57 protein-coding genes are annotated in these 48,907 nt (G+C 71.2%); 33 read left to right on the top strand and 24 right to left on the bottom strand.

Features of this window, described 5'->3' with window-relative positions; translation table 11 throughout:
* A partial coding sequence (locus ACY35P_RS06380) for a hybrid sensor histidine kinase/response regulator (RefSeq protein ID WP_462114995.1) occupies positions 1-2,817 on the bottom strand: 2,817 nt, incomplete at its 3' end.
* Between the two features lie 233 nt (positions 2,818-3,050).
* Between ACY35P_RS06380 and ACY35P_RS06375 the strand changes: the two genes are divergently transcribed.
* Both ACY35P_RS06375 and ACY35P_RS06370 read left to right on the top strand, forming a co-directional pair.
* On the top strand, positions 3,051-3,632 hold the full coding sequence (locus ACY35P_RS06375; protein WP_462114994.1) for a hypothetical protein: 582 nt from the start codon (positions 3,051-3,053) through the stop codon (positions 3,630-3,632).
* A gap of 171 nt (positions 3,633-3,803) precedes the next feature.
* Positions 3,804-4,703 (top strand): prohibitin family protein, encoded by a 900-nt coding sequence (locus ACY35P_RS06370; protein WP_462114993.1) that lies wholly within the window; start codon positions 3,804-3,806, stop codon positions 4,701-4,703.
* A 248-nt stretch (positions 4,704-4,951) separates the two neighbouring features.
* Here the strand turns inward: ACY35P_RS06370 and ACY35P_RS06365 are convergent, their stop codons facing one another.
* Positions 4,952-5,311, bottom strand: coding sequence for a DUF1428 domain-containing protein (locus ACY35P_RS06365; RefSeq protein ID WP_462114992.1), 360 nt, complete (start codon positions 5,309-5,311; stop codon positions 4,952-4,954).
* Positions 5,312-5,444: 133 nt separating this feature from the next.
* On the opposite strand from ACY35P_RS06365, the gene ACY35P_RS06360 reads away from it, so the two are divergent.
* On the top strand, positions 5,445-5,933 hold the full coding sequence (locus ACY35P_RS06360) for a hypothetical protein (RefSeq protein ID WP_462114991.1): 489 nt from the start codon (positions 5,445-5,447) through the stop codon (positions 5,931-5,933).
* Between the two features lie 2 nt (positions 5,934-5,935).
* Here the strand turns inward: ACY35P_RS06360 and ACY35P_RS06355 are convergent, their stop codons facing one another.
* Complete coding sequence (locus ACY35P_RS06355; protein ID WP_462114990.1) at positions 5,936-6,295, bottom strand: response regulator transcription factor; 360 nt, start codon at positions 6,293-6,295, stop codon at positions 5,936-5,938.
* Positions 6,296-6,429: 134 nt separating this feature from the next.
* On the opposite strand from ACY35P_RS06355, the gene ACY35P_RS06350 reads away from it, so the two are divergent.
* A complete protein-coding gene (locus tag ACY35P_RS06350; RefSeq protein WP_462114989.1) occupies positions 6,430-6,798 on the top strand; it encodes a response regulator in 369 nt (122 codons plus the stop codon).
* 3 nt (positions 6,799-6,801) lie between these two features.
* Here the strand turns inward: ACY35P_RS06350 and ACY35P_RS06345 are convergent, their stop codons facing one another.
* Both ACY35P_RS06345 and ACY35P_RS06340 read right to left on the bottom strand, forming a co-directional pair.
* Entirely contained in the window at positions 6,802-7,197 is a 396-nt protein-coding gene (locus ACY35P_RS06345; RefSeq protein ID WP_462114988.1) for a response regulator, read from the bottom strand.
* Positions 7,197-8,663 (bottom strand): RAD55 family ATPase, encoded by a 1,467-nt coding sequence (locus tag ACY35P_RS06340; RefSeq protein WP_462114987.1) that lies wholly within the window; start codon positions 8,661-8,663, stop codon positions 7,197-7,199. Before ACY35P_RS06340 ends, ACY35P_RS06345 begins: the two co-directional genes overlap by 1 nt.
* A 156-nt stretch (positions 8,664-8,819) precedes the next feature.
* On the opposite strand from ACY35P_RS06340, the gene ACY35P_RS06335 reads away from it, so the two are divergent.
* The 4 genes from ACY35P_RS06335 (at position 8,820) to ACY35P_RS06320 (ending at position 12,139) form a co-directional block, all read left to right on the top strand.
* The gene (locus tag ACY35P_RS06335) at positions 8,820-9,359 is read left to right on the top strand and encodes a DUF6630 family protein (RefSeq protein ID WP_462114986.1); all 540 of its coding nucleotides are present in this window, start codon (positions 8,820-8,822) and stop codon (positions 9,357-9,359) included.
* Positions 9,360-9,656: 297 nt separating this feature from the next.
* Positions 9,657-10,973 (top strand): sensor histidine kinase, encoded by a 1,317-nt coding sequence (locus ACY35P_RS06330; RefSeq protein WP_462114985.1) that lies wholly within the window; start codon positions 9,657-9,659, stop codon positions 10,971-10,973.
* A gap of 92 nt (positions 10,974-11,065) precedes the next feature.
* Positions 11,066-11,647: a hypothetical protein gene (locus ACY35P_RS06325; RefSeq protein ID WP_462114984.1), complete on the top strand. Its 582-nt coding sequence runs from the start codon at positions 11,066-11,068 to the stop codon at positions 11,645-11,647.
* Between the two features lie 51 nt (positions 11,648-11,698).
* Complete coding sequence (locus ACY35P_RS06320; RefSeq protein WP_462114983.1) at positions 11,699-12,139, top strand: antitoxin Xre/MbcA/ParS toxin-binding domain-containing protein; 441 nt, start codon at positions 11,699-11,701, stop codon at positions 12,137-12,139.
* Positions 12,140-12,146: 7 nt separating this feature from the next.
* Here ACY35P_RS06320 and ACY35P_RS06315 read toward each other — a convergent pair whose 3' ends face one another.
* The 4 genes from ACY35P_RS06315 to ACY35P_RS06300 form a co-directional block, all read right to left on the bottom strand.
* Positions 12,147-12,404, bottom strand: a complete 258-nt coding sequence (locus ACY35P_RS06315) for a hypothetical protein (RefSeq protein WP_462114982.1) — start codon at positions 12,402-12,404, stop codon at positions 12,147-12,149.
* A gap of 76 nt (positions 12,405-12,480) precedes the next feature.
* Entirely contained in the window at positions 12,481-12,759 is a 279-nt protein-coding gene (locus ACY35P_RS06310) for a LysM peptidoglycan-binding domain-containing protein (RefSeq protein ID WP_462114998.1), read from the bottom strand.
* A gap of 202 nt (positions 12,760-12,961) precedes the next feature.
* Positions 12,962-13,165, bottom strand: a complete 204-nt coding sequence (locus ACY35P_RS06305) for a hypothetical protein (RefSeq protein ID WP_462114981.1) — start codon at positions 13,163-13,165, stop codon at positions 12,962-12,964.
* Between the two features lie 125 nt (positions 13,166-13,290).
* On the bottom strand, positions 13,291-13,443 hold the full coding sequence (locus ACY35P_RS06300) for a hypothetical protein (RefSeq protein WP_462114980.1): 153 nt from the start codon (positions 13,441-13,443) through the stop codon (positions 13,291-13,293).
* A 228-nt stretch (positions 13,444-13,671) separates the two neighbouring features.
* Between ACY35P_RS06300 and ACY35P_RS06295 the strand changes: the two genes are divergently transcribed.
* The 3 genes from ACY35P_RS06295 (at position 13,672) to ACY35P_RS06285 (ending at position 14,736) form a co-directional block, all read left to right on the top strand.
* Positions 13,672-13,896, top strand: a complete 225-nt coding sequence (locus tag ACY35P_RS06295; RefSeq protein ID WP_462114979.1) for a hypothetical protein — start codon at positions 13,672-13,674, stop codon at positions 13,894-13,896.
* A gap of 58 nt (positions 13,897-13,954) precedes the next feature.
* A complete protein-coding gene (locus ACY35P_RS06290; protein WP_462114978.1) occupies positions 13,955-14,341 on the top strand; it encodes a DUF488 domain-containing protein in 387 nt (128 codons plus the stop codon).
* Between the two features lie 158 nt (positions 14,342-14,499).
* Positions 14,500-14,736 carry a hypothetical protein gene (locus ACY35P_RS06285; protein ID WP_462114977.1) on the top strand — a complete coding sequence of 79 codons (237 nt, stop codon included), beginning with the start codon at positions 14,500-14,502 and terminating at the stop codon, positions 14,734-14,736.
* A 3-nt stretch (positions 14,737-14,739) separates the two neighbouring features.
* Here the strand turns inward: ACY35P_RS06285 and ACY35P_RS06280 are convergent, their stop codons facing one another.
* From ACY35P_RS06280 to ACY35P_RS06260, 5 genes are all read right to left on the bottom strand, one after another.
* A complete protein-coding gene (locus ACY35P_RS06280; RefSeq protein ID WP_462114976.1) occupies positions 14,740-15,063 on the bottom strand; it encodes a hypothetical protein in 324 nt (107 codons plus the stop codon).
* A 104-nt stretch (positions 15,064-15,167) separates the two neighbouring features.
* A complete protein-coding gene (locus ACY35P_RS06275; RefSeq protein WP_462114975.1) occupies positions 15,168-15,470 on the bottom strand; it encodes a glycine zipper 2TM domain-containing protein in 303 nt (100 codons plus the stop codon).
* A gap of 287 nt (positions 15,471-15,757) precedes the next feature.
* Positions 15,758-16,594, bottom strand: a complete 837-nt coding sequence (locus ACY35P_RS06270) for a phytanoyl-CoA dioxygenase family protein (protein WP_462114974.1) — start codon at positions 16,592-16,594, stop codon at positions 15,758-15,760.
* Positions 16,581-16,901 (bottom strand): thioredoxin family protein, encoded by a 321-nt coding sequence (locus ACY35P_RS06265; RefSeq protein ID WP_462114973.1) that lies wholly within the window; start codon positions 16,899-16,901, stop codon positions 16,581-16,583. The genes ACY35P_RS06270 and ACY35P_RS06265 overlap by 14 nt, the downstream gene beginning before the upstream one ends.
* 8 nt (positions 16,902-16,909) lie before the next feature.
* Positions 16,910-17,098 (bottom strand): hypothetical protein, encoded by a 189-nt coding sequence (locus ACY35P_RS06260; protein ID WP_462114972.1) that lies wholly within the window; start codon positions 17,096-17,098, stop codon positions 16,910-16,912.
* Between the two features lie 151 nt (positions 17,099-17,249).
* Between ACY35P_RS06260 and ACY35P_RS06255 the strand changes: the two genes are divergently transcribed.
* Positions 17,250-17,768 (top strand): hypothetical protein, encoded by a 519-nt coding sequence (locus ACY35P_RS06255; protein WP_462114971.1) that lies wholly within the window; start codon positions 17,250-17,252, stop codon positions 17,766-17,768.
* Here ACY35P_RS06255 and ACY35P_RS06250 read toward each other — a convergent pair.
* The 3 genes from ACY35P_RS06250 to ACY35P_RS06240 form a co-directional block, all read right to left on the bottom strand.
* On the bottom strand, positions 17,711-20,698 hold the full coding sequence (locus tag ACY35P_RS06250) for a bifunctional diguanylate cyclase/phosphodiesterase (RefSeq protein ID WP_462114970.1): 2,988 nt from the start codon (positions 20,696-20,698) through the stop codon (positions 17,711-17,713). The two genes, ACY35P_RS06255 and ACY35P_RS06250, sit on opposite strands and share 58 nt — an antisense overlap.
* Positions 20,695-21,360: a DNA-3-methyladenine glycosylase gene (locus ACY35P_RS06245; protein WP_462114969.1), complete on the bottom strand. Its 666-nt coding sequence runs from the start codon at positions 21,358-21,360 to the stop codon at positions 20,695-20,697. The genes ACY35P_RS06250 and ACY35P_RS06245 overlap by 4 nt, the downstream gene beginning before the upstream one ends.
* 147 nt (positions 21,361-21,507) lie before the next feature.
* Positions 21,508-22,008, bottom strand: coding sequence for a hypothetical protein (locus ACY35P_RS06240; protein WP_462114968.1), 501 nt, complete (start codon positions 22,006-22,008; stop codon positions 21,508-21,510).
* 98 nt (positions 22,009-22,106) lie between these two features.
* Between ACY35P_RS06240 and ACY35P_RS06235 the strand changes: the two genes are divergently transcribed.
* The 3 genes from ACY35P_RS06235 to ACY35P_RS06225 all read left to right on the top strand — a co-directional run bounded on the left by ACY35P_RS06235 (position 22,107) and on the right by ACY35P_RS06225 (position 24,088).
* Positions 22,107-22,826, top strand: a complete 720-nt coding sequence (locus ACY35P_RS06235; protein ID WP_462114967.1) for an HAD family hydrolase — start codon at positions 22,107-22,109, stop codon at positions 22,824-22,826.
* A 113-nt stretch (positions 22,827-22,939) separates the two neighbouring features.
* A complete protein-coding gene (locus tag ACY35P_RS06230; RefSeq protein ID WP_462114966.1) occupies positions 22,940-23,377 on the top strand; it encodes a hypothetical protein in 438 nt (145 codons plus the stop codon).
* A gap of 129 nt (positions 23,378-23,506) precedes the next feature.
* Complete coding sequence (locus tag ACY35P_RS06225; RefSeq protein ID WP_462114965.1) at positions 23,507-24,088, top strand: hypothetical protein; 582 nt, start codon at positions 23,507-23,509, stop codon at positions 24,086-24,088.
* 151 nt (positions 24,089-24,239) lie between these two features.
* Here the strand turns inward: ACY35P_RS06225 and rpsU are convergent, their stop codons facing one another.
* Entirely contained in the window at positions 24,240-24,455 is a 216-nt protein-coding gene (gene rpsU, locus ACY35P_RS06220; protein WP_143925990.1) for a 30S ribosomal protein S21, read from the bottom strand.
* 153 nt (positions 24,456-24,608) lie between these two features.
* On the opposite strand from rpsU, the gene tsaD reads away from it, so the two are divergent.
* From tsaD to folK, 3 genes are read left to right on the top strand one after another with little or no spacing between them, the layout of a single operon-like run.
* On the top strand, positions 24,609-25,664 hold the full coding sequence (gene tsaD, locus ACY35P_RS06215) for a tRNA (adenosine(37)-N6)-threonylcarbamoyltransferase complex transferase subunit TsaD (protein ID WP_462114964.1): 1,056 nt from the start codon (positions 24,609-24,611) through the stop codon (positions 25,662-25,664).
* A gap of 50 nt (positions 25,665-25,714) precedes the next feature.
* The gene (gene folB, locus ACY35P_RS06210) at positions 25,715-26,074 is read left to right on the top strand and encodes a dihydroneopterin aldolase (protein ID WP_462114963.1); all 360 of its coding nucleotides are present in this window, start codon (positions 25,715-25,717) and stop codon (positions 26,072-26,074) included.
* The gene (folK, locus tag ACY35P_RS06205) at positions 26,071-26,562 is read left to right on the top strand and encodes a 2-amino-4-hydroxy-6-hydroxymethyldihydropteridine diphosphokinase (RefSeq protein ID WP_462114962.1); all 492 of its coding nucleotides are present in this window, start codon (positions 26,071-26,073) and stop codon (positions 26,560-26,562) included. The genes folB and folK overlap by 4 nt, the downstream gene beginning before the upstream one ends.
* Here the strand turns inward: folK and ACY35P_RS06200 are convergent.
* Together ACY35P_RS06200 and ACY35P_RS06195 are read right to left on the bottom strand one after the other, a co-directional pair.
* Positions 26,559-27,011: a hypothetical protein gene (locus ACY35P_RS06200; RefSeq protein ID WP_462114961.1), complete on the bottom strand. Its 453-nt coding sequence runs from the start codon at positions 27,009-27,011 to the stop codon at positions 26,559-26,561. The two genes, folK and ACY35P_RS06200, sit on opposite strands and share 4 nt — an antisense overlap.
* Positions 27,012-27,072: 61 nt before the next feature.
* On the bottom strand, positions 27,073-27,831 hold the full coding sequence (locus ACY35P_RS06195; RefSeq protein ID WP_462114997.1) for a pteridine reductase: 759 nt from the start codon (positions 27,829-27,831) through the stop codon (positions 27,073-27,075).
* 60 nt (positions 27,832-27,891) lie between these two features.
* Between ACY35P_RS06195 and ACY35P_RS06190 the strand changes: the two genes are divergently transcribed.
* From ACY35P_RS06190 to yedA, 15 genes are all read left to right on the top strand, one after another.
* On the top strand, positions 27,892-29,097 hold the full coding sequence (locus tag ACY35P_RS06190) for a class I SAM-dependent methyltransferase (RefSeq protein WP_462114960.1): 1,206 nt from the start codon (positions 27,892-27,894) through the stop codon (positions 29,095-29,097).
* Positions 29,094-29,462, top strand: a complete 369-nt coding sequence (locus ACY35P_RS06185) for a VanZ family protein (RefSeq protein WP_462114959.1) — start codon at positions 29,094-29,096, stop codon at positions 29,460-29,462. Before ACY35P_RS06190 ends, ACY35P_RS06185 begins: the two co-directional genes overlap by 4 nt.
* A 64-nt stretch (positions 29,463-29,526) precedes the next feature.
* A complete protein-coding gene (mltB, locus tag ACY35P_RS06180) occupies positions 29,527-30,669 on the top strand; it encodes a lytic murein transglycosylase B (RefSeq protein WP_462114958.1) in 1,143 nt (380 codons plus the stop codon).
* Positions 30,666-31,889: a septal ring lytic transglycosylase RlpA family protein gene (locus ACY35P_RS06175; RefSeq protein WP_462114957.1), complete on the top strand. Its 1,224-nt coding sequence runs from the start codon at positions 30,666-30,668 to the stop codon at positions 31,887-31,889. The genes mltB and ACY35P_RS06175 overlap by 4 nt, the downstream gene beginning before the upstream one ends.
* 106 nt (positions 31,890-31,995) lie before the next feature.
* Complete coding sequence (locus tag ACY35P_RS06170) at positions 31,996-33,207, top strand: D-alanyl-D-alanine carboxypeptidase family protein (protein ID WP_462114956.1); 1,212 nt, start codon at positions 31,996-31,998, stop codon at positions 33,205-33,207.
* A 162-nt stretch (positions 33,208-33,369) separates the two neighbouring features.
* Entirely contained in the window at positions 33,370-34,311 is a 942-nt protein-coding gene (locus ACY35P_RS06165; RefSeq protein ID WP_462114955.1) for a CsgG/HfaB family protein, read from the top strand.
* 111 nt (positions 34,312-34,422) lie between these two features.
* Complete coding sequence (locus tag ACY35P_RS06160; protein ID WP_462114954.1) at positions 34,423-34,704, top strand: hypothetical protein; 282 nt, start codon at positions 34,423-34,425, stop codon at positions 34,702-34,704.
* 135 nt (positions 34,705-34,839) lie between these two features.
* A complete protein-coding gene (locus ACY35P_RS06155; protein ID WP_462114953.1) occupies positions 34,840-35,142 on the top strand; it encodes a hypothetical protein in 303 nt (100 codons plus the stop codon).
* Between the two features lie 36 nt (positions 35,143-35,178).
* Positions 35,179-35,457, top strand: coding sequence for a DUF493 family protein (locus ACY35P_RS06150; protein ID WP_462114952.1), 279 nt, complete (start codon positions 35,179-35,181; stop codon positions 35,455-35,457).
* Positions 35,445-36,155, top strand: coding sequence for a lipoyl(octanoyl) transferase LipB (gene lipB, locus ACY35P_RS06145; protein WP_462114951.1), 711 nt, complete (start codon positions 35,445-35,447; stop codon positions 36,153-36,155). The genes ACY35P_RS06150 and lipB overlap by 13 nt, the downstream gene beginning before the upstream one ends.
* 148 nt (positions 36,156-36,303) lie before the next feature.
* A complete protein-coding gene (gene lipA, locus ACY35P_RS06140; RefSeq protein ID WP_462114950.1) occupies positions 36,304-37,317 on the top strand; it encodes a lipoyl synthase in 1,014 nt (337 codons plus the stop codon).
* Positions 37,318-37,588: 271 nt separating this feature from the next.
* Positions 37,589-39,757: a carboxy terminal-processing peptidase gene (locus ACY35P_RS06135; protein WP_462114949.1), complete on the top strand. Its 2,169-nt coding sequence runs from the start codon at positions 37,589-37,591 to the stop codon at positions 39,755-39,757.
* 58 nt (positions 39,758-39,815) lie between these two features.
* Positions 39,816-40,637 (top strand): methylated-DNA--[protein]-cysteine S-methyltransferase, encoded by an 822-nt coding sequence (locus ACY35P_RS06130; RefSeq protein WP_462114948.1) that lies wholly within the window; start codon positions 39,816-39,818, stop codon positions 40,635-40,637.
* A gap of 87 nt (positions 40,638-40,724) precedes the next feature.
* Positions 40,725-42,935: a PAS domain-containing hybrid sensor histidine kinase/response regulator gene (locus ACY35P_RS06125; RefSeq protein WP_462114947.1), complete on the top strand. Its 2,211-nt coding sequence runs from the start codon at positions 40,725-40,727 to the stop codon at positions 42,933-42,935.
* A 523-nt stretch (positions 42,936-43,458) separates the two neighbouring features.
* Positions 43,459-44,379 carry a drug/metabolite exporter YedA gene (gene yedA / locus ACY35P_RS06120; RefSeq protein WP_462114946.1) on the top strand — a complete coding sequence of 307 codons (921 nt, stop codon included), beginning with the start codon at positions 43,459-43,461 and terminating at the stop codon, positions 44,377-44,379.
* Between the two features lie 3 nt (positions 44,380-44,382).
* On the opposite strand, the gene ACY35P_RS06115 is transcribed toward yedA, so the two are convergent.
* The 4 genes from ACY35P_RS06115 to ACY35P_RS06100 form a co-directional block, all read right to left on the bottom strand.
* Complete coding sequence (locus ACY35P_RS06115; RefSeq protein WP_462114945.1) at positions 44,383-45,717, bottom strand: ABC transporter permease; 1,335 nt, start codon at positions 45,715-45,717, stop codon at positions 44,383-44,385.
* Between the two features lie 11 nt (positions 45,718-45,728).
* Complete coding sequence (locus tag ACY35P_RS06110) at positions 45,729-46,889, bottom strand: ABC transporter permease (protein ID WP_462114944.1); 1,161 nt, start codon at positions 46,887-46,889, stop codon at positions 45,729-45,731.
* Positions 46,890-46,956: 67 nt separating this feature from the next.
* Positions 46,957-47,649 carry an ABC transporter ATP-binding protein gene (locus ACY35P_RS06105; RefSeq protein WP_462114943.1) on the bottom strand — a complete coding sequence of 231 codons (693 nt, stop codon included), beginning with the start codon at positions 47,647-47,649 and terminating at the stop codon, positions 46,957-46,959.
* 109 nt (positions 47,650-47,758) lie between these two features.
* On the bottom strand, positions 47,759-48,883 hold the full coding sequence (locus ACY35P_RS06100; protein WP_462114996.1) for an efflux RND transporter periplasmic adaptor subunit: 1,125 nt from the start codon (positions 48,881-48,883) through the stop codon (positions 47,759-47,761).
* Between the last annotated feature and the right edge of the window lie 24 nt (positions 48,884-48,907).

The raw sequence follows: 48,907 nt of genomic DNA, 5'->3' as shown, positions 1-48,907 counted from the left end.
CTGGCCACTGCCCGTGCCGCCCGCGTTCGACCTCTGCCTGGAGCCGAAGGGGGGCGGCGTGGACCTCGCTGTCAGGTGGTATTCGAGTCCCGCGGCGTGCGAGGCCGCGAAGTCCTGCGGCTGGCCGTAACCCGAAAGCGCGGCGAGCACGCCGACGCGATCGCCGAGGCGCGCACGCAGCCGCGTCGCGAGTTCGTGCCCGGTCATGTCGGGCAGGCCGATATCGAGGAAGGCGACGTCCGCGGGCATCTCGACCGCCGCGGCCAGCGCCTCGGCGGCGCGATGGAAGACGCGCACGCGATGGCCGTGCGCTTCCAGCAGGATCTTCATCGTCTCCGCGGCATCAACGTTGTCGTCGACGAGCATCACGTCGAGCGGCCCGCGCTCGCCCTCGCTCGCATGCGTCGCGATCTCGGCCGTCTGCTTCGGCGGCGCGTCCACCACCGGCAGCTGCAGCGAGAACGTCGCGCCCTGCCCGCGCCCGGCGCTTTCGCCGACCACTGTGCCGCCGTGCAGCACCGCAAGGCTGCGCACCAGCGCGAGGCCGATGCCGAGGCCGCCCTGCGAACGGTCGGGTGAACGCTCGGCCTGCGTGAACAGGTCGAAGATCGCCGGCAGCAGCGCCGGGTCGATGCCCTGCCCGTTGTCGTGCACGCGCACGCTCACCGTGCCGTCCGTCACCTGCACGTCGACCTCCAGCTCGCCGCCGTCCGGCGTGTACTTCGCGGCGTTGTTGAGCAGGTTGGAGACGATCTGCACGAGGCGCGTACGATCGCCGCGCACCCACAGCGGACCGGGCGCGAGCCGCGTGCGCAGGGCGTGCCCACGCGCGTCGATGAGCGGGCGCACCTGTTCGATCGCGCTGGACACGACGTCCTTGACGTCGAGCGTCTCCAGTTCCAGCTGCACGAGCCCGCGGGTTACCCGCGAGACATCGAGCAGGTCGTCGACGAGCTCGGTCATGTGGCGCACCTGGCGGCCGATCACCTCGCCGGCCGCGCGCACGCGTTGCGGATCCGACGACAGCATCAGCAGCTGCGACGCGGTGCTGATCGGCGCGAGCGGATTGCGCAGCTCGTGCGCGAGCATCGCGAGGAATTCGTCCTTGCGGCGATCGGTCTCGCGCAGCGCGCGCTCGCTGCGTTCGAGCGCCTCGCGCGCGAGTCGCTGCTCGTGGATGTCGGTGCACGTGCCCATCCAGCGCACGATGCGGCCCTCGTCGTCGCGCACGGGCACGGCGCGCCCGAGCACCCAGCGGTATTCGCCGGAGCGATGGCGCAGGCGGTACTGCATCTCGTAGTCCTCGCCGGTCGCGAGGCTGCGCTCCCAGCGCGCCTGCGTAGCCGGGCGATCGTCGGGATGGAACATCTCCACCCAGCGGTCGGCATAGCTCGCGCCGTCCTCGACCCCTGTGTAGTCGTACCACTGGCGGTTGAAGTAATCGTGGTAGCCATCGGGCCGCGTCGACCACACCATCTGCGGCATCGCGTTGGTGATGGTGCGGAAACGCGCCTCGCTCGCGCGCAGGTCGGCCTCGGCGCGCATGCGGTCGCTGATGTCGGTCTCGGCCACGACCGCGCCGTCGACCGCACCGTCGGCCGAACGGATCGGAGTGGCCTGCAGCAGCAACGTGCGGCGCGGCAGATCGCCGAAGGGCTGCACCTCGACGATGTCGCCGCGGACGACTTCGCCACGCAGCGCGCGCGCGAGCGGCCATTCGTGCGCCGCCAGGGGCTGGCCGTGGCGATCGGACTCGTCCGCCCACCATCCCTGCCAAGTCGCATAGCCGTCCGCGCCGGACTCCGGGTGCACGCCCCAGATCGCCCGGTTCGCGGCGTTCACGCGGGTGACGAGACCGCCGGGCTCGGCGAGCGCGATGCCGGCCGGCAGCGAATCGATGACCGCGTCGAGGCGGCGACGCTCCGTCTGCGCCTCGCGTTCCGCGGTCGCCCGCTCGGTGATGTCGGTGCCCTGGATGAAGATGCCGTCGACCTGGCCGTCCTCGCCGAGGAAGGGCTGGAAGACGAAATCGACGATGCGATCCTCGATCGGCCCGCCGGCGTCGCGGCGCAGACCGACCGGAATGCGCCGGCCCACGAAGGGCGTGCCCGTGTCGTAGGCCTCGGTCAGAAGGTCGATGAACTTCTGGTCGAGTTCCGGCAGCGCCTCGCGCACGCTCCAGCCGACGATGCCCTGGCGACCGACGAACTCGAGATACGCCGGGTTCGCGATCTCGTAGACGTGGTTGCGTCCACGCGTGACGGCGACGATGCCGGGAGCCTGCTCGAACATCGACGCGAGACGGTGCATCTGGCGCGTGCGCATCTTCTCGGCGAGCACCGCGGCGGTCGTCTCGGTGCAGGCGCAGTACATGCCGGCGATGTCGCCAGCGTCGTCGATGACCGGCGAATACGAGAAGGTGAACCACGTCGATTCGTCGAAACCCCGACGGTGCATCGTGAGGGGCAGGTTCTCGACGTACGTCGCCTCGCCGTCGAGCGCGCGTCGTACGAGCGGCACGATGTCATCCCAGATTTCCGACCAGATCTCTTCGAACGGGCGTCCCAGCGCGCTCGGATGCTTCGTGCCGAGGATCTCGGCATACGGGTCGTTGTAGAGAAAGCCGAGCTCCGGCCCCCAGGCGACGAACATGGGGAATTTCGATCGCAGCATCAAGCTGGTGACGCTGCGCAACGACTGCGGCCAGTGCTCGGGGTCGCCCAGCGGCGATGCGCTCCAGTCGTGCGCGCGCATCAGCGCCGCGACGTCGCCGGGTGCTTCGAGGAACCGCAGGTTCGCCGCCAACGCCATCGCCATCCCATCCGGGGCCCGCCCGAGTCGAGGCGCATTATTCCCGCGAGACTCCGAATTCACGCGGTACTTACAACTTGGGGGCGGCCGAGTCGAATGCGGGCTTCGCTCAAACGCCGCATGAAACATGAACGCGTGGCAACGCCACCGGAACCGGCCGTGGGCTTTCCCGGTCGGTGATGCGCGGTCCATGCCGGGCCGTCCCGCATCGCGGGCTCGAAAAAGCACGAAGGAATCTCATGAAGAGTGTGCCTCTCCTCGCCGCGCTGTTGGCGGCGGTCGTTCCCTGCGCGGCCTCCGCCGCGGAGTTGTCCCACAACTATGTCGAAGTCGGCGTCGCACGCCAGCACCAGGACGTGCCGGCGTCGTTGGGTGGGGATGCCGACTTCGACGGTGCCTACCTGCGCGGTTCGGCGGCGTTCGGCGACACCGGCTTCTATGGTTTCGGCGCGTACCGCCAGGGCCGCAGCGACTCGCCGTTCGGCGGACTGGATGCCTCCGACTCGCAGCTCGGCGTGGGCTATGCCTACCGCGTCGCGCCGCGTGTGGAGCTGCTCGGCGAAGGCAGTTACCTGCGTCGCGACTTCGAGGGTTTCACCAGCGAGACCTGGCGTGCGAGTGCGGGCACGCGTGCCGCGTTCGGCGAGCGCGTCGAAGGCTGGGCCAAGGCCAATTACAGCGACCGATCCTTCGGCGGCTCGCGCTATTCGGCCGAGCTCGGCGGAGAAGTGAAGATCAACGAGCGCTGGGGCGTCACCGGCGCGCTCGAGCACGGCGACGACGTCGACACCTACACGCTCGGCATGCGCGCGAGCTTCTGAGCCACCGCGTGCCGGGGCCGCGCTGCCGGCCCCGGCACGCATCCGCATCGCGGGTGCGATGCGTCTGGCACGCGACGCCGTCCGGTGGTCTCATAGCCCCGTGCCGGGAAGGGGTTTCCGGCATCGCGCACGGCACGAACGCCGTCGCGTTCCGTTCCGGGGGAGATTGCGATGCGTCTGAACACGTTGGCCGGTCCGTCGGGCCGGCCGGGAGCCGGGCTGTTGAAGTGGGCGGGCCTCGCGGTCGTCGCGCTCATCGTGCTGTTCGTGCTGCTGCCCTTCGCCGTGGTGCCGAACGGCCATCGCGGCATCCGCCTCACGTTCGGCAGCGCGTCCGACGAGGTGCTGGCCGAGGGCCTGCACTGGCGCACGCCGGTGGTGCAGACGATCTACAAGATGCCGGTGCTGATCGAGCGCTCGGAAACCGAGAGCGAGGCCGCCTCGCGCGACCTGCAGCGCGTGCGCACGCAGGTGGTGCTGAACTATCACGTCGATCCGCGCCAGGTCGTGCGCGTCTACCGCACGATCGGCCCGTTCGAGAACATCGAGCCGCGCATCATCGACCCGACCGTGCAGGAAGCGATGAAGGCGGTGACCGCGCTGTTCACCGCCGAGCAGCTGGTCACCAAGCGTCCGGAAGTCTCCGACCGCATCCGCCTCGCGGTGAACACGCGCCTGCAGCGCCACGGCGTCGTGGTCGACGAGTTCGCGATCACCAACTTCAAGTTCAGCGAGTCGTTCGACACGGCGATCGAGCAGAAGACCGTCGCCGAGCAGCAGAAGCTCAAGGCCGAGCGCGACCTCGCGCGCATCCAGGTCGAGGCCGAGCAGCGCGTTGCAGAGGCGCGCGGTGTCGCCGAGTCGCAGAAACTCAATGCCGAGGCGCAGGCGGTGGCCCTGCAGGCGCAGCGCGCGGCGGTGACGCCCGAGCTGATCGAGCTGCGTCGCGTCGAGGCGCAACTCGAGGCCATCAAGCGCTGGGACGGCCGACTGCCGACGGTCACCGGCGGCTCGACGCCGCTGCTGAACCTGGATGCGGAGACGCTGCAACGCGGTCGCGCGGCGCAGTAAGGCCCGCGGGCCCGGTCGCCGCGACACGGCGGCGACCGGGGCGTGGCCTGCCGTCGACGCGGGCATGCGATGCTGTCCGCCAGGCCGCAGCCTTCCTGCGGTGACGGGAGTGCGCCATGAGCAAGGGAATGGACCGCAAGAAGGAAACGAAGAAGAAGGCCGCGAAGACGCCGCAGGAAAAGCGCGCGGCGAAGAACGAGAAGAAGACGAGCAAGCCCTTCGCGCCGACCTGATCGGCGCGGCCGCCTTCAGCCGAGGCCGGTGGTGTTCACGAACGGGGTGAAGCCGCCCCAGAACATGCGCCGGCCATCGAACGGCATGGCGGCGCCGGGCTGCATGTCCGGGTCTTCCATCAGCCGCGCCCAGGCGGCATCGCGCGTCGGCTTGTCCGGCCACAGCACGAACGACAGCACGACGTTCTCGCCGGCCTCGGCCTGCACCGCGCGGAAGAAGTCGGTGGTGTGGCCATGCTCCAGCCCGTCGCCGAGTGCTTCGACCGAACCGAGTGCGCCCAGTGCGCGCGCCTTGTCGGCGAAGGTGCGGGCCATCGCCGCGTAGTCGTCCGTGCGGTCGTCCCGCACCGGCATCACGAATCCGTCGAGGTACATGCGCATTCTCCGCGAGGGGACCTGCAGCCTGACCACGAACCCGCCGCCGCGATCGCCTTCCGTCGGCAGGCGCCGCCTCGCGCGACGGGCGGGGTTGCCACGCCGTTCACCCGCCGCGTGCGGCCATGCCCGCATGAGACACCTGCTCGCCCTGCTGCTCGCCATCGCGCCGTTCGCGCGCGCCGCGCCGGCCGCCCCAGGGCCGTTGTCGATGTTCGAAGGCGCCTCGCAGGGGCACGGCACGCTGCAAATCGGCGTGGGCCGTCCGCGGGAGTTCACGGTCGACAGCCGGGGCCATCGTGACGCGGACGGGACGCTGCGCCTACGGCAGACGATCCGCATGGCCGGCGAGCCGCCGCGCATGCGCGACTGGGTCCTGCGTCCCGCCGCCGCGCCGGGCCACTACACGTTCACCCTCAGCGATGCGACCGGACCGGGCGTGGCCGTCGTCGACGGATCGCGGCTGACCCTGCGCTACGCACCGCGCCGCGGCCTGCGGCTGCGCCAGGTGCTCGACCTCGCGGCCGACGGCCGCACGCTCGCCAACCGCGGGCGCATCACGCTGCTGGGCCTGCCGATCGGCCGTCTCGACGAGACGATCGTGCGCGTCGACGCGCCGTAGCCCTACTCCAGCGCGCGCAGCGCCTCGAGCAGCGGCTCGATCGGGCCGGTCTTCGACAGCACGCGGCAGCCGAGGTCCTCGGCGAGGTAGTCGAGATCGACCTGGTCGCCGACGGCGGTCATCACCAGCACCGGCACGGTGGCGTGCTCGGTCTGGCGCAGGGCCTTCAGGAAATCGAGGCCGTCCATCACCGGCATGACCAGGTCGAGCACGATCACGTCCGGGCGCAGGCCGGCCTGCAGCTGGCTCAGGGAGACGCGCCCATTCTCGGCGCGGCTCACCCCGAATCCCTCGAGCTCGAGCAGCTGGGCCAGTCCGTTACGGACGGTGGCATCGTCTTCGATGATCAGGACGTGCGTCATCGCGGGTCGCCGGGCGGGGTGCATCGGTAACGGCCCCGTCGCCCGGAAGTTGAGCCGATGCGCCTGGGGGCTTCTCCTCATGGCGCGGACTGAAGGGTTCATCGACAATCGCGCGCTCGATCGGAGGCTAGGCCATGCGACGCGTACTGGTGGTGGAGGACAACGACGACATCCGCCGCGCGCTGGCCGAACTGCTCGAGCTCGAAGGCCTGAACCCGGTGCAGGCCGCGCACGGGGCCGAGGCGGTCGAGCGGCTGACCGCCGGGGTCGTGCCCTGCGCGATCGTGCTCGACCTGATGATGCCGGTGATGGACGGCTGGGACTTCCTGAAATGGCTGCGCGACAGCCCCCATCGCGACACGCCGGTGGTGGTGCTCACCGCGCTCAGCTTCGACGGCGATGCGGACCGGCTGGCACGCGAGTGGAACTGCACGGTGCTGCGCAAGACCGGCGACCTCGACCGCATGCTCGAGACCGTGCGCGCGCTCTGCCCCGCGGAGTGAGGCTCAGGCAGGCGAGCCGCGCCGCGCCAGCAGGTCGCGGATCGCCTGCAGCAGGCGCGGCGCCTCGAACGGTTTTCCGATGAACGCATCCGCCAGCGTGCCCACGTCCTCCTGCGGACGCGGCACCGCGCTCACCATGATCGCCGGCAGCGCCCGCAGTCGATCGTCGGCGCGCAGGCGATGCAGGAAGGCGACGCCGTCCATGCGCGGCATCATCTGGTCGGTGATGACGAGATCGACCGCCATCGTCGCCAGTGCGTCGAGCGCTTCCAGCCCGTTCGCCGCGGTCGCCACGGCATAGCCCTCCAACCCCAGCAGCATCGCGAGACCGTCCCGGATGCCGGGTTCGTCCTCGACCACCAGGATGAGATCGCGCGCGCCGGGCGCCCGGTCGGCCACTAGGCCGCGTCCCGCCCGTCCGGCACAGGCACCGCACGCGAACGCGGATCGTCCGGATGCTGCAGGCGCAGGCCCTGCGACGTGATGCGGAAGGCATGCGCGCGCGGATCGAAATCGCTTTCGCGCATCTTGAGCAGCGCGATCGTGCGTCGCAGCGTCGCGCCGTCCTGTGCGTAGCGCAGCATCAGGATGTTCTGGCCGAGGGCCGAACGATTGCCCGCGAGCATCATCGACTGGCCCGCGTAGATGTCGCCGATCTCCTCGATGAAAAACGACGTGCAGCCGGCATTGCGCAACTCGTACGTCAACGCCGAGAGGTAACGCTGCAGGCGATCGGGCTCGAGCGCGATCTTCTCGAACGCATTCAGCCCGTCGAGCACGAGCCGGCGCGTGCCGTGCGTGCGCACGTGCTCGATCAGCTCGTGGCCGAGCTCGTCGAGGTCGTGCTCCACCGGCGGATGCCACAGGATGCGCACGCTGCCGTCGGCGACGCGCGCTTCGAGGTCGACGCCGCGCTGCCGTGCATCGCGCAGGCACTCCTCGGGCGATTCGTAGAACGAGAACAGCAGCCCGGGCGCCTGCGGCGTGCAGCCGGCGAGGAAGTGGTAGCCGAGCGTGCTCTTGCCGGTGCCGGTCGCACCCCAGACGAGCGTGTTGGAGAACGCGGGCACCCCGCCATGCATCAGGTCGTCGAGCTCGGGCACGCCGGTGCCGACGCGCTGGTCGTCCACCGGCAGGCACGGGCGGTGACCGAGGTAGGACTCCAGGCGCGGAAACGCCTGCACGCCGTCGATGGAGATGCGCAGGCGGTGGCGGCCCGACAGGAACGCGCTTCCGCGCAGCTTGTGCACCTCGATGCAGCGGCTCGTGCGGTGGCCCGGGCCCTGCCGGCCGAGTTCGAGCCACCCGTCGACCATCGTGTATTCCGGGCTGTCCGCGCCGCGCTTGCTGTTGGTGAGCAGCAGCACCGTGCAGCCCATCAGCTCGGCCTGCAGCGCGAGGTCGTTGACGAACTTGCGGTACTCGGTCTCGGTGAGGCGGGCGTCGCCCAGTACGAACAGGCCGTCGACGACCACGAGGTTCGCCCCGTGCGTGCGCGATTCGGAGCCCACGAGCTGCAGCAGCGCGCGCGGGCCTTCCTCCATGAGGATGGAATAGGCGCTGACGTAGTGGATGGACCGCCCGATCTCTTGGTCGTCGAAGAAGCGCATCGGCGTGAGCGGTGCGGTCATGCGCCCGTGCGATTCGGAGAGCAGGGTGATGTAGACGGTGCGGCCGCCGCGACGTGCGTTCTCGAACGCCGCCTGGTTGGCGAGCGTGGTCTTGCCCGCGCCCGGGCGCCCCTGGAGGATGGTGACCGCGCCACGGAAGAGCCCGCCGCAGAGGATGCGATCGAGCCCCGGGTCGCCGGTCGACACGCGCCGCGACTCGACCGCGACCGCGCCCCTGTTGTCCGGATGGTCCATGCGTGGATCCGGCTGGTGCCGCCCGCGGCGCGGGCGACAGGCGCGCGAAGCGCCGACCCGCGGCAGGATACCGGAGGCCCTCCGGCCTCATTCACGCGAGTCGAACGCGCGCGGCGCATGCATCATGGCGTGCCCGCCGCGACCCGGAGCCCGCGCATGCATTCCGAATTCGATCCCGACGACAACTTCGCGCAGGCCTTCGACACGCCGTCCGAGCTCGACGACGAGGCGGCGCTGGAGGCGGTCGTCTGGCAGCTGCTCCTGCTGGTGAACCCCGGTGACGAGGACAGCGCCGCCGCGCAGTTCGCGGCCTGGCAGGAGGCCGGCCCGACCGAGGACGTCGCCGAGGCCATCGAGCGCCTCGACACGGTGACCGAATGGAAGTCGGGCTTCCGCGTCGACGGCGACGATACGCGCGGCCTGGTCGAAAGCCTCGACGAACTCGCCTCGCGCTGGAACCTGCGCATCGACTGGGGCGTGGAAGACCCCACCGACGACGACTTCCTCAACGGCAGCGACGTGCCCGAGCTGATCGGCATCGCCTTCGACCGGCTGCGCGAGCACCACTACACGCTGTGGGTGCGCGAGGCCGGCGACGACGGCCATGCCGGCTGGATCACGCAGTCGCGCGATGACGAGGCGATGCGGATGGTGGCCGGCGCGCTCGGCCTGCACCTGCGGCCGGGCGGCGCCTGAGCCGGCGCCTCAGCGGCGCGTCGAGCGGCCGCGCTCGCGGCTGCGGCCGCCGACGCGCGCGAGCACGCGGGTGAAGGCATAGGTCATGGCGAGTCGGGCAAGTGCACGGAACATGGCGGCATCCGGAACGTCGGGGTCGCCTGCAGTATCCGGGTGACGGGTGAACGCAGCGGCAGGCGAGGCCGCCGCTTCACCCGACGCCGTCGCGCCGCCGCCTAGGCTGCAGTCCTCGCCGTCCGCCGGCGTGCGGCGCGCGCGGCGCGATGCACACGGCGACCGTCGCACGGACCGCCGACCATGACCCAGCGCACGCTCCACGACACCCGCGAGGCCCTCGCCCGCCTGGCCGACGGCCTCGACGCGCGCCGCCGCAGTCTGCTCGAGACCTGGCGCGACCTCGCCTGCGCCGATGCCTCGCTCGATGCGGCGTCGGAATGGTCGCTCCTCCAATTCAACGATCACTTCCCCGACGTGCTCGACGCGTTCTCGCGCATCCTGCGGGCGTGGCCGGACGTGCCCGACGCCATCGCCGACGACGAACGCGCCTATGCGTTCGCGCATGCGCGGGCGCGCTGGATCCAGGGCTACTCGCTGCGCGGCGTGGTGCGCGAATGGGGTCACTTCAATGCGGTGGTGGTCGACCAGCTGCTCGCGCTCGCCGACGAGCCCGCCGTCGCGCGCGCCTCACTCGCCGCATGGTCGCGCGTGCTCAACGACCAGCAGTCGCTCAGTGCGCTCGAATACCACCAGCTCGAGCAGGCCGAAGCCGAGACACGCGCGGTCGAGCTGATGCGTGCGCTCGACGCGGTGCGCTCGGGCGCGGTGCTGCGCGGGCGCGCCATGGAAGCGCTGAGCTCGACGATGCGCAACGACCTGCAGCTGGTGATGACGACCAGCACGCTCGCGCACGGCGCCGACCTCGGCCCGGAAACGCACGAGCTGCGCAAGTTGTCGGACGACGGCTTCCGCGGCCTGGAACAGGCGCTGTCCGACCTCGCCACGCTCGCGCACCTGGAGGCCGGGCACGAGGCGCGGCAGGTCGAGGCGCTCGACGCCGGCCACGGCATCGCCCTGCTGGTCGAGGGCCTGCACCACGTCGCCGCGCAACGCGGCGCGACGCTCAGTGGTGAGGGGCCCGATCGCCTGCCCGTGCAGGGCGACGAGGAGCGCGTGCGCCGCATCGCCAAGCACCTGCTGTTCTGCGCATTGCGATCGCCCGAGGTCCGCGACGTCGCCGTGCACTGGGGCCCGTGCCCCGATACCGACGCACGCTGGTACCTCACGGTCGAACATGCGCTGCCTGCGTCGAGCACGCCGGACGGCGGTGTCGGCCATGCGGTGGCGGTGGCGACCCATGACGCGCAGGCCGTCACGGGCGACGCGACGCCGGCCGGGGTGACGCCGCCGGGTGCGATCCCCGTCGCCGAGGGCGACGGCGTCGACCTGCTGATCGCCAAGCACCTGTGCGACCTGCTCGGCGGCGGCCTGCAGATCGACACCGGACACGGCCGGCTGCGCTATCGCGTCACGCTGCCGACGCGCTACCGCAACGTCGCGGCGTCGCGTCCGCCGCGCGCCTGGCCCGATCCCGAGGCGTCCGCTTTCCGGCACTGAGCCGGCGACTTCGTCCCCGCTTCACACAGCGGCCTCGATCCCCGCACGATCCCGTCGCAGGCTGGTGCACGCCCGCCCCAACGAGATCCGCCATGGCCGCATCGTCCGCTCCTGCTCCGGCCCGCCGCAACTGGCATCCATTGCCCTGGGGCCTCGCGTCGGCGCTCCTGCTGCTGCCTGCGGTGGCCATGCGGTTCGACACCGGCGTGAACTGGACGGGCTTCGATTTCGCGGTCGCCGCCGTGCTGCTCTACGGCACGTGCGCGCTGTACGAGGTGGCCGCGCGGCTTTCGCGCGACCGCATGTACCGCGCGGGGGCCGCGGTGGCGGTGGTGACCGGCCTGCTGCTGGTCTGGGTGAACCTCGCCGTGGGCATCATCGGCAGCGAGCGCAATCCGGCGAACCTCGTCTTCGCCGTCGTGCTCGGCATCGCTGCGGCCGGCGCGATCGGCGCGCGCCTGCGGGCACGCGGAATGGCCGCGGTGCTGGCCGTGACGGCGTTCGCCCAGGCGGTCGCGGCGGTCTACGCGCTCGTCGGTGGCCACGATGCGCGCGGCATGGCCGCGGCCGGCATGTTCGTGCCGATGTGGCTCGCGTCGGCGTGGCTGTTCGACCGCGCCGCGAAGCGCACGCACCGCCGAGTCAACGCCGTCGATATTCACGCCACTGAATGATGTAAGCGGCCGTCCACGACCCCGTCACGCGCAACAGCGAACCCTGCGCGCATGGGGAACACCACCGATCTTCAGGTGCTCGACGGCTTCTCGTCGGCGCAGGCGCTGACCTACAGCACGCTTCGCGCCACGAAGACGCTCGATCTCGATCGCCAGCTGCTGCAGTTCATCCTCGCGACCGACGCCGACCTCGTGGAACGTTTCCTCGGTGCACAGGCGCTGATCGACCCGGATTCGTCCGAGGGCCATCGCGCGCTGCTGCTCGTGCGCCTGCACCGGGCGCTCGGCGACGTCTTCGGCTCGGCCGAGCGCGTGCATACCTTCCTCGACGAGCCGATGGCCGTCCTCGGCGGCACGCCGCGCGAGCTGCTGCGTACCGACCGCGGGCTGCAACGCGTCCTCGACCTGGTCGAGGCCGACGTGCGCGATTCGCTCGAGCCCGCCGCATCGACGAAGCGCCCCGAATGGACGGCGCTGCCCGCGCGCAACTGAACCCGGATCACGGGCGGCAACGCGCCTCGAGGATGCGGAACTGCGCGTCGGCGACGGTCGCCGGATGGCCTGCGCGGTCGAACAGGTCGTAGCCCTTCGAGCCGCAGGCCTCGCTCGCGGCGCGGAAGCAGTCGAGATCGCCCGCACCGCTGCACACGACGGGAACCGCATGCCCACCACGGGGCGTGGTGGCGCCCTGCGGCATGGCGCTGCAACCGGATAGCGCGATCAGCAGGACCGCGGCGGTGATGGACGATCGGGACATGCGGGAGGCCTCGCCGGGCGCCGGGGCGTCCGGCGAGGGTCCATGGTGCACGCGACGGCCTCGACCGTCGCCCCGGTCAATGCACGGACGGCAGGTTCGGCAGCACGAGGACCTGGCCCGGAAAGATCTTGTCGGGGTCGCTGATCTTGTCGCGGTTGGCCTCGAAGATCGCCGACCACTGGTTCGCCTGCCCGTAGGCCTGCTGCGCGATCTTCGACAGCGAATCACCCGACTTCACCGTGTAGGTGCGCTGCGTGGCGGTCGGCGTGGCGAGCGGCGTCTGCGCCGCCGGCTGCGCGGCGCTCGTCGACTGCGCGCTGCGGGCAGGCGTCACGGTGGCGGTCGGCGTCACCACGGGCCGCTGCGGTGTCGCGGCGACCGGTGCGGCCGGACGTGGCGTCGCCTGCGCCTGCTGCGTGCGCGCCTTGTCGTCGTCGTGGTGGAAGATCTTGTTGAAGACCTTCGACAGTGGATTGGAATGATCGTTGCCCGGGGTCTGGCTCATCGGAATGTCCTCGCGTTTCAGGTCGCGTCGATGCCGCTGCGATGCGCGGCGCTCAGTGCTTGTTGCGGCTGAAGCCGGCGCCCTGGCCGTGCATCGCGGTCGGCTGACCTTCGGACTTCGCGCCTTCGGACTGGTCGGCGAAGTTGTCCTTGTAGGGCACCTGCGCGTCGCGCTGCGTCTGCGTGTCGATGCGGCCCTGGTTCGCTGCCTTGGCCAGCTGCGGGTCTTCCGCGAAGTTCTTCGATTTCTTGCCCATGTCGCGTCTCCTGTTCCGCCGCGCGGGCGGCGTCGGATCGAGACTGCCGCCATGGGCGTTAGCGTCGGGCGAGCGCTGCGCGTGCGCGACGTGAGGAGCGGCGCCGGCGTTCATGCGCCACGGCTTCAGCGCACCACGCAGGCGCCGAGCAGCAGCGAAACGGTCGCCAGCAGCACCATGCGCTCGAAGCGCGCGCGCATGCGCCGGAGCTGGCGTGCGGTGAGGTGGCGCGACGGGCCGCCGTCGGCGCGGCGGGGGGTGATGTAACGAGGCGTCATGCCGACAGTGAGGCTCAGCGGCCGTGGTGCCGTGATGAACGCGCTCGTGCACCGGTCACGGCGTCGCGTACGCACAGGCACCGCGCTCCGCTGGTCGACGATCGCCTGCGATGCCGGGACGGTCGGCACCATGACTGACGACAGGGTCGGGCGGAGACGCGCAACGCTGGCGCCCCGGCCGGCATCGATAGAAGGGTGCCGATGCGGCACGCCGACTCCCCTGTCCCCATGTCCGCCTTCCTTCTGTTCGCCAGCGCACTCACGCTCGCACTCGCTTGCGCCCTCGCCCTGCTGCTGCGCGATGCGCTCCGCCGCGAACGCCATGACGACGAGGCCCGCATGCAGCGACGTGCGCGCGCCCTCCGCCTGCCGGTCGTGGTCGGCCTGCGCTACGCCGGCAACGAACGACGTCGCCTGCAGCGTGCAACCACGGTCGAGCGCCGCGCCGCCTGAGCATTGCCGCGGCGCGTGTGCGGGGCGACGATGGCGGCCCACCGCCCGGAGCGCCGCGATGGCCATCCGCATCGTCCGACTCGGCACCCCGCGCCTGCCTGGCGAAGGCACGCGGCTCGGCACCGTCCGCCGCCCACCCCGTGGCGTGCGTCGCGAGGACTTCGCTTCGCGCGATTTCTACGACGCCTGGCTGCCCACGCTCGCACCGCAGCCGGAAACCGTGAAGCTCGCGCTGGAGGCCACGACGCCGCGCGAGCTCGCGTCGTTCGAGCGCCGCTATCGCGCGGAAATGGCGAAGGGCGAGGCACGCCACGTGCTCGACACGCTGGCCGCGCTTTCGCATACCTCGGATTTCTCGGTGGGCTGCTACTGCGAGGATCCCTCGCGTTGCCACCGCACGATCCTGCGGGCGCTGCTCGCCGAGCGGGGTGCGTCGCTCGCCTGATCCCGGTCACGGGGCCACGCGACTGCGCATGCCGGTGGACGTGACACCGAGCCGCCGCGTCCCCCGATGCGCGTCCACTTGACGCGGATCAGCGCGACGGCGGATCGCGAGGGCGACGCTGTGCCTGCCGCACCGTCGCGGCGAATGGGTCCCGTGCCATGAAATTCCGAATTCCCGACGCCGCGGCGGTCGACCTCGCCGACTTCGGCGACCGCCTGCTCGATGCCGATCCCGCCGCGCTGCTCGATCGCGATCCCCGCGACGGCGCGCTGCGGCTCGTCACCTGCCTCGAACCCGTGGAGATCGTGCCCCTGCTCGATGCGGCCGGCCTGAGCGTCGCACCCTCGCGCGTGGAGCGCCTGCCGTCCGAATGCTGCGGCGGCTGCGGCGGCTGAGCCTCAGGGCCCGCCTTCGCGCATCTCGCGGGCGTTCCACAGCGCGAAGCGCGCCTGCCCGCGTGCGGTGTCGACCAGGAACTCGACGATGCCGTCGGGGATGTGCACGTAGACACCGTCGGCACGCATCGACGACGCCTTCAGCGCCTTGAAGAACGCGCGGTCGGCATGCGGCTCGACGTGCGGCATGCCCAGCACGCGGATGGCATGCACGTGCGCGGCGAGCGCGGCGTCGAAGGCGGTGGCGTCGAGGCGACGCGGGTCGAGCCGGGCGATCGCTTCGGCATGGTCGACGATGGCGTCGGCGGTGTCGGAGAAGGCGCTCATGTCGGCGTCCGGTCGGGGGCGCGCAGTGTACGCAGCGCGCGTGCGGGTCGCGGAAACGACGACGGCCGGACCCGAGGGCCCGGCCGTCGGTTCACCGCTGGGGATCATTCGCAGACGCGGAGGACCTGGCGCTGCAGGCGCTCCTGGCGATGGCGCTGGATCTTGTGGCCGGCGACACCGCCGCCGACGGCACCCGCCACGGTCGCGAGGTCGCGGCCCTTGCCGCCGCCCACCTGATGGCCGAGCAGGCCGCCGAGCGCGGCGCCGATGGCCGTGCCGGTCACGCGGTGCGGATCCTTGACGGGCTGGTAGACCACCTTGTCGTAGCAACGCGCTTGCGCGGCGGCGGGGGCGACCACGGCGGCGGAGAGCAGCGCGGCGGCGAGCAGATTGCGGACGTTCTTCATTCGGGCGCCTCGTTGATGTGTCGGGGGATGGCCCGACTGTAGGCGCGGCTTCCCGGCTGCCGGCTGACTCGACGTGGTTCCGAGTCAGCCGGCGGTAATACAGGCGGTGGCAAGCGCCTCGATCGCGTGCGGTCCATCACACGATGCCGCTGACGGCGGGCCCGGTCGCATGCCGCGCGGATCGCTGCCGGGATGGATCGGGGCCCACGGGTCGAGCCCGGAGACAAGCGCTGTCGCAGTCGAACCGGGCGTGCGCCACCTGGCTCGGGTGCACGGCCGCAACGGCGTTACGGAAGCCCCATCCGCAGCCCCTCGATCTGGTGCAACTGGATGATCGGCTGGAGGTCGTCGACCACGCGACACGTCATGTGCCGGAGCACCTCCGGCGGCAGAGCCTCGGCATAGCCGCGCGTCACCTGCAGGTCGTGGCGCTCGGCATTGCAGGCGTCCGGCGCATCGATGCCGAGCACCAGCACCGGCCGCGACTGCGCCGAGCGGTTGGCGGTGCCCCGATGCATCGTGAGCGCCGAGCGCGCGGAGACGTCGCCCATGCGCGGCAGCTTGCGTTCGGCGCGCGCGACGTAGCGCGGCCAGTGCTCGCGCGGGGCGAACATGCCACCGTCGAAGTCGTCGCCCGCGTCCCATTGCGTGCCCGGCGCGATCTCGAACGGACCCATGTCCTCCGACACGTCGACCAGCGTCATGTTGAAGGCGAGCGAGTCGATCCGGCGACCGACGCGGGTGGCCGGCGGCGACGGGAAGTCGCGGTGCCAGGGCTGGTCCATGGCCCCCGGGCCCGGTACGTCGAAGCCCACTTCGACGATGCGCCAGTCGGGCCCGAGCACCGCTTCGCTCACCGCGACGATCCACGGATGCGTGGCGAGCTCGACGAAGCCACGCAGCCGCTCGGGATGGATCTCGACGTAGTAGCGCTGCGGGCCGCGCGGCACCGCACCGCCCGGGATCGCACGCGCCTCGTCGAACAGCCGGTCGACGTCCTCGCGCAGGCGCGTCATGAAGTCGCAGTCGAACGCGCCCCTGCAGGCGATGATGCCGGGCCCGTACAGGCCCCCCATGATCTCGGCGACGTCGAAGGCATCCGCCCGCACGTCAGGCGTCCGCATCGTCGAACAGCGCGCGCACCTCGCGCAGCGAACGCGGACGCACCACGCGCGCCTGTTCCACGCCGTCGCGCACGAGCACCAGTGTCGGCCACAGCTTCACCGCGAAGGCGCGGCCGAGCCGGCGTCCGCGGCCGTCCTCGATCCGCAGGTGGGTGACCTCCCCGCGTTCGTGCAGGGCCTGTTCGATCAGCGACTCGGCGGCGATGCAGTGCGGGCACCAGGACGTGCCGAACTCGAGCAGCACCGGCCCGCTCATCGCGTCGACCGCGTCGCGCGTGGGCTCCTGCGCCACCCAGGCGCGGCTCATCGGCATGTTCAGTGGTGCCCGCGGCCGAAGTTCGGATCCTGCGAGCGCACGCGGTCCTGCGCGACGGCGCCGTCGTCGGCCTGCGTCTCGCTCTCGTGCGCCGGCGACACCTTCTGGTGGCGGCCGTCGAGGTCGCGGGCGTCCTTTTTCTTGCCCTCCTGCTGGGTGGCCTGGGCCTGGGCGGGATCGGTTCGCATCGGGGTCTCCTGCGGCACGGGCCGCGCGTGGGTCGGGCCGATGCTGGCGGCCTCGCGGTTAACCGCGGGCCACGGGCGGGTGAGGCCGCGCTAACGATGTGAAGAGCGGCAGCGGACGGCCTTCACGCGGCGCCGGTAGGGTCGCGATGAAATGAGACGTGCATCCCACTATCGACGGATCGTCGCGGTGCTCTCCGTCGCCCTGGCCACGGTCGCCGGGGCCGGCGCGGCGGCCGAGGGCGGGCGCTGGGCCATCCGAGGCGACGGGCCGTCGATGCAGGCGGTCTGGCAGCCGCCGCGGCCCGCGCGGCGCCTGTGGATGCGCTGCGACCGCGGGGATCCGGTGCTGTTGCTGCAGATCGACGCCGCGGGCCTGCCGGCCGGCCTGCAGCACGTGGTGCTGGTCGCCGATGGCCTGCGCATCGACTATCCGGTCCAGAAGGCGAGCCTCGCCGGCGTGCCGGTCTTCGACTCGCGCATCGCGCTGGACGCGCCGGTGCTGGACCGGATGCTCGTCGCCCACCGCTTCGCGATCGACGGCGGCGGACGCGTGGAGGCCGTCGGCACGCCCGGCCTCGCACTGGCGCGACTGGTGCGCGCCTGCCGCGAGCTTCACTGGCCGCGCGAGGCGAGTATCGATCCGAGCGAGGCGGGCTTCGCGAAGAAGTAGCCCTGGCCGAGTTCGCAGCCGAGCACGAGCAGCGCGCGGCGCTGCGCCTCGGTCTCGATGCCCTCGGCCACCACTTCGAGCCGCTGCGCGCGCGACAGGGCGAGGATCGCCCGCACCACCGCGGTGCTGCCGCCCTCTTCCTCGATCTGCAGGTCGCTGATGAACGATCGATCGATCTTCACCGTATGCAGCTTGAAGCGGTGCAGGTACGACAGCGACGAGTAGCCGGTGCCGAAGTCGTCCAGCGCGATGAGCACGCCGTGGTCGCGCAGGCGATTGAAGACCTGCCCGATCTGCTCGGGATTCTCGAGCAGCGCGCCCTCGGTGACTTCGATGCGCACCTGCGACGGGTCGACGCCCTTGCTGTCGACGAGCTGCAGGAAGCGCTCGTCCAGCTCCTGCGAGCGGAAGTGGCGCGGCGAGAAGTTGAGGTTTACGTACTGCCCGGGCTGCAGCAGCGTCGGGATGCAGTCGAGCGTTCGATCGAACATCTGCCAGTCGATCGCTTCCATGCTGCCGCTCGCGTCGGCGACGTGCAGGAAGGCGCCCGGGGCCAGCACGCCGCGCTCGGGATGGTTCCAGCGGATCAGCGCCTCGTAGCCGACGATCGCCCCGTCCACCAGGCGCACGATCGGCTGGAAGTAGGGCTCGAACTCCTGTCGCGTGATCGCGCGGCGCAGGTCGCTTTCCACTTCGAGCAGCTGCAATGCCTGCTCGTGCAGCTGCTCGTCGAAGACTTCGATGCGATGGCGGCCGCCGGCCTTCGCGCGGTACATCGCGATGTCCGCGTCGCGCAGCAGGTCTTCCGGCGAGGTGTAGTGCGGGGAGCTCAGCGTGATGCCGACGCTGACGCCGGTGAACAGCTCCTTGCCTTCGACGCGCACGGGCTCGCGCAGCGCGTCGATGACGCGCTGGCCCATCCGCATCGCGGTTTCCGGGGCGTCGACGTCCATCAGGATCGCGAACTCGTCGCCGCCGAGGCGCGCGACCATGTCACGGCCGCCGCGCACGCACTTGCTGAAGCGGCGCGCGACTTCCTTGAGCAGCGCATCGCCGACGAGATGGCCGACCGAGTCGTTGATGACCTTGAACCGGTCGAGGTCCATGAACAGCACGGCGAAGCGGTAGGCCGGGTCGCGTTCGCGATGGGCGAGCGCGCGCACCAGCTGGTCGCGAAGATACGCGCGGTTCGGCAGGCCGGTCAGCGAGTCGTGCAGCACCTCGTGCTTGAGCCGCTGCTCGATCTGCTCGCGCACTTCGATCTGCTCGGACAGTTCGATCGTGCGCTCGGCGACGCGGCGCTCCAGGTCGGCGTAGGCGTTCTTGAGCTCGGCCGCGGCGCGCTGGCGCTCGAGGCCGTTCGCGATCTGGTAGCTGATGAAGGTGAGCAGTTCGCGGTCGCGGTCGCTGTAGCCCACGCCGGGCGTATAGCTCTGCACCGCGAGCAGGCCCATCACCCGCTCGCCGAGCACCAGCGGCACGCCGAGCCAGGCGACGGACTCCTTGCCGATCACGTTCAGCTCGCCGCGCTTCTGCAGGTCGCGGATGTGGTCGAGCGTCTTCGCGTCGCGCATGTCCAGCAGCAGCGGCTTGCCGTAGCGCATCGCGTATTCGGAAATGCCGCGACCGACCGGCCGGCTCTCGGCGCGATTGCCGAACTGGTCGACGAAGTACGGGAAGTGCACCCACTGCGCGTCTTCGGAGATCAGCGCGATGTAGAAGTTCCGCGCATCGAGGAACTCGCCGACGATGCGATGCACCGCCGCATAGAATTCGTCGAGGTTGGTCGCCGTGTGCGAGAGCTCGGCGATGCGGTAGAGGGTTTCCTGGATGCGCACCGAGCGCTGGCGCTCCTGGATCTCCAGCGTCAGCGCCTGGGTACGCTCCTCGACGCGGCGCTCGAGTTCTTCCTGCTGCAGCTTGCGGTCGAGCGCGGTGAGGATGTGGCTGCCGACGTAGGTGAGCAGCGCCTGGTCGGCGACGGTGAAGCGCGGCCGCTCGATGTAGCTCTGCACGACGAGCACGCCGCGCACGGTCTGGCCGACCATGATCGGCACGCCCATCCAGTCGTACGAATCGGCGCCGATGTCGCGCATCGGGCCGGAGATCTGCTGGCGGATCTGGTCCATCGAACCCATCAGCGGATGCTTGTCGCGGATGGTGTACCAGGTCAGGCCGCGCTCCATCACCGACATCGGGATGAATTCGTTCGGCGGGCGGACGATGTCGTCCTCGGTGTCGACGAGGTAGATGAAGCGGATCGCGTCCTGGTGTTCGTCGTAGAGCGCGATGTAGAAATTCTCGGCGTACATGAAGCGGCCGACGATCGCATGCAGCTCGCGCAGCATGTCCTCGAGGTCCATGTCCGAGCTCGCCATGTCGGCGATCTCGAACAGGGCCGACTGCAGCTGCTCGGAACGCTCGAGCGCATGCATCGATTCGGTGAGGCGGTTCTTCTCGAACACCGCGCGGGCGACCGGACCCAGCAGGTCGCACTGCTCGCGCACCTGGGCGTGCACGGCGGCGGTGCCGTCGAGCACGACGCCGATGCTGTCGCCGGAACTCTGCACTTCGATGCAGGCCGCGACGCGGCCGCGGGCGGCGTCCACCGCCCAGCCGCCGCTCGACCGGGCCTCGTAGGCCAGCGGCACGTCGCCGTCGACCAGACAGGCGCCATCGTGCGCTTGGACCTCGCCCCCGCCGATGCACCAGACGACCGCGGCACGCTGCAGGCCCTGCGCCTCGAGGTAGGCGGCGACGCGACGCGCGAAGTCGGGTATGTCCGAGGCATCGAGCAGCCCGCCCAGCGCCTGCGCGATGCGCTGTGGCGTGACCTGTGGGGCCTCTCCGATCCGCGTGACGCCCAATGCCGTTCCCATCGTGTCCATCTCCGGCCGCCCCTCGGCCACGCCCTGCGGAGGGGCGGTCACCCCCCAGTCCCGGTAACGGTCGCGCGCCGCGATTCCTTGAGCGCGGTGGCACGGCCGGCCCGGGGGCCCGAGACGAAGTCGTTGCAAGGTACGTACCAGCGCCAGGGCGCCTCCACCGCATGCCGGATGCCGATCCGTGGCCCCGCCACCGGCCGCTCGGGCGGCGGGATCCCGTCGTCGACGATCCGAAGCCCGCCGGTGCCCGTCACCAGGTCGACGCCGTTCTGGGCGCCGGTGATCCCGAAGGCGGCGCAGAGCCGGGCGGGGCCGCGGCAGAGGTCGCGGTCGCGCACGGCTGCCGGGCGCGCGGCGCGCATCGCCTCCAGCCCCGCGAGCGGCTCGACCGCCCGCAGCAGCACGGCCACGCCCTCGCCGTCCTCGCCGCAGACGGGGTTGCAGCACCAGTGCATGCCGTAGGTGAAGTAGACATACAGCCGCCCGGGCGGCCCGAACATCGTCGCCGTGCGCGGGGTCGGCCCCCGGTAGCTGTGTGCGGCGGGGTCGTCGGCGCCGCAGTAGGCCTCGGTCTCGACGATGCGCCCGCGGCGGCCGTCGTCGCGCACCAGCACCTTGTTGAGCAGGTCCACCGCGACCTCGCGCGGGTCCCGCCGGTAGAACGACCGCGGCAGCGTGCGACCGCGCGCGGCTGATCCGCCCTTCATCGCCACGCCCCTAGGGTCGGAAGCCGTTCCCGGTTCCCCGATGCCATGCCGCCCCGTATCCGCCTCGTCGGCTGCCTGCCCAGCCTGATCATCTCCGTCGTGCTGACCGTCCTGCTCAACGTGATGCTGCGCGCCTGCAGCGGCTGATCACTGCACGATCGTCGTGGCCTGCTCGAACGGCAGCTTCACCGCGCCGGTCGATTCGATCGCCGGCCGCGCCAGCGACTCGGTGGCATCGTCGGTGTCGGTGACCAGCAGGATGCGGCCGGCCTTGATCTCGTCGTCGAACTTCTGGCGCACCGGGTCCGGCAGCGCCGAGCCGAAGATGGTCGACGCCATGCCGCCGATGCCCGCGCCGGCGAGCGCGGCGATGCCGGCACCGGCGAGGGTCAGGCCGACCGGGGCGAGCACGATCGCCGCGAGCCCGAGCAGGAAGCCGGTCGCGCCGCCGCTGACGACGCCCTTGATCGCCGCCGGCATGCTGTCGCTGTCGGCCTGCTTGTGCTCGTTCGAGATCGCGTCGAGCTCGATGTCCGAACGCGCGACGAGCATCAGCCCGTCCTCCGGGACGCCGACGCCGCGCGCGGCGTTCATCGCGGCGCGCGCCATGTCGAGGTCGATGGTGCTGTAGACGTGGCGGGTCTTCATGGACAGCTCCTGCAAGGCATGCGCGTCGCCCGCGCCGAGGGCGGCAGCGTGGCGCCGGCAGGGTGCAAGCGGCGTGAGCGATCCGCGATACTGCGCGCATGACGATCAGGATCATCGGCTTCGACGGCGACGACACGCTCTGGCGCAGCGAGGACTACTTCGCGCAGGCGCAGGCGGAATTCGAATCGATCGTCGCGCCCTACGTCGACCTGCGCGGTGCGGCGCTGCACGCACGGCTCTACGCGGTGGAGAAGCGCAACCTCGCCGTGTTCGGTTACGGCGTGAAGGGCATGGCGCTGTCGATGATCGAGAGCGCGATCGGACTCACCGACGCACGCATCGCCGCGGCCGACATCCATCGCATCGTGCAGCTCGCGCAATCGATGCTGCGCCATCCGGTGGAGTTGCTGCCGGGCATCCGCGAGGCGGTCGAACGCGTCGCCGCGCGCTGGCCGGTGGTGCTGGTCACCAAGGGCGACCTGTTCCACCAGGAAGCAAAGGTGCGCGAGTCCGGGCTGTCCGACCTCTTCCAGCGCATCGAGATCGTCAGCGAGAAGGACGTCGCGACCTACACGCGGCTGCTGCGGGAACTGGGTATCGAAGCGCACGAGTTCGCGATGGTCGGCAATTCCCTGCGCTCGGACATCGCGCCCGTGGTCGCGCTCGGCGGATACGGCGTGCACATCCCGTATCACCTCACCTGGGTGCACGAGCGCGACGCCGCGGTCGATGCGCCCGGGCGCGTGTGCGTGCTCGACGATGCGACGGGCCTGCACGAGGCGCTGGCGGCGCTGGACGCCGCGTCGGGCCAGGGCTGAGCGGCCCTCACCCGAACCTGAACGGGGGTGGCGCGGTTAAAAGCGCATTCACCGCGGGCGGCGCAAGGTCGCCACGTGCTCCGCGAGGTGCGGGGCGAATCGAGGAACCTGTCATGGCGATCTCCCGCTTTCTCGCCCCCGCCGTCCTGGCCGCCGCGTTCGGCGCCGCGTCCTTCGCTCCGGCCGCGCAGGCGCAGTCGTACGACCTCACGCGTGCGATCGTCGACATCGCCGACGTCGTGTTCCGCGGCAACCAGCCCTACTACCGCAACGGCGACTATTCGCAGGATGACCGCCTGGTCGCCGGCCGCGACCGCTACGGCCGCACGGTCTACTACCGCGTGCAGCAGGACCCGCGCTACGGCTACGACACGCGTACCGGTCGCCCGCCGTACGGCAATGCCTACGGCTACTACGGCCGCAATGCCTCGCAGCAGCGGCGCGTGAAGTGCAACAAGCACGGCAAGTGCAAGACCGAGTACTACGATCCGCGCTACGACCAGCGCAGCTACGGCGACCGCTACGGCTACGGCTACGGTCGCGACGACTGATCGCAGCACCGCGATGCCTCCGGAGCCACGGCCTGCGCCGTGGCTCTTTTTTTGGCGCCGTGTCCGCCGCTGGCGTGCGTCGCCGGCGACGCGCATGATCGCCGCCGCGTCCCCCACGACGGCCCCGCCATGAACCGACTCGCCCTGCTGCGCCCGTTCGCCCTCGCTGGCCTGCTCGCCGCGAGCGTCGCCGTGCACGCCCAGGACCCGGCCGTGCCGTCCACCCCGCACACGGGCGACGCCTGGGTCGACGGCCGCCTCGCCGACATCGCCACCTACGCGACCACCTATCGCGATGCCTTCGTGGACGAGGTGGTGCGCTATCGCCGCGCGCCGCGGGAGCTCGTCGTCGAACTGCTCGCGCGGCCGGGCTGGACGCCAGGCGACGTCTACTTCGCCTGCAGCCTGGCGATGCAGTCCGGCCGACCCTGCCGCAGCGTGGCCGACGCGCGCGGCGGCGCCGCGAGGGACTGGAGCGCGCTCGCCACCGAATTCGGCCTCGCGCCGGGCAGCCCCGGCTTCCACGCCCTGAAGCGCGGCATCATGGGCAGCTACGAGCGCTGGGCGCGCCCGGTCGCCGTAGACGCCGATCTCGCCCCCGAGTTTCCCGGCCGGCCGCGGGCCGCAACCGCGGCGCCCGCCGCGGAGCACCCCGCGCCGTCGTCCCGGCCCGCGCCGAAGTCCGCGCCCCGGCATCCGCGCGAGAGCTGATCGAGCCGAGGCGGCGCCCCGGCGCCACCGGCGCTCCCATGCAAGGACATCGTCGCGATGGATCGCCCGAACGCAGAGAAGCCGGCCACGCGATGCGTGGTCGGCTTCGGTGTGCTGCGTCGACGCGTGCCGGGAAACCCGGCGACGCGGATCAGTACATGCGCTGGCGCTTGGTCACGTCACGCGACGTGCGGCGCGACTGGCGCTTCACCGCCGCGGCGGCCTTGCGCTTGCGCTCCTGCGTCGGCTTTTCGTAGAACTCGCGCTTGCGGGTCTCGGCGAGCACGCCGGCCTTCTCGCAGGTGCGCTTGAAACGGCGCAGGGCAAACTCGAAGGGCTCGTTTTCGCGGACTTTGACGCTCGGCATACGGAATCTCGGGTGGTTGGAAACGCGGGCCACCGGCCAGCGAGCCGCCTATGATATCGACCTGTCCCGCGGCACCGCAAGCCGCCGCCCTCACTTTTTCCTGACGCGCCGCCTGCCACCCCTCCAGTCGGGCGACACCTCGAGCCCAAGTCCTTGAAAATCCTCGGAATCGAAACCAGCTGCGACGAGACCGGCGTCGCCGTCTACGACACCGCGGCGGGGCTCCGAGCCCATGCCGTCTACAGCCAGATCGCGCTGCATGCGCAGTACGGCGGCGTCGTGCCGGAGCTCGCCAGCCGCGACCACGTACGCAAGACCCTGCCGCTGATCCGCCAGACCCTCGCCGAGGCCGGCCTCTCCACCGCCGACCTCGACGGCGTGGCCTACACCGCCGGCCCGGGGCTGGTCGGGGCCCTGCTCGTCGGCGCCGGCGTCGCCCGCGCGCTGGCCTGGTCGCTGGACGTACCGGCCATCGCCGTCCATCACATGGAAGGCCACCTGCTGGCCCCGCTCATGGACGACCCCGAGCAGCGCACGGCCCTGCACGCCGGCCGTGCGCCGGAGCCTTTCGTCGCGCTGCTGGTCTCCGGCGGCCATACCCAGCTGGTCGGCGTCGACGGGATCGGCCGCTACCGTCTGCTCGGCGAGACGCTCGACGACGCCGCCGGCGAGGCCTTCGACAAGACCGCCAAGCTGATGGGCCTGCCCTACCCCGGCGGCCCGCAGCTCGCGGCGATCGCCGGCCAGGGGCGCGCGGGCGCCTTCAAGTTCTCGCGTCCCATGACCGACCGCCCCGGCCTCGACTTCAGCTTCAGCGGCCTCAAGACGCAGGTACTGCTGGCCTGGCGCGCCTCGGACCAGACCGAGGCGACGCGCGCGGACGTCGCCCGGGCGTTCGAGGACGCGGTGGTCGACACGCTGGCGATCAAGTGCGCGCGCGCGCTCGACGCGACCGGCTTCCGCCGGCTGGTCGTCTCGGGCGGCGTCGGCGCGAACCTGCGCCTGCGCGAGAAGCTGCAGGCGCTGGCCGCCGAACGCGGCGCGGTCGTCGGCTTCCCGCCGCCGGTGCTGTGCACCGACAACGGCGCGATGATCGCCTTTGCCGGCGCACTGCGACTGCAGGCCGGGCAGCACGCGGATCTGGGCGTGTACGTCACGCCGCGCTGGGACATGTCGACGCTGCCGCCGGTCGATCTCGACGCGGCCTGAGCGCCGCGCGACGCCGTACCATCGGCGTCCCGCCGCCGCTGCGAGCCGCCGTGACCGACCACGTCTTCATCGAGGGCCTCGAGATCGAGGCGCTGATCGGTATCTACGACTGGGAACGCCGCGTGCGCCAGCCGCTGGTGTTCGACCTCGAGATGGCCTTCGACAACCGCGTGCCCGCGGCCAGCGACGACATCGCGCACACGCTGGATTACAAGGCGGTGAGCAACCGCATTCGCGAGTACGTCGCGGCGTCGGGTTTCGGGCTCGTCGAAACCCTCGCCGAGCGCGTCGCCGAGATCGTGCTCGCGGAGTTCCCGGTGCAGCGCCTTCGACTGAAGCTCAGCAAGCCGGGCGCCGTGCGCGGCGCGCGCGCCGTGGGCGTGATGATCGAACGCGCCCGCGGCGCATGAGCGGTCGCGCCTACCTGAGCCTCGGCAGCAACGTCGAGCCCGAGCGCCACCTGCGCGCGGCGATCGCCGCGCTGCGCGAGCGCTTCGGCGAGATCGTCGTGTCGAACGTGTACCGCACGCCCGCGATCGGCTTCGACGGCCCCGACTTCCTCAATGCCGCGGCCATCGTCGACAGCGACCTCGAGCCGCAGGCACTCAACGACTGGCTGCACGGGCTCGAGGATGCGCACGGGCGCGACCGCGGCGGCCCGCGGTTTTCAGACCGCACGCTCGACATCGACATCGTGCTGTTCGACGACCGGGTGCTCGAGGGCGAGGGCCACCTGCGGCTGCCGCGACCCGAGCTCAAGCATGCCTTCGTGCTGCGTCCGCTCGCGGAAATCGCGCCGGACGTCGCCGTGCCGGGCAGCGGCCGCACGCTCGCGGGACTGTGGGCGGCGCACGACCGCCGCGACGACGTCGGCGACGTCGTCGACCTCGACGCCTAGGCCGAACCCGGGCGGCGCTCGACGGGCGCCGGCCCCGTCCTCTCGCGCGACGGTGCGCGCAGGTCGCCGCTCGGCTCCGAGGCGGGTTCCTGCAGCCAGGCCGCGGCCGCGTCGACGTCGCCGAAGACGTCGAAATCGAAGCCCGCGCGGCGCCCCACGATGAAACCGATGCGGCCCGGATCGACCAGCTGCGGCGGCATCACCAGCGCCATCCGGAAGCCCGGGGCGGACGCCGCCGCGGCGGCCCATTCGAAGGTGCTGTCGATGCGCAGCGCGAGGGAAGGCCGTTCCTGGCCGCGCCAGCGGCTGAAATCGACCAGCAGCCGACGGTGGCCCGCCGCGAGCGCCTCGTGGATCGAGGCGGTGACGGCCGCGCGCGCGGCATGCAGCAGGAGATCGTCGCCGGGGGCGACGCGCACCACCTCGGTGGACACCGGGGACTCGGCCATGGGGACGCTTCCTGGACGGATCACCCGACTCTAGGACGATGCACGCACGGCGTCGAGTCGCCTAGCCGGCGATCCGCCGCCCGCCGTCGACCGCGATTTCCTGCCCCGTGCAGTAGCTCGCGTCGAACAGCAGCCAGCGCACCGCCTCGGCGATTTCCTCCGGCGTGCCGGTGCGCGCGAGCGGCGTGCGCGCGAGCATCGCGTCGCGGGCCTCGGCATTGGACGGATCCTCGGGCCAGAGGATCGCGCCGGGCGAGACCGCGTTGACCCGCACGTCGGGGCCGAGATCGAGCGCCAGCGACTTGGTCGCCATCAGCAGCGCGGCCTTCGCCATGCAGTAGACGGTGTGCTTCGGCAGCGGATGCGTCGCATAGATGTCGACGAGGTTGACGATCGCGCCGCGCGTGGCCCGCAGGTGCGGCGCGGCGGCCTGTGCGAGGAAGAACGGCGCCCGCGCGTTGGAGGCGAACAGGTCGTCCCAGTCCGCGGGCGTCGCGGTGCCCAGCGGCGTCGGCCGGAAGCCGGAGGCATTGTTCACGAGGCCGTCGAGCCGCCCGAAGCGGCCGACGGTGTGCGCCACCAGTTCGGGCAGGCGATCAAAGGCGGCGAGGTCGGCCTGCAGCGCCAGCACCGAGCCCGCACGCTGCGCGTCGAGTTCCCGGTGCAGCGCGTCCATGTCCGCGGAGGACGACCGGTAATGCAGCGCGAGGTCGCAGCCGGCCGCATGCAGCCGCCGCGCGATCGCCGCACCGATACGACGCGCCGCGCCCGTCACCAGCACGACCGGTCGCGTCACCTTGCCGTTGTCCTGCACCTGCATCACCCGCCCCTTCAGCCACCGTCCCGTATCCTGCACGAGTCTCCCACGACCGCCTTTCCGATGCCGATCGATCCCGGCGCGCGCCGCGCGTCCGACCTGCCGATGCCCGACGAGGCCGCGCGCGCGCACAGCCAGCGGCTTGCCCGCCACGTGCACGACGAGATCGCCGCCGCCGGCGGTGCGATCCCGTTCTCGCGCTTCATGGAGCTCGCGCTTTACGCGCCGGGGCTCGGCTACTACAGCGCAGGCGCCACCAAGTTCGGCGAAGCCGGCGACTTCGTGACCGCGCCGGAGCTCGGCCCCGTGTTCGCGGCCTGCGTCGCCGATGCGGTCGCGCCGGTGCTGCAGCAACTCGGCTCGAGCGCGCTGATGCTCGAGCTCGGCGGGGGCACCGGCGCGTTCGCGCAGACCGCGCTGATGCGCCTGCTGGAGCTCGATGCGCTGCCCGCGCGCTACCTGATCCTCGAGCCGTCCGCGCAGCTGCGCGAACGGCAGCGCGCACGGCTGTTCGAGCGCCTGCATCCGATGCTGTTCGAACTGGTCGAATGGGTCGAAGGGCCGGTGCCGCACGACTGGAACGGCGTGCTGTTCGCGAACGAGGTGATCGACGCGCTGCCGACGCCGCGCTTCTCGATCCGCGGTCGCGAAGTGATGGAGCAGCACGTCGCCACCGACGGCGACCGCTTCGTGCTGCAGTGGCGCCCCGCCGATTCGATGCTGCTGCAGGCGGTGCGCTTCGTGGAGCGCCGCATCGGCCGCGCATTGCCCGACGGCTACACGTCCGAACTGCTGCCGCAGCTGCCGTACTGGATCCAGGCGGTCGCCGGCGGCATGAAGCGCGGGGCGATGCTGTTCGTCGACTACGGTTACGCGCGCGGCGAGTACTACGCCGAGGACCGCAGCGACGGCACGTTGCGCGCCTTCTACCGGCATCGCATGCACGACGACCTGCTCGCCTGGCCGGGCCTGCAGGACCTCACCGCATCGGTCGACTTCACCGCGCTCGCCGAGGCCGGGCTGTCGGCGGGCTTCGACCTCGCGGGCTATTGCTCGCAGGCGAGCTTCCTGCTCGGCAACGGTCTGGCCGGCGTGCTGTCGCGCATCGAACAGATCAACGACGAGGCCGAGCGCCTGCGCCGCACGCACGAGGTCAAGCGGCTGACGCTGCCCACCGACATGGGCGAGCGCTTCCAGGCGATGGGGTTCGAGAAGGACGTGCAGTTCGGCACCGCGTTCCTTGCCGGCGACCTGAGCTACCGGCTGTGACCTCGCTCGCGCGGCCTGCCGGCCTCGTGTGGCTATTGATGTTCGCGGCGATCGCCGTGGGCTCGCTCGTGCCCGCGCATGACCTGCCGGCCCCCGCGTTCGACGGCTTCGACAAGGTCGAACACCTGCTCGGCTACGCCGTGCTGTCGGGCTACGGCGTGATCCTCGATGCGAGCCGCCGCGGCCGCTGGCGCGCGATGCTCGCGGCGGTCGCCTTCGGCATCGCCATCGAGTTCGCGCAGGCCGCGTTCACCGCCACGCGCGAGGCCGACGTCGTCGATGCACTGGCCAACACGTTGGGCGCGGCGCTCGGGCAACTCGTCGCGTTCACGCCACTCGGCGGGCGCCTCCAGCGACGTGCGTGAACGGCTGCTGCAGCGCGGTCGACCTGCACATCGACGCCGAAAACTGCGTGCTAACCTCGCGTCGATGACGACGATCCGCCGCCCCCTCCTGCGATCGCTCACCTGCGCGCTGGTGCTCGCAACGGCCGCCTGCGCCGTGCCGCCGCCGCCCAAGGTGCCCACCACCACGACGCCGACGCGCGCCCCGGGCACCGATCCGCTGCCGCCGGCCGCGCCGCGGTTGCCGTTCGAGCAGGCGCGCGAGAAGTTCATCCAGGACACCGCGCGCAGCTACGCGCTTGACCCGGCCTACATCCGCTCGGTGCTCGACCGCGCGCAGATCCGCGATTCGATCGTCGCGGCGATGGCGCGACCGGCGGAAGCCAAGCCGTGGCGCGACTACCGGCCGATCTTCATGACCGACGCGCGCATCAACGGCGGCCGCCAGTTCCTGGCCGAGAACCGCGATGCGCTCGCGAGTGCCGAAGCGCGCTTCGGCGTGCCGGCCGAAATCATCACCGCGATCATCGGCGTGGAAACGAGCTACGGCGCGAACAAGGGCAGCTATCCGGTCGTGGATGCGCTCTACACGCTGGCGTTCGCCTATCCACGCAGCGGCGATCCGGCGAAGGCCGAGCGCGAGAACCGCCGCGAGACCTTCTTCCGCGGCGAACTCGCGCAGCTGTTCGCGCTCGGCAAGGAAACCGGCTTCGACATCACCCAGCTCAAGGGCAGCTACGCGGGTGCGATGGGCTGGGGCCAGTTCATGCCGTCGAGCTATCGGGAGTACGCGGTGGACGGCGACGGCGACGGCAAGCGCGACCTGTTCGACAGCCGCGACGACGTCTTCGCCTCGATCGCCAACTATTTCGCCAAGAAGGGCGGCTGGGTGCGCGGCGGCACCGTCGCCGTACGCGCGACCCGCGATGCCGGCGTCGCGCCGTTCGAGCCCGAGGCGCTCGAGCCGATCTACACGCTTTCGGAACTGCGTGCGCACGGCTACCGGCCGCTGGCCACGGTGCCGAATGGCTCGCCGGCCGTGCCGCTGCGCTTCGAAGGCGCGAACGGGGACGAGTTCTGGCTAGGCTTCCGCAATTTCTACGCGATCACCCGCTATAACATCTCCAAGCATTACGCGATGGCGGTGTACCAGCTGGCCGAATCGATCGCCGGCCGCCAGGTCCCGCCGCTTCCTGCCGCTCCATCGGGAACCGCTCCGGCCCCATGAAGAACATCGTCGTCGCGCTGCTGTGCGCGGGCCTCGCGGCCTGCGCCAGCGCCCCGCGCCCGTCCGCGCCGGTCCCCGCGGTCACGCCGCCCGTGGGGCAGGGCCCGCTCCCGTCCGCGCGTGACTGCTCCTGGTACCGCCCCGCCGAGGAAGACCTCTCCAAGCGCGGCGATTATGTCGCCGGCGGCCTGTATCGCCCGGGCGAAAAAGACCGTGTACCGACGGCGATTCCCGACATCGACTGCATCCCTGAGCCGCAGGTGGTCGCGCTGCCGCGGTCCAAGCTCGGCAACAAGCCGCTGTACTCGGTGCTCGACAAGGAATACCGCGTCCTCGACGACACCCGCGGCTTCGCGGAGGAAGGCCTCGCGTCCTACTACGGCGAGAAGTTCCACGGCCGCCGCACGTCGAACTGGGAGGTGTACGACATGTACGCCTTTTCCGCCGCGCACAAGACGCTGCCGATCCCGAGCTTCGCGCGGGTGACCAACGTCGCAAGCGGCAAATCGGTGGTGGTGCGCGTGAACGATCGCGGCCCGTTCCACGACGGTCGCGTGATGGACCTCAGCCTCGCCGCCGCAGTGAAGCTCGGCATCTATCCCGCCGGCACCGGCCGCGTACGCGTCGAAGCGCTGCAGCCGGGCGACGGCGCTGCGGGCACGACGTTCGCCGCCGCACCGACGACGCGCGCGCCCACGGCGCTCGACACGGCGACGCGCGACTACCGCTACGACGTGCGCAATGCGGACGGTCGACCGAACTCGCAGGGCTTCGACGACTGGATGAAGCAGCGCGGCGTGCGCGTCGCGACCGGGCGGCCCGCAGCGGTTGCCTCCACGGACCGTTCGCTGCCGGCCACGTCGACCAGCGAGCCGGTGGCGGCACCCGAAATCTCCGCACCGGTGCAGGTCGCCGTCTCCGCGCTGCCGGCGCCCGTCGCGACGATCGCGCAGGCTGCCCCCGTCCGGGCCGTACCGACGACGACCGCCGGTTCGATCGTCCTGCAGGTCGCCAGCTTCTCGGCACGCGAGAACGCCGACCGCGCGCTCGCCACGCTGCGCGAGGCCGGCATCGCCGGCGCGCGCCTGGTCGACGCCGTCGCCGAAGGCCAGCCGATCTGGCGCCTGCGCGTCGGCCCGTTGCCGGTCGAGGCGGAAGCGGAACTCGCCGGGCGCCTGCGCGGTCTGGGTTTCGCGACCGCCCGCCGCGTCCGCGACTGAGCCACCGGCGATTGGCCCGCCGGCCCATCGGGTCCAGAATGTCGGCCCCCGTTCGCACCCGCCATCCGCACCCACGCCGGTTCCCCCGGCCCGGAGCCTGCCCCGCATGAAGTCTTCCGTTCGCCTCTCCGGCCTGCTCGCCGCCGGCCTCACCCTGACGCTCGGCCTCGCCGTCGCGCAGACCGGCCCCGCGCCGAACAACCAGCCGCCGCCGGCCGCGATCGACGAGCTGCCGGTGCCGCCGCCGCCGAAGCCGCAGGCGAAGGCCTGGATCCTGATCGACTTCGCGAGCGGCAACGTGCTCGCGGGCGAGAACTACGACACGCAGGTCGACCCGGCGAGCATCACCAAGGTGATGACGAGCTACGTCGTCGCCGCCGAACTCAAGGCCGGCAAGGTCAAGCGCGACGAGCCGGTCATGATGACGGAGAACGCCTGGCGCAAGGGCGGCGCAGGCACGGAAGGCTCGTACTCGGGCTTCGAGGTCAACAAGACCGCGCCGCTGATCGAGATGGAAAAGGGCATGGTCGTGCAGTCGGGCAACGACGCCGCGATCGCGCTCGCCGAACACATCGCGGGCAGCGAGGATGCGTTCGCATCGCTGATGAACCAGTACGCCAAGCGCATCGGCCTGAAAAACACGCACTGGGTGAACCCGGACGGCCTGCCGGCCGAGGGCCACCTGTCGACGGCGCACGATCTCGCGCTGCTCGGCCGCGCGCTGATCCGCGACTTCCCGGAGTCGTACTCGCTCAACAAGATCAAGGAATACACGGTCGGCCCGATCACCCAGACCAACCGCAACCGCCTGCTGTGGCGCGATGCGTCGGTCGACGGCATCAAGACCGGTCACACCGCGGCAGCGGGCTATTGCCTGATGGCGTCGGCCAAGCGCGGCGACCAGCGCCTGGTCTCCGTGGTGATGGGCGAGCCGTCCGACGACCAGCGCATCAACGACTCTCAGGCGCTCCTCAACTGGGGCTTCCGCTTCTTCGAGACGCACAAGCTGTACGACGCGGGCACGCCGATCTCGACGCAGAAGGTGTGGAAGGGCCAGCAGAACGCGGTGCGCCTCGGCCTCGCCGAGCCGATGCTGGTGACGCTGCCGCGCGGCCGCTACGCGCAGCTCAAGCCGGTGATGGACGTGCCGAAGTCGATGGTGGCGCCGATCGCGAAGGGCCAGAAGATCGGCACGGTGCGCGTGATGCTGGGCGCCAAGGTGCTCGCGGAGCGCCCGCTGGTCGCGCTCGACGCGGTCGAGGAGGCGGGCTTCTTCAAGCGCCTCTGGCATGAACTGCTGATGTGGTGGAACAGCTGACGCCCTCGCGCGTGCGAACTCCCGAAGCCGGCCTCGTGCCGGCTTCGTCGTTTTAACGCCCCGGAAACGGCGCGGACCGATCAACGGGCTCTTCACGGCCGGTATGCTGTGCGGGCGGCACGGCCGCTTCCACGCTTTCCACCACCCAGGATCCTTACGCGCATGACAGTCCGGACCGTCCCCCTCCTCGCCGCCCTCGCCCTCGCTGCCGCGCCCCTCCCGGTCGCCGCCAAGAGCGTGGACGACGTCCGCAAGCAGCAGATCAACGAGATTCCGACCTGCGCGCGACCGCTCGGCACGATCTCGGTCCTCGAGCCGGAAGACGCCACCAACTGGTGGACCGGCCAGCAGCTGCCCGCGCCGAGCAAGCTGATCAAGCTGTTCGTGAGCAAGTCGCGCTGCTTCACCCTCGTCGATCGGGGCGCGGGCATGGATGCGGCGATGCGCGAGCGCGAGCTGGCCTCCGGCGGCGAACTGCGCGGGCGCTCGAACATCGGCAAGGGCCAGGTCAAGGCGGCCGACTACGTGATGGTGCCGGACCTGGTCTCGGCGAACGCCAACTCGGGCGGCAATGCCATCGGCGGCCTCATCGGCGGGCTCGTCGGCGGCCGCGCCGGTGCGATCGTCGGCGGCCTCAACTTCAAGAGCAAGACCGCGAACGTGGTGCTGACCGTCACCGACGTGCGCTCGTCCGAGCAGGTCGCGCTCGCCGAAGGCAATGCGAAGAAGACGGACATCGGCTGGGGCGCGGGCGGCGGCCTGTTCGGCGGGGGCGTGCTCGGCGCCGGTGCCGGCGGCTACGCGAACACCGAGGTCGGCCAGGTGATCACCCTCGCCTACCTGCAGGCCTACCACGACATCGTGGCGCAGCTCGGCGGCCTGCCGGCGAATGCCAGCGCCGCCAACGCCACGCAGGCGGTGACGGTCGCCAAGCCCGCGCGCCTGTTTGCCTCGCCGGACGGCAAGGGCAAGGTGGTGCGCAGCCTCGACGTCGGGATGATGCTGTACCCCACCGGCGAGAAGCAGGGCGCGATGTGGCAGGTCGAGGACGAGTTCGGCAACAAGGGCTGGGTGTCGTCGACTTTGCTCGAGATGTCGAAGTAAGCACCGCCCGGACGCCGTTACGTTAACGGCGCTCGACTGCCCCTGACCTCCGGCACACCCCTGTCCGTGCCGGAGGTGCGAGGCTAATAGGCCATTTAGGTGGCCCGGTCGATGATGAAGACGATGGTTGTTGCTCTCCTGCTGGTTACCGGCTCCGCCTGGGCTCAGTCCGGCACCGTGGCCGCGGACGCCCCCGCCGCCGCTCCCGCCGTGGCTGCTGCGCCTGCCACGGCTGCTGCGCCTGCCGCCGCAGGCGAGGACAAGAAGGTCTGCAAGCTGGAGCGCGAGCTCGGCAGCAATCGCGCCAAGCGCGTCTGCCGCACCCGGGCCGAGGTGAATGCGGACGCCGATGCGGCCCGGGCGAGCTTGCAGGACGCCCAGCGCGGCCACTGAGGCCGTGCATTTGCGGACGCACGTCGCAGAGTCGGCGGCCGACGCCGATGGCCGGTCGTTCCCGGCCGACCGGTCGCGCGCCCGCCCGTGGCGATGCGCTAGGCTGCACGCTCGGCATTCCGCGGGTCGCTGACGATGAAAACGGTTCTCCTGGGCGTTGCCCTCCTGCTGGTCACCACCGGTGCTTCGGCTGCACGCTTCGGCCAGGTGGGCCGCCCGGCCGACCTTCCGCAGGACGCCGCCGGCCGCGACCGCATCGAATGCCAGTCGGTGGCGACTTCCGCCTCCGAGTCGAAGCAGGCCTGCCTCACCGCGGGCCAGCGCATGACGGCCGCCGGCAATGCCGAGGCCGCGGCCTCGCAGAAGGCGCTCAGCGATCGCGCGGTCCGCGCCTCGCGCACCGCCGCCGGCATCGCGCAGGACGAGTCCGCGCGCTGAGCTTGAGGATGGCGCCCCGGTCCCCATAATCCGGGAATGGACATCCATTCCGACAATCCCGACCACGGCTTCCAGTTCCCCGGCGAATTCGAGCTGTCCGCGATGGGTCCGGCCGAGGCCGGCCTCGAGTCCGTGCTGCCGCGCCTGCTGATGGAAGGCGGCGTCGACGTCCTGCACGAGGACGTCAGCTGGAAGACGTCGTCCAACGGCAAGTACGTCTCCGTCCGCATCCGCTTCCGCGCGAATGACCGCACCGACCACGAGCGTGCGCATCGACTGCTGCGCGACCATCCGGAAGTGAAGTGGACGCTGTGATCGAGGCCTGCGCCGCATCCGCGGCGCGCGGCGTCTCCGCGGCGCGCGGCGTCTCCGACGCGCCGACCGCCCTCGTCCGCGACCTCGGCCGGCGCGCCTACGAGCCCGTCTGGCGCGCGATGCAGGCGTTCACCGATGCGCGCGACGCCTCCACGCCCGACGAGCTGTGGCTGGTCGAGCACGACCCGGTGTTCACCCTCGGCCAGGCCGGCAAGCCCGAGCACGTGCTGATGGCCGGCGACATTCCCGTGCTGCACGTCGACCGCGGCGGCCAGGTGACCTACCACGGCCCCGGGCAGATCGTGCTGTATCCGTTGCTCGACCTTCGCCGGCTCAAGGTCGGCGTGAAGGATTACGTCTGCCGCATCGAGCAGGCGATGATCGACACGCTCGCCGACTGGAACATCGAAGCGGTGCGGCGCGACGGCGCGCCGGGCGTCTACGTCGCCGATGCGAAGATCGGCGCGCTGGGCATCCGCGTACGCCACGGCTGCACGTTCCACGGCCTCGCCTTCAACATCGCGATGGACCTCGAACCGTTCCGCCGCATCAATCCCTGCGGCTACGCCGGCCTCGCGGTGACGAGCCTGGCCGACCTCGGCGGGCCGTCGGGCCTGGAGGTCGTGAAACCGCAGCTGATCGCGCACGTCGCCCGCCTGTTCGGGCTGTCCACGGTCGAGGCCGCTCCGATCCCGTAACGCGGGCGGACGCCCATGACGCCGGCTGGCACCGGCCGTTGCAGCCGCGTGTCGCCATCGTTCCCGCGCGGTTTTGGCGTTCGCCGGCCGGGCGCGGGACAATACGCACCCGGCTCCGCGCCGGACCGCCCCGCCCCAGGCCGCCGCCATGACCGAGTCCGCCCCGCGCACCATTCCCCTCGCCGTCGTCGATGCCGGCGCGCCCGCGCCGCTGGTCGAGGGGGCGAAGCAGCTGGGCGGCGACAAGATCGGTCGCAGCCCGGTGAAGTTCGAGGACGCCCCGGTGCTGCGCAAGCCGTCGTGGATCCGCGTGCGAATCCCGTCGGGCAACGCGGTCGCGAACCTGAAAGCGAAGCTGCGCGAGAACCGCCTCGTCACCGTCTGCGAGGAAGCCAGCTGCCCGAACATCCACGAATGCTTCGGCCACGGCACCGCGACCTTCATGATCCTCGGCGAGGTCTGCACGCGCCGCTGCAGCTTCTGCGACGTCGCGCACGGCCGGCCCAAGCCGCCGGATGCGGGCGAGCCGCTCAAGCTCGCGCAGACCGTGGCGGACATGGGCCTGCGCTACGTCGTGGTCACCAGCGTCGACCGCGACGACCTGCGCGACGGCGGCGCGCAGCACTTCGTCGACTGCATCCGCGAGATCCGCGCGCATTCGCCGCGCACCAAGATCGAGGTCCTGACCCCGGATTTCCGCGGAAAAGGCCGCATGGATCGCGCGCTCGAGATCCTCGCGACGAATCCGCCCGACGTGTTCAACCACAACATCGAGACGGTGCCGGACCTCTATCCGAACGTGCGGCCCGGCGCGGATTACCAGTGGTCGCTGACGCTGCTGCAGCGCTTCAAGGCGCAGCATCCGGACGTGGGTACCAAGTCGGGCGTGATGCTCGGCCTCGGCGAGACGATGGAGCAGGTGGAAGCCACGCTGCGCGACCTGCGCGCGCACGACGTCGACATGGTGACGATCGGCCAGTACCTGCAGCCCACGCCGCACCACCATCCGGTGATGAAGTACTGGACGCCCGACGAGTTCAAGCATCTCGAGGACTTCGGCTACGCGCTCGGCTTCTCGCACGTGGCCTCGGGCCCGCTGGTGCGTTCGTCCTACCATGCCGACCGCTCGGCGGCCGAAGCAGGTCTCGTCGAGACGGCCTGAGGCGCGGGCGCGCACCGCGCATCCACGCGGCGTACGCGCCCGTAGAGCGCATAGTCGACCGCGGAGCGGACCACGGCCGCTGGATGCGGCTCTTCACATCGTCCTGAACGCACGGCGACGAACGATCGCGCGGGCTTGCGCCCGGCGTCCGCCCGCGTTGTGATGCGGACGACGCCCATGCAACTTCTGGCACTGGGCCGCGGTCTGATCTCAAGTCCACCGTGGTTTCCCGGCGATCCGCCGGACCTGATCGGCGATTCGCCCGGATCCGATGAAGCTCAAGACCCCCCTGCTCGCCCTTCTCCTCGCCGCTCCCGTCGCACTGCTCGCGCGCCCGGACACGACGATCCCGAACGCCCCCACGCCCGACCAGGCGACGGCCGCGAAGCTCGTCTACGGGCTGCTGTCCGACAGCCGCTACGCCTACCGGCCGCGCGTGCTGGACGACACGCTGAGCGCGGACATCTACAAGCGCTACCTCGAGTCGCTCGATCCGAACAAGCAGTTCTTCACGGCGCAGGACGTCGCGAAGTTCGAGCCGTTCCGCACGCAGCTCGACGATGCGATCAAGAGCGGCGACCTGAGCCCCGCGTACGCCATGTTCGCGGCCTATCGCGACCGTGCCGCCGCGCGCATCCAGTACGCGCGCGACCTGCTCAAGCAGGACATCTTCGACTTCGCCGGCAACGACAGCTTCCGCTACGACCGCAAGGACGTCGCCTGGGAGGCCGATGCCGCGTCGCTCGACGCGCTGTGGAAGGCGTCGGTGCGCAACGACTGGCTGCGCCTGAAGCTCGCCGGCAAGAAGCCCGACGAGATCCGCAAGACGCTCGACAAGCGCTACGCGAACCTCGCGCAGGGCATCGGCGAGCTCAAGGGCGAGGACGTGTTCCAGTCCTTCCTCAACAGCTACGCGAACGCGGTCGATCCGCACACGGACTACTTCACCCCGCGCAGCGCCGACAACTTCAACCTCACGATGTCGAACACGCTGGAAGGCATCGGCGCCGTGCTGCAGAAGCAGGACGACGTCGTCGCCATCCGCGAGATCGTGCCCGGCGGCCCCGCCTCGAAGACCGGCCGCGTGAAGCCGGGCGACCGCGTGGTCGCGGTCGGCCAGGGCGGCAACGGCGCGATGGAGGACGTGGTCGGCTGGCGCATCGACGACGTCGTCGCGAAGATCCGCGGCACCAAGGGCACCACGGTGCGGCTCGACATCGTGCCGGCGGAATCGCCGCTCGACGCCAAGCCCGTGCGCGTGAGCATCGTGCGCGACCGCGTGCGGCTCGAGGACCAGGCCGCGAAGGCGCAGACCATCGACGTGCCGGCCGCGAACGGCAAGGCCGCGCAGAAGATCGGCGTGATCAAGCTGCCGGCGTTCTACCAGGACTTCGACGCGCGCCGCCGCGGCGACAAGGACTTCGCGTCCGCCACGCGCGACGTCGCCAAGCTGCTGCGCACGCTGCGCGAGCAGAAGGTCGACGGCGTGGTGCTCGACCTGCGCAACAACGGCGGCGGTTCGCTCGACGAAGCCATCGAGCTCACCGGCCTCTTCATCGACGAGGGCCCGGTGGTGCAGGTGCGCGAGTCGGGTGGCCGCGTCACCGTCAACGGCGACGACGACAAGCAGATCGCATGGGAAGGCCCGCTCGCGGTGTTGATCAACCGCGGCTCGGCATCGGCGTCGGAGATCTTCGCCGGCGCGATCCAGGACTACGGTCGCGGGCTGATCATCGGCGAGCAGACGTTCGGCAAGGGCACCGTGCAGACGCTGCTCGACCTCGACCGCTGGCCGGCGAACGAGGCCGCGCGCTTCGGGCAGGTCAAGCTCACCGTGCAGCAGTTCTTCCGCGTGAGCGGCAGCTCGACGCAGCACAAGGGCGTGGTGCCCGACATCGCCTTCCCGGCGTCGGTGGACGCGAGCGAGTTCGGCGAGAGCACCTACGACAATGCGCTGCCGTGGGCGCGCATCGCCGCGGTGCCGCATACCGAGTACGGCGACTTCCGCCCGATCCTGCCGACGCTCGAACAGCGCCACCAGCAGCGCATCGCCGCCGATCCCGAGTTCCAGTGGTGGACGGCCGACGTCGCGCAGTTCCGCAAGGAACGCGCGGAGAAGGCGGTGTCGCTCAACGAGGCCGAGCGCCGCGGCGAGCGCGACCGCGAGGACGCCAAGCGCAAGCAGCGGCAGGCCGAGCGCGCGAAGCTGGGCATCGCGCTCGACCCGCTCGCCGAGGACGACGACGACGGCCTGCAGGCGAACGAGCGCGACATCGCCAAGGACGCGCAGCGCGACAAGCTCGCCGAGAAGCGCCCGGACCCGCTGCTGCGCGAGGCCGCGGCAATCCTCGGCGACGCGGTGAAGGTGCTCAACGGCGACCGCCAGCTGTCGGCGAAGGTGCTGCCGACCGCGCGCAGCCCGGGTCACTGGGCCGACTGAGCCGGCATCGCAAGGAACGGATAGCGGGCGCCTTCGGGCGCCCGTTATGTTTCCGGCCATGGACCTTCCGCCCGACGACAAGCTCGACCACGCGCGCCGCCTGCTCGACACCGGCGAGCCGTCACTGCGCGAGCTCGCCGACGCCGTCGGCTGGAGCCCCGCGCACCTGCAACGCCGCTTCGCCGCCCGCTTCGGCCTGAGCCCGGCCGACTACCTGGCGCAACGCAAGCTCGGCCGCCTGAAGCAGGCGCTGCGCGACGGCGCCGACGTCACCACCGCGGTCTACGCCGCGGGCTACGGCTCGCCGTCGCGCGTCTATGAGGCGGGCGCGGCGCGGCTGGGCATGGCGCCGTCGCGCTACCGCACCGGCGGCGCGGGCGAGGCCGTGCGCTGGTCCGTCATCGACACCGCGCTCGGGCGGGCACTGGTCGCCGCGACGTCGCGCGGGCTGTGCGCGATCGAGCTGGGCGAGGACGAGGCCGCGCTCGAGGCCCGGCTGCGCCGCGAGTTCCCGCGCGCCACGCTCGAGCGCGTCGACGAGGGCCGCGACGACTTCCTCGCACCGCGCCTGCAGGCCGTCGCCGACGCCCTCGCGGGACAGGCTGCGGACGTCGAACTGGACCTGGTCGGCACCGCCTTCCAGAAGCGCGTCTGGGACGCGCTCATGCGCATCCCGCGCGGCGAGACCCGGAGCTACGCCGAGCTCGCCGGCAGCCTGGGGGCGCCCCGGGGCGCCCGCGCGGTGGCCCGCGCCTGCGCGGGCAATCGGCTGGCGGTGGTCGTGCCCTGCCATCGCGTCGTGCGCGGCGACGGCTCGCTGGGCGGCTACCGCTGGGGCCTGCCACTGAAGCAGGCGATCCTCGCGCGCGAAGCCGGCTAGGGCACGCACCTGCCGGCACGGGATACCGTCCGCGTGCGGCGCGTCCGATCCGTACCCCGGATGGCGCCGGCCCGCCCCGGAGCCCGCATGACCTCCCTGCCCGACCAGGCCGCGCTGCTCGCCGCCGTCAGCGATGCCTCGACGGACGTCATCTACGTCAAGGATCGCGGCGGCCGGCTGCTCTACGTGAATCCGGCGACGCTGCGCCTGATCGGCAAGCCCGCGGAGCAGGTCCTCGGCCGCACCGATGCGGAGCTGCTGGACGATCCCGACGCCGCCGCGAGGGTGATGGCGAACGACGCGCGGATCATGGCGGCGGGCGTCGCCGAGGAAGTCGAGGAAATCGTGCCCGATGCCGACGGGCGCGCCTGCGTCTGGCTGTCGCGCAAGATGCCCTACGTCGACGACGGCGGGCAGGTCATCGGGCTGCTCGGCATCTCGCGCGACATCACCGAGCGCAAGCGCCTGGACAACGCGTTGCGCGAGTCGCGCAACGCGATGCAGCGCATCCTCGACAGCATCACCGACGGCCTGGCCGTGCTCGATACGGACTGCAACTACACGTACCTCAACGAGCAGGGCGCGCGACTGCTGGGCGTGGAGCGCGATGCGCTGCTCGGCCGCAACCTGTGGGCCGAGTACCCGCATGCCTACGACAGCCCGTTCGGCCGCGCGTATCGCGGCGCGATGGAGGGCGGCCGTCCCACGGAGGTGGAGGCCTTCTATCCCGAGCCTTTGAACGTCTGGATGGAGGCGCACTGCTATCCCGGCCCGGGCGAGCTGTCGGTCTTCTCCCGCGACGTGACGCAACGCCACGTCGACGCCGAGGCGCCCGCCTCGAGCGAGCACCGGCTGCGCCGCGTCTTCGAGGCCAGCCCGATGGGCATGGTCACGGGCGATGCGGACGGCCGCATCCTCACCGCGAACGATGCCTTCCTGCGCATCGTCGGCCATGACCGCGCCGACCTCGAAGCCGGCCGCGTGCGGTGGGACCGGATCACGCCGCCGGACATGCTCGCGCTCGACTACGCCGCGATCGCCGAGGCGCGCGAGCACGGCCTGTGCACGCCCTACGAGAAGGAATACGTCCGCGCCGACGGCACACGGATCCCGGTGATGGTGGGCCTCGCGCATTTCGACGACGGCCAGCTGATCGCCTTCGTCATCGACATTGCTGCCCGCAAACAGGCCGAGCGTGCGCTGCAGGACACCGTGAAGCGCAAGGACGAATTCCTCGCGATGCTCGCGCACGAGCTGCGCAATCCGCTCGCCCCGCTCGGCACCGCGCACCTGCTGCGCATGGCGCCCGGCGACACGGCGCGCGTCGCGGCGCTCGCGGACGTGGTCGACCGCCAGGTGCGCCACCTCACCGATCTGGTCGACGACCTGCTCGACGTCTCGCGCGTGACGCGCGGCCTCGTCGAACTCGCGCGCGACCCCGTCGACCTCGGCGCCACCGTCGCGGCCGCCGTCGAGCAGGCGCGACCGCTGATCGAGTCGCGCGGGCATGCGCTGGACGTCGACGTCCGCGCGGCCGGCGCGCAGGTCACCGGCGATGCGAACCGCCTTGTGCAGGTGCTCTGCAACCTGCTCAACAATGCGGCGAAGTACACGCCGCCGGGCGGCCGCATCACGCTCGAGGCCGGGATCGAATCCGGCGAGGTGGTGATGCGCGTGCGCGACACCGGCTTCGGCATCGCCGCCGACCTGCTGCCCTTCGTCTTCGACCTGTTCACGCAGGCCGCGCGTACGCCGGACCGCACGCAGGGCGGCCTCGGCATCGGGCTCGCACTGGTGCGCAGCATCGTCGAACTTCATGGCGGCAGCATCGCCGCCGAGAGCGCGGGCGCGGGCCGCGGCAGCACGGTGCGCCTGCCGCTCGCGCGCGTGGCCGCGGCCAGCGCGCCGGACACGCCGATCGCACTGCCCGCCGGCGAGGGCCGCGTGCTTGTGGTCGACGACAACCGCGATGCGGCGCAGACGCTCGCCGAACTGCTGCGCCTCGTCGGCTATAGCGTCACCGTCGCCGATTCGGGGCGCGCGGCGCTGCAGGCCGAAGGCGGCCCGTGGACGGCCTGCGTGCTCGACATCGGACTGCCGGACATCACCGGCCACGAACTCGCCCGGCGGCTACGCGCCAGTGCGCAGGGCGAGGGCGCCGTGCTCATCGCGCTCACCGGTTACGGGCAGGACCGCGACCTGCGCCTCTCGCGCGACGCCGGCTTCGACCACCACTTCGTCAAGCCGGTCGATCCGGCGACGCTGCTGCGGGCCCTCGGTCCACGCGTTCCCGCCTGAGCGGATTCGCGTCGCGGCGGCGCCCGGCGGTGGCGCCGGTCGCGCCCCGGCATCGGCACGCAGATGCTCCGTCGCGTGCTCCAGCAGCGCGCGGCATTGCGCCAGCGCCGCCTCGGCTTCGCGCAGGGCCTCGTGCGCCGGCGCAGGGGCGGGGCCGAGGAGCTCGCGTCCGACACTCGCGGCCACGCCCGCGGTGCTCACCGCACTGCGCAACTCGTGCAACCAGCGGGCATGCGACGTCGCGGTGTCGACGGTCCAGATCGGACGGCCCATCCCGGTACCCCCGGCCGGATCCCGGCCTTCACCCCTTGTTGACGCCACGCTATCGGGTGGGGGTACGGCCGCTCAAGCGCGACAGTCGCCTTGCAGCCGCTCATCGAACTGAACACCGGGGCGATCGCGTGCCGATCGATTCGCCGCATCGTCGCCCGCGGTCGTTGCGCCGGCGGTGCCGACGGCCGCCGCGGGCAGCCGCTACGCTTGCCGTCTACGCCGCGCGCCGCGGCCCGCCCACGGGGCTTCGATGTCTTCTCCCGCGCACCGCGCGCCCGCCCCGCTCGCCGTGGGCCTCGCGCTGGCCTCGCTGTACATCCTCTGGGGCTCGACCTACCTCGCCATCCGCTTCGCGCTGAAGGGCTATCCGCCGTTCCTGCTCGGCGCCTGCCGCATGTTCATCGCCGGACTGTTGATGTTCGTGGTGCTGCGCCTGCGCGGCACGCCCGGCCCGAACGCGAAGCAGTGGCGCACGCTCGGCGTGCTGTCGATCTTCATGGTGCTGCTGTCGAACGGGCTGGTGAACCTCGCCGAGACGCAGGTGAGTTCCGGGCTCGCGGCGATCGCGGTCGCGTCGATGCCGCTGTTCGCGGGCCTGTTCGCGATGCTGCGCGGCCGGCATCCCACGCGCATCGAATGGGCCGGCCTCGTCGTCGGCTTCCTGGGGGTGGTCTGGCTCAATGCGGGCAGTGCGCTGCGCGGCTCCACGCTCGGTCTCGTCTGCCTGACGATCGCACCGATCGCCTGGGCCTGGGGCTCGATCTGGAGCCGAGACCAAGAGTTGCCGGAACCCTTCATGGCCGCCTCCGGACAGATGATCGCCGGCAGCGCCTGGATGCTCCTCGCCGCACTGCTGCACGGCGAGCGCTTCGCCGGCGTGCCCGATGCGGCGTCGACCGCGGCGATGCTCTACCTCGTCGTCGCCGGCAGCATCTTCGGCTTCACCGCCTACATCTGGCTGCTGCACCACGTGCGGCCCGCGCTCGCGACGAGCTACGCCTACGTCAATCCGCCGCTCGCCGTGGTGTTCGGCGCGCTGCTGGGCGGCGAGACGTTCAGCGCGCACGACGTCGGCGCGATGGCGGTGATCCTCGTCGGCGTGGTGATCATCACGCTGGCGAAGTCGCGCTCGACGAAGCCGGCGGTCGCGGAAAGCGAACCGCCGGCGTGAGCCTCACTGTGCGCGCAGCGCCTCGGTGACTTCCATGCGTGCCGCGCGCAGTGCCGGGAACAGGCCGCCGATGAGGCCGATGCCCAGCGCCCACTTCAGGCCCGTCCACAGCAGCTCGGGCGTGACGCGGAACTGGAACACGACCTGGCTGAAGTTGTTGCCCAGCGTCGACACCGTGTAGCCGTTGAACACGCCCCAGGCGATCAGGGCCCCGAGCGTGCCGCCCACCAGCGCGAGCAGCATCGTTTCCAGCATCACCGCCGTGACCACGGGCGTGCCGCGGAACCCGAGCGCGCGCATCGTGGCGATCTCGCGCGCCCGGCCCGACACCGCGGCATACATCGAATTGAGCGCGCCGAACACCGCGCCCAGCGCCATGATCGAACCGATCACCTTGCCGAGGATCGCGAGCAGGCTGGCGAGCCGCTCCGACTGCTTGGCGTAGTAGTCGCGCGTGGTCGAGACATCGAGCTTGAGGCGCGGGTCCGCGGCCAGCGATGCCTTCAGGCGCTTGAAGCCGCCCTTGCCGTCGAGCTTCGCGGTGACCGACTGGAATGCCTGGCGCTGGTAGGCCGGGCCGAGCACGTCGACGTCCGCCCACAGCTCGGAGTCGTGCGAATCGCCCGAGGCGAAGACACCGACCACCGTCCACGCCTGGTTCGCGAGCTTCAGCGTGCGACCGACCTCGAGCCCCCGGAACTGCTGCTGCGCGCCACGACCGACCACGATCTCGCGCAGGCCGCCGTTGAAGCGTCGACCTTCGACGATCTTGAGCTTCGGACGCAGGGCCCACGCCGCCGGGCCGACGCCGCGGAACTGCACGTTGGTGTCGGTGCCGTCGGCGCGGCTGGGCAGGTTCACCACCTGCGAGAGCTCGGCCGACACCAGCGCACGGCCGTCGGGACCGCGCGCGATGCCGTCGAGCGATTCGATCAGCGGCACCTGGTCGCGGGTGATGACCGAATTGGTCTCGGCCTGCGAACCGCCGCGCAGGATGATCGCGGTGTCCGTGCCGCCGGTGCTCGCCAGCGTGGCGCGGAAGCCTTCGCCCATCGCGAGCATCGCGACCAGCACGCCGACGACGCCCGCGATGCCGACCACCACCACCGACGACGCGCCGAGCCGCTGCGGCAGCCCGGCGATGCCGACCTGCGTCGCCGCGAGCGCGAGGCGGCCGCCGCGCGTGAGCAGCAGCCAGGCGGCGACGAGGACCGCCAGCGCGAGCACCGCGAACCAGGGCAGCACGCCCCAGACGACGAGGATCGCGACCAACAGGAGCACCATGCCGAGGTTGGCGCCGATCCGCTTCAGGCGGGCGAAAAGAGCGTTGATGCGCATGTCCGTTCTCCTCAACGGCCCGCGAGGGCGTCGACGATGTTGAGCCGCATGCCGCGCAGGGCGGGCAGCAGGCCGGCGAGGACGCCGAAGACGAGCATCAGCACGAGGCCGGTCGTCCAGCTTTCCGGCGGCAGGTTCGACGGCAGCGCGATGAAGCCGCCGCTGCCCTTGCTCACGACCTTCATCGCGAGCGGTGCGCAGGCCAGGCCCAGCACGGCGCCGATGGCGACGAGCAGGATCGATTCGCCCAGCACCAGCGAGAGCACGCTGCGGTCGCTGAAGCCGATCGTCTTGAGCACCGCGAGCTCCGGGATGCGCTCGCGCACCGCCTGCGCCATCGTGTTGCCGGTGAGCAGCAGCAGCGTGAAGAACACCGCGCCCATGATCGCGGTGACGATCAGGCCGATGTCACCGATCTGCTTGGCGAACGACTGGTTGAACGCCTCTTCGGTCTGCGTCTTGGTCTCGTGGTCGGAGTTCGCGCTGAGCGCGTCGATCGCCTTGGAGACGCGGTTCGCGGACTCCGCCTTGTCGAGCTGCACGATGTACCAGCCGACGCGGCCCTTCACGTAGTCGTTGGACTCGTCGAAATAGTTCCAGTGGAAGAACAGCACCTGCTCCTGGCCCTTCTGCTTCTCGTCCTCGATGCGGAAGATGCCGTCGAGCTTGAGCGGCCAGTCGTTGCTGCCCTTGGTCGGGAAGATCGTCGCCTGCAGCGGGATCGTGTCGCCGACCTTCCAGCCGAACTTCTTCGCGAGCGCCTCGCCGACGATCGCGCCCTGCCGGTTCGCTTCCCAGGCCTTGCGCTGCGCGGGCGGCAGCTTGAACTCCGGATACAGGTCGAGATAGCCCGGCCCGACGGAGAAGTTCGGGAAGAAGTTCTTCGGGTCGCGGTAGATGCCGCCGAACCACGCCGCGTACGACGACTGCCGCACGCCCGGGATCGAGGCGATGCGCGTGTCGAGGCTGTAGGGGAGCATCTGCGTGATCGACAGGCGCGAGGCCACGACCATGCGGTTGGCGCCGGTGACGTTGCCGCCGGAATTGAAGGCGACGCGGACGGAGTCGAGCATGCCGAACAGGAAGAAGGCGACGAAGACCGACAGCAGCGTCAGCAACGTGCGCGTCTTGCTGCGGAACAGCGAAGCCCAGATGAGGTGCAGGTATTTCATGGCCGTCCCCTGGAGGTCGGATGGCTCCGCGTGGGCGGAGGAGCGGCGCGATCCGCGCCGCGACGGATCAGTGCACGGCCACCGGTTCGGTGACCAGCACGCCCTTGTCGAGGTGCACGGTGCGGCGCGCGTGGTCGGCCGCCTTCGGATCGTGGGTGACCATCACGATCGTCTTGCCGTGCTCGCGGTTGAGCGTCTGCAAAAGCGCGAGGATCTCCTCCGCGCTCTGGCGGTCGAGGTCGCCGGTCGGCTCGTCGCAGATCAGCAGGCGCGGGTCGGAGACGATGGCGCGGGCGATCGCGACGCGCTGCTGCTGGCCGCCGGACAGTTCGTTGGGCTTGTGCTTCGCGCGGTCCGCCAGGCCGACCAGCTGCAGCGCGATCGAGGCATTGCGTGCGCGCTGCGCGCCGTTGAGCTTCGTCAGCAGCAGCGGCAGCTCGACGTTCTTCTGCGCGCTGAGCGTGGGCATCAGGTTGTAGAACTGGAAGACGAAGCCGACGTTGTCGCTGCGCCACTGCGCGAGCTCGCCGGCGCGCAGCGTGTCGATGCGGCGGCCGGCGATCTCGATCTCGCCGCCGCTCGGCGTGTCGAGCCCGCCGATGAGGTTCAGCAGCGTCGACTTGCCGGAACCCGACGGGCCCATCAGGGCGACGAAGTCGCCTTCCGGGATCTCGAGGTCGATGCCGTGCAGCACCTGCACGCGTTCGGCGCCGCGCTGGTAGGTCTTGCGGAGGTCACGGATGTGGACGAGCGGGGACATGGCGGACTCCTGCCGGGAACTCGAAGGGACGACGCGACCCGGGCCGACGCGTTGCGCGGCCGTGATGCGTCTCGACTGCCGGCGCGGCCTCGCGGCCACGCCGTGGAACTCATTCGGTGGCGGCGTCCGGATCGGCGGCGACGCGCACGCGTGCGCCGTCGGCCAGCGCATCGCCGGGCTCCAGCACCACGCGCTCGCCGCCGGCGAGGCCCGACAGCACCTCGCGGTCGTCGCCGAGCGTGCGGCCGAGCTGCACTTCGCGGCGCGCGGCGGTCGCCTTCGCGCCCTCGCCTTCGACCACGAACACGATCGACTTGCCGTCGCGCTCCACGATGGCCGCGGCCGGGGCGAGCGCGCCCGGCTTGCGCGCCTGCGCGGGCTCGGCCTTCTCGAGGAAGCTCACGCGCACGCCCATGTCCGGCACGATGCGGGCGTCGCGCTGGCCGAGGCCGACGCGCACCTTGACCGTCGCCTTGCCGCGGTCGGCGGTGGGAATGATCGCGATCACCTGGCCGGGAATGCGCCAGTCGGGATACGCATTGAGCACCGACTCCACCGGCATGCCCGGCTTGACGCGCCCGATGAAGGATTCGCCGACGTCGACTTCGACCTCGAGCGAATCCATGTCGACGATGGTGCCGATGCCGGTGCGGGTGAAGCCGCCGCCGGCCGACAGCGGCGAGACGATCTCGCCGGGCTGCGCGGCCTTGGCGATCACGACGCCCGAGAACGGCGCGCGCACGATGGTGTTGTCCACGCCGTTCTCGGCGATGCGTAGGCTCGCGCCGGACACCTGCGCATTGCGCTGCGCCGTGCCCAGCTGCGCGCGGAGCGCATCGCGCTGCGCGACGGCCTGGTCGTACTGCGCCTTCGACACCAGCTGCTGGCGCACGAGGGACGACAGCCGGCGCGCGTTCGCCTCGGCTTCGCGCAGCTGCGCCTGCACGTTGGCGATCTGGCTGCGCGAGGCGGCGAGCTGCGCGGTCGACAGCGCGCGCTGCGCGTCGGCGTCGATCGGATCGAGCGTCGCCATGATGTCGCCGGCCTCGACGCGCTGGCCTTCCTCGATGCGTACTTCCCGCACCTTGCCCGTGATCTTCGACGAGACGGTGGCCATGCGCCGTGCGACGACGTAGCCGGTCGCATCCAGCACCGCCCCGCTCGCGCCGCCCGCGCCCACGGCGGTGACGTCGCCCACGCGCACCTCGGTGCCACGGTTGCCGGGCGAGTCGATGCAGGGCTGGATCTACGCCCCCAT

The organism is Lysobacter xanthus, assembly GCF_047159895.1.
The sequence above is the reverse complement of the archived record's forward strand: the minus strand, read 5'-3'. Positions and strand labels throughout refer to the sequence as shown.

Excerpts from the sequence above, each read along its gene's own strand:
- ACY35P_RS06165 (WP_462114955.1), top strand. The coding sequence starts at position 33,370 with ATGACAGTCCGGACCGTCCCCCTCCTCGCCGCCCTCGCCCTCGCTGCC.
- rpsU (WP_143925990.1), bottom strand. The coding sequence starts at position 24,455 with ATGCCGAGCGTCAAAGTCCGCGAAAACGAGCCCTTCGAGTTTGCCCTG.
- ACY35P_RS06330 (WP_462114985.1), top strand. The coding sequence starts at position 9,657 with ATGACCCAGCGCACGCTCCACGACACCCGCGAGGCCCTCGCCCGCCTG.
- ACY35P_RS06200 (WP_462114961.1), bottom strand. The coding sequence starts at position 27,011 with ATGGCCGAGTCCCCGGTGTCCACCGAGGTGGTGCGCGTCGCCCCCGGC.
- ACY35P_RS06225 (WP_462114965.1), top strand. The coding sequence starts at position 23,507 with ATGAACCGACTCGCCCTGCTGCGCCCGTTCGCCCTCGCTGGCCTGCTC.
- ACY35P_RS06290 (WP_462114978.1), top strand. The coding sequence starts at position 13,955 with ATGGCCATCCGCATCGTCCGACTCGGCACCCCGCGCCTGCCTGGCGAA.
- ACY35P_RS06300 (WP_462114980.1), bottom strand. The coding sequence starts at position 13,443 with ATGACGCCTCGTTACATCACCCCCCGCCGCGCCGACGGCGGCCCGTCG.
- yedA (WP_462114946.1), top strand. The coding sequence starts at position 43,459 with ATGTCTTCTCCCGCGCACCGCGCGCCCGCCCCGCTCGCCGTGGGCCTC.
- ACY35P_RS06115 (WP_462114945.1), bottom strand. The coding sequence starts at position 45,717 with ATGCGCATCAACGCTCTTTTCGCCCGCCTGAAGCGGATCGGCGCCAAC.
- ACY35P_RS06260 (WP_462114972.1), bottom strand. The coding sequence starts at position 17,098 with ATGCGAACCGATCCCGCCCAGGCCCAGGCCACCCAGCAGGAGGGCAAG.
- ACY35P_RS06350 (WP_462114989.1), top strand. The coding sequence starts at position 6,430 with ATGCGACGCGTACTGGTGGTGGAGGACAACGACGACATCCGCCGCGCG.
- ACY35P_RS06155 (WP_462114953.1), top strand. The coding sequence starts at position 34,840 with ATGAAAACGGTTCTCCTGGGCGTTGCCCTCCTGCTGGTCACCACCGGT.
- ACY35P_RS06280 (WP_462114976.1), bottom strand. The coding sequence starts at position 15,063 with ATGAGCGCCTTCTCCGACACCGCCGACGCCATCGTCGACCATGCCGAA.
- ACY35P_RS06240 (WP_462114968.1), bottom strand. The coding sequence starts at position 22,008 with ATGAAGACCCGCCACGTCTACAGCACCATCGACCTCGACATGGCGCGC.
- ACY35P_RS06190 (WP_462114960.1), top strand. The coding sequence starts at position 27,892 with ATGCCGATCGATCCCGGCGCGCGCCGCGCGTCCGACCTGCCGATGCCC.
- folK (WP_462114962.1), top strand. The coding sequence starts at position 26,071 with ATGAGCGGTCGCGCCTACCTGAGCCTCGGCAGCAACGTCGAGCCCGAG.
- ACY35P_RS06360 (WP_462114991.1), top strand. The coding sequence starts at position 5,445 with ATGAGACACCTGCTCGCCCTGCTGCTCGCCATCGCGCCGTTCGCGCGC.
- ACY35P_RS06275 (WP_462114975.1), bottom strand. The coding sequence starts at position 15,470 with ATGAAGAACGTCCGCAATCTGCTCGCCGCCGCGCTGCTCTCCGCCGCC.
- ACY35P_RS06195 (WP_462114997.1), bottom strand. The coding sequence starts at position 27,831 with ATGCAGGTGCAGGACAACGGCAAGGTGACGCGACCGGTCGTGCTGGTG.
- mltB (WP_462114958.1), top strand. The coding sequence starts at position 29,527 with ATGACGACGATCCGCCGCCCCCTCCTGCGATCGCTCACCTGCGCGCTG.
- ACY35P_RS06170 (WP_462114956.1), top strand. The coding sequence starts at position 31,996 with ATGAAGTCTTCCGTTCGCCTCTCCGGCCTGCTCGCCGCCGGCCTCACC.
- ACY35P_RS06245 (WP_462114969.1), bottom strand. The coding sequence starts at position 21,360 with ATGAAGGGCGGATCAGCCGCGCGCGGTCGCACGCTGCCGCGGTCGTTC.
- ACY35P_RS06340 (WP_462114987.1), bottom strand. The coding sequence starts at position 8,663 with ATGGACCATCCGGACAACAGGGGCGCGGTCGCGGTCGAGTCGCGGCGC.
- ACY35P_RS06335 (WP_462114986.1), top strand. The coding sequence starts at position 8,820 with ATGCATTCCGAATTCGATCCCGACGACAACTTCGCGCAGGCCTTCGAC.
- ACY35P_RS06370 (WP_462114993.1), top strand. The coding sequence starts at position 3,804 with ATGCGTCTGAACACGTTGGCCGGTCCGTCGGGCCGGCCGGGAGCCGGG.
- ACY35P_RS06325 (WP_462114984.1), top strand. The coding sequence starts at position 11,066 with ATGGCCGCATCGTCCGCTCCTGCTCCGGCCCGCCGCAACTGGCATCCA.
- ACY35P_RS06160 (WP_462114954.1), top strand. The coding sequence starts at position 34,423 with ATGATGAAGACGATGGTTGTTGCTCTCCTGCTGGTTACCGGCTCCGCC.
- ACY35P_RS06130 (WP_462114948.1), top strand. The coding sequence starts at position 39,816 with ATGGACCTTCCGCCCGACGACAAGCTCGACCACGCGCGCCGCCTGCTC.
- ACY35P_RS06110 (WP_462114944.1), bottom strand. The coding sequence starts at position 46,889 with ATGAAATACCTGCACCTCATCTGGGCTTCGCTGTTCCGCAGCAAGACG.
- ACY35P_RS06285 (WP_462114977.1), top strand. The coding sequence starts at position 14,500 with ATGAAATTCCGAATTCCCGACGCCGCGGCGGTCGACCTCGCCGACTTC.
- ACY35P_RS06125 (WP_462114947.1), top strand. The coding sequence starts at position 40,725 with ATGACCTCCCTGCCCGACCAGGCCGCGCTGCTCGCCGCCGTCAGCGAT.
- ACY35P_RS06305 (WP_462114981.1), bottom strand. The coding sequence starts at position 13,165 with ATGGGCAAGAAATCGAAGAACTTCGCGGAAGACCCGCAGCTGGCCAAG.
- ACY35P_RS06235 (WP_462114967.1), top strand. The coding sequence starts at position 22,107 with ATGACGATCAGGATCATCGGCTTCGACGGCGACGACACGCTCTGGCGC.
- ACY35P_RS06295 (WP_462114979.1), top strand. The coding sequence starts at position 13,672 with ATGTCCGCCTTCCTTCTGTTCGCCAGCGCACTCACGCTCGCACTCGCT.
- ACY35P_RS06230 (WP_462114966.1), top strand. The coding sequence starts at position 22,940 with ATGGCGATCTCCCGCTTTCTCGCCCCCGCCGTCCTGGCCGCCGCGTTC.
- ACY35P_RS06150 (WP_462114952.1), top strand. The coding sequence starts at position 35,179 with ATGGACATCCATTCCGACAATCCCGACCACGGCTTCCAGTTCCCCGGC.
- ACY35P_RS06255 (WP_462114971.1), top strand. The coding sequence starts at position 17,250 with ATGAGACGTGCATCCCACTATCGACGGATCGTCGCGGTGCTCTCCGTC.
- ACY35P_RS06315 (WP_462114982.1), bottom strand. The coding sequence starts at position 12,404 with ATGTCCCGATCGTCCATCACCGCCGCGGTCCTGCTGATCGCGCTATCC.
- ACY35P_RS06365 (WP_462114992.1), bottom strand. The coding sequence starts at position 5,311 with ATGTACCTCGACGGATTCGTGATGCCGGTGCGGGACGACCGCACGGAC.
- ACY35P_RS06135 (WP_462114949.1), top strand. The coding sequence starts at position 37,589 with ATGAAGCTCAAGACCCCCCTGCTCGCCCTTCTCCTCGCCGCTCCCGTC.
- ACY35P_RS06355 (WP_462114990.1), bottom strand. The coding sequence starts at position 6,295 with ATGACGCACGTCCTGATCATCGAAGACGATGCCACCGTCCGTAACGGA.
- ACY35P_RS06320 (WP_462114983.1), top strand. The coding sequence starts at position 11,699 with ATGGGGAACACCACCGATCTTCAGGTGCTCGACGGCTTCTCGTCGGCG.
- ACY35P_RS06105 (WP_462114943.1), bottom strand. The coding sequence starts at position 47,649 with ATGTCCCCGCTCGTCCACATCCGTGACCTCCGCAAGACCTACCAGCGC.
- ACY35P_RS06270 (WP_462114974.1), bottom strand. The coding sequence starts at position 16,594 with ATGCGGACGCCTGACGTGCGGGCGGATGCCTTCGACGTCGCCGAGATC.
- ACY35P_RS06265 (WP_462114973.1), bottom strand. The coding sequence starts at position 16,901 with ATGAGCCGCGCCTGGGTGGCGCAGGAGCCCACGCGCGACGCGGTCGAC.
- lipA (WP_462114950.1), top strand. The coding sequence starts at position 36,304 with ATGACCGAGTCCGCCCCGCGCACCATTCCCCTCGCCGTCGTCGATGCC.
- ACY35P_RS06175 (WP_462114957.1), top strand. The coding sequence starts at position 30,666 with ATGAAGAACATCGTCGTCGCGCTGCTGTGCGCGGGCCTCGCGGCCTGC.
- ACY35P_RS06375 (WP_462114994.1), top strand. The coding sequence starts at position 3,051 with ATGAAGAGTGTGCCTCTCCTCGCCGCGCTGTTGGCGGCGGTCGTTCCC.